We start from the raw sequence: 56,163 nt of genomic DNA, 5'->3' as shown, positions 1-56,163 counted from the left end.
TGTCGAAGGGCAGTCAGAATCGCAGACGCCCGGGCCCGTCATCTCGTTCGACCCGAACATCCGGCCGTCGATCATCGGTTCCCGGGAGGAGGTTCTGCCACGGTTTGAGGCTCTCGCTCGGCGGGTCGACGTCCTCAAACTCAGCGATGTCGATGCCGGTTGGCTCTACCCCGCTCTCACTGAAGCAGCTCAGATCGACCACCTGCTCGGTCTTGGTCCGGATCTGGCGGTGCTGACTCGCGGAGGGGACGGCGCGATCCTGGCGACCGCCTCGGCGCGGGTGGATGTGGCTTCGGCTCAGGTCGAAGTCGCGGATACGATCGGCGCCGGTGACACGTTCATGGTCTCTCTCATCCATGATCTGCAGGCGCAGACGAGAGCACTTTCCCTCCTCGGCACGGCCGAGTTGACAGCATTGGGCGAACGGGCAGCCGATCTGGCAGGGATCACCGTCGGTCGCACCGGCGCTGACCTTCCCTGGGCCGCGGATCTCAAGAGCTGAGGAATTCCCCGAGCTGTCGCAGGCAGATCGCATGGCCGTTGCGGTGTCCGTCGACCATTGCCTGACCGACGAAGGACACGACCTGGTCGACGAGGTCCACTCGGGTGCCTGTCGATGTGGCGGTGAGGGTCCAGGTGATGATGGCAGTCGAGAGGATCTCACCATCTCTGGTGAGAGTTTCGGTGGTCACGACGAAACGCTCCGGTTCGAGAGCGCAGTACTGCCCAGTGGCTTCGAACTCCAGTGCTCCCGGCGACCCACAACGGGTGCGGATCGATCCGCCGGGGCGGAATTCGTCGACGTCGCAGACCATCTCCTCCCCCTCGGGGACGCCCCACCGGACGCGCTGACCGGTGTCGGCGATGACATTCCACACCGCGGAGATCGGATGATCGATATCGGCGCCGAGGCTGATCGTCGCTGTCACTGGTACACCCTGGTCATCTGAGGACTCATTCACCGAAGAACACCACCTGGTTTCCGTCCGGATCGGTGATCGGGAGGATGCGTCGTCCGCCCCCTGGCGACGGTTCGTCGTGGTCGATTCCGGCCGAACGCAGCCGTCGGTCCACTGCGTCGAGGTCGTCCACGTCGATGACTACGGCCGAGCCGCCTGCCCGCTGCGGGTCCTCCCAGATCTGAATGCCGAACTTCTCGTCGAATCGCCATTCGACGAGACCCGCCATCGGCCGGGCATCCGGCTGCCTTTCGAAGAGTCGGGAATACCATTCGGTCGCCGACTTCTCGTTGCGGATGGCGATGTTTGCCATGAGTCCGTTGAACATGATCGCTCCTTCGAGATCAGTGTTGCGAATAAGTGATTGCAGTTTACAATCACTTATTCCATGGAACCACACCTGCCGCGAGCGGACAAGGCCGCTATCGACGTGACTGCGCCTCTGCCTCGAAGGCCGCCCGCAGCCGCTCGGAGGCGCGCGGCGCCTCCGAGTCGGGGCACGGGATGCCGAGGTGGCTCTCTCTCAGCTCGTCCATGAGATCGGCGACGAGCTGAGGGTCGTCAGCCATGAGTCGGGATCGGATCGTCAGTTCGGGAGAGGTCTCCCGGTGGGTCATCCCCCAGGCCCCGAGGGCGATCATGACCGGCAGGGTCTGGATGCCCGCCTCGGTGAGGGAGTATTCGGCCTTCTGACCGCGTACCGCTTCTGCCTTGGTCAGGAGCCCTTCGTCCACGAGCTTCTTGAGTCTGCTGGCGAGCATATTCGACGCGATGCCCTCGTCGTTGAGGGTGAGCAGCTCACGGAAGTGCCGCCTGCTGCCGAAGATGATGTCGCGCAGGACGATGAGCGACCAGTTGTCCCCGAGGACTTCGACGGCGGCATTGATGGCGCAGCCCGAACGCGGCCGATCCGACATTGATCCACCTCCGGTGATTGCATTCTGAAACTACTCGATTCTACACTGGGCGCACGTCCCTGCACCGATACCCCGTCCCAGTCACAATGGAGTGCTCATGGTCAAAGCGTGTGTCAACTGTCTCTTCGTCTCCCTCGACGGTTTCGCGGCCGGCGAGTTCGTCACCGCCGATCAGCCGATCGGCGAGGCGCAGGCGCTGTTCTCCTACTTCGACGGTCGCGGCATCGAGGGCGTGGACAAGGTCGACGGCCCAGTGACTGCCGACCGGGCACTGTTCGCGTTATGGGGCCAGGGCAATGGTGCCGAAATCATGGGGCGGAGGAAATTCGGACCGCAGTCGGGGCCGTGGCCCGCTGACGGGTGGCGCGGATGGTGGGGTGAGGACCCGCCGTTCAAGACCCCGTGCTTCGTCCTCACTCACCATCCCCGAGAGCCCATGGAGTTCGACAACGGCACGAGTTTCCACTTCATCGACGCTTCACCGGAAGAGGCCCTCGCCGAGGCGGCTGCCGCCGCAGATGGTCACAATGTCCGCATCGGAGGAGGACCCTCGACGATCAGACAGTTCCTCTCTGCCGGTCTCGTCGACTTCATGCACATCGCTCTCGTCCCGGTCACCCTGGGGCGGGGAGTCTCGCTCTGGGAGGGTCTCGACGGACTGGAGCAGGATTTCACGATCGAGAGCCTCACCACGGCAAGCGGTCTGACTCACCAGTTGTGGAACCGCCGGATCTGAGACTCTGCGGCAGTCACAAGACACATTCTCCGGTGACGCCGATGGCCTGCCGTCTCCGGTCGGAGACGGCAGGCCATCAGGTCCCCTCAGGGTCTGGCGTGGATATTCAGGTCAGCTGATCGCCTCGGCGATGGGAGTCTGCCCGTCGTAGAAGTTCACGGTCTGTCGCACCGCTGCCGATTCGGCGATGACGTGCGTGATGACATCGGCGACGAGTTCGCGTGAGGTCACTCGCACATCGGATTCCGGGCGGGTGCCGTCGACGTCCCCGGCCCCATCGGCGATGAGGACCTTTCCGCCGGAGGGTTCGAGGGTCAGCCCGCCGGGTCCGAGGATCGTGAAGTCGAGCTCACTTGCCCGCAGGTGCTCATCTGCGCCGTTCTTGGCCTGCACGTAGGGGTAGAACGAGCTCTCCGGATCGACGCGGTCGAGGTCGACGCTTGCGCCGGCGTAGGAGACCATGACGAAGCGCTTGACCCCCGCCTGACCGGCGGCATCGATGGAGCGTTTGGCGGCTTCGAGGTCGACAGCCTTGGTCCGCTCCGGATTGCCTCCGCCGGCTCCGGCGGAGAACACGACCGCCTGGGCTCCGCTGAACAGGTCGGCGAGCGCCTCGGTGTCGGCGGTTTCGATGTCGAGGACGACCGGGTTCGCCCGTGCGGCTTCGACCTCGGAGGACTGATCGGGATTGCGGATCACCGAATCGACGGCGAAGCCGGCGGCCGCGAGTTTGGGCGCTGCCAGGAGTGCGATCTTTCCATGGCCGCCGAGAATGACGACACGTGCTGAATCAGACATATCTACCTCCGTTGTCGGTGATGCTTGGTGGTCGGTACAGCGAAGCGCGAGCCGTGATTATTCCCTGCCGGGTATTCTCATGGCCATGGCCGACGACTTCTTCCCGTCCGCCGTCGGGTCGGCTCTGCCCGGTGCCGGCGTCCATGTGTGCGCGGTTCGCACCCCGCACACATGGACGCCGGTAGGCCCACACATGCGGGTGCTCTACCGTTGAGATCATGATCCGACGCCTCCTCGCTCGCGCTTTCTGGACGTTCAGCAAGTGGAAGCTCGTCACCGAGCCCGCCCCACAGCGCCCGACCGTCCTCGTCGGCGCCCCGCACACCTCGAACTGGGACTTCGTCGTCATGCTCGCCATCGCCTGGCGATTGGGAGTGAAGGTGCATTGGCTGGGCAAACATTCTCTGTTCACCGGCTGGCGGGGCCCGATCATGCGCGGCCTCGGAGGGATCCCCGTCGATCGATCCGACCCAAGCACAATCGTCACCGAGGTGGTCGAGCGCGTCCGCGCCGGCGAGGTCTTCGGACTCGTCGTCACCCCCGACGGCACCCGCGGCGGACACACGCATTGGAAATCCGGCTTCCACCGCATCGCCCGCCAGACCGGCATGCCCGTGACCCTGGGATATCTGGATTCGGCCACACACACCACCGGGCTGGGCCCGACCCTGGACATGACCGATGACCTGATCCATGACATGGATCGGATCCGCGCGTTCTATGCCGATAAGCACGGCATCCGTGCGCACCTGCAGATCACGCCGAAGCTGCGCGAAGAATCCGCCGCCGGTGACGATCGCAAAGGCGAACCGGAGTCGAACTGAGATGAACGGTGATGTGCGGGTGCCGCCCGGACCCGGGATCCCGACCGGGCTCGTCATCCCCGCGGCCGAGCTGACAGAACAGTTCTCCCGCTCTTCGGGTCCCGGCGGACAACATGTCAACACCGCTGATTCGCGGGTGCAGCTGAGCCTCGATCTGGCTGCTGCGTCGTTCCTCACCGAGGCTCAGCGCGAGCGGGTGCTCAGCCGATCGGCACCTCGGCTGTCGGGCACCGTGATCACCGTGACCTCGGAGAAGCATCGGTCGCAGCTGAAGAATCGCCAGGAGGCACGGATGCGTCTGGCGCAGCTGCTGCGCGAGGCGCTGGCTCCGCCGGTGCAGAGACGAGCAACGAAGCCATCCAAGAATTCGCGGCGCCGGCGAGTGAGGGGCGAACAGCGTCGATCGGAGATCAAACGCAACCGTCGCAGGCCCCGTCTCGACTGAGGCCCGCTGGTGACAGGAATGGTCTCGAAGAGCACAATGGGCGACATGAACAGCATTGAGTTTCTCACCGACCTGTCCCAACGTCCCCTTCAGGCGGCGCAGGCGCTGCCCGACCTCTCCCCCGAAGAACTCAACCGCCACCTCGGCGGTCATCCGAATTCGATCGCCTGGCTGCTGTGGCACAGCGGTCGTGAGATCGATGCTCAGCTCTCCGACCTCACCGGCCGTCCCCAGCTGTGGGACGATTTCCGGGACCGCTTCGGCCTCGGCGAGATCGGGGACTCCTTCGGGCTCGGGCACACACCGGAACAGGCGGCGCAGATCCAGGTGGAGGATCAGCAGCTGCTTGTCGACTATCTCGCCGCCACACTGAATGCATTCACCGACTACGTGGGGACGCTGTCCGAGGATGATTTCGATGAGGTCATCGACGAGAACTGGACTCCCGCGGTCACTCGCGGCGTCCGCGTGGTCTCGATCATCGACGATGCGATCCAGCATGTCGCACAGGCGGCCTTCATCGCCGGCGCACCGGTCTGAGGTGATCCCTGACCTCGCCGAGGCTGTCCATCCCTGCCGCACGGTAGGCTGCGACGGCGGCGTCGTTCGATGACGGAGTGGCCACTGTGATGCTCGAGGCTCCCATGTCCCGGAGGACAGATGCCGCGCCTAGCGTCATCCCGGTGCCGAAACCGTATCCGCGGTGCTCACTGTGCACACCGAGGGGTTCGACGATGCCCGTCCTCACGGGAGGAGATCGGACAGAACGGCCTCGAGATCGCTCACGACCGCCACGACGCGACCGTATCGATGATCCCGGGCCGTTCGTCGACGGACGGGATGTCCATGGTCATTCTCATGTACTCATCTCTGCATGCCAGATGACTTCACCGTCGTCGATCTCGTCGGTCTGTTGCAGTCCGAGCCGCTCAGCGACTCGGTTCGAGGCGGCATTGTCCGGATGGATTGCGGCCCGCAACTCGGTCACGTGGCGATCCGCCAGCCAGGCAATCATGGCACGAGCCGCCTCGGTGGCGAACCCCTGCCGTTGGTGGTCGGCGCCGATGACCCAGGCGATGTCTGCCTGGTTCCGAGCATCGGCCCGCGTGACTGTGGCTTGAACGTATCCGACGGCGATGGAGCAGGTGGCGTCACGGATGATCCAGTTCAGCCAGCCGGCCTCACCGTCGGGTGAGGCGCCCACTGACTGTAGGGCGTAGAGGCGTTCGAGTTCGGACAGGGTCGGGCTCGTCCCGCCGATGTGGGTGAACAGGCCGGGCGAGGACAGTGTCTTCACCATCTCCGGCGCGTGGCGCACCGCCAGAGGCTCAAGACGGAGCCGGTCGGTGACGATGAGTGTCTGCTGCGGCCAGCTCGTGTTGGAACTCGAACCCTCTGCCGTGTTCATGAACTCTGCTCTCAGCCGTTAGGGCGACCCGTGGTCAGACGATGAGGCGGGCGACGAAATCGACGATCTCCGCTTCCGCCTGGGCGCGAGTTGTCGGTTCGTTGTGGACTTCATGCCGGACTCCGGTGAAGACGCGCGTGCGCACGTCTTCGTGTCCGGCCTCGCGAAGACGATTGGCGACATGGTAGGCACCTTCGCCGTAGTTCGCGACAGGATCCTGGTCGCCGGCGAGGATGAGCACCGGCAGGGTGCCTGGAATCGTCGGATACCAGGAATCGGCATTGGCTTTGTCGTAGAGGTCGACGAATCCCTGCAGGAAGCGCGCACTCATCGGGGCTCCGAAATTGTTGAAGGGGTCGCGTCCGTGGTCGGAGACGACCGCCTTGTCGAGAGCGACCCATGCGGTTGGTCCGGCGTCGGGACCACAGCGGTCGAGGAATCCGTCGAAGAACTGATCGACGAGGTGGCCCGCCGCGGGCTCCGCACGATGGCCGCCGGTGGCCGCCTCGGCGAGGTCCTTTCGATCGATGACCTCCTCGATCCCGTGCCACTGCGCGGCGATTCCGCAGAGGGCGAGCCCTGCGAGGTCGCTCGTCGGATCGGAGGCCATGGCGCGGGCGATCAGCGATCCCCAACTGTGGCCGAACACGATGTAAGGCAGTCCGGGCAGGACTTCGCGAACTTTCTCCTGCAGGGCCAGTTCGTCGTCGACGATGACACGGGCCGCATCATCCCCGGCATCGGCCCAGATCCCAGACTCCATGGCCGTACGTCCATGCCCCGTATGATCGTCGGCGGCGACGGCGAACCCGGCATCGGTCAAAGCATTGATGAGGTGGAGGTAGCGACGGGAATGCTCACCGAGCCCGTGGATGATCTGAACGATCCCCGTCGGTTCCGCAGTGGGTGTGTAGAGCCAACTCTGAATGGTGTCGCGGTCATTGCTCGAGAGGAAGGTGATTTCATGCAGGGCCAAGGCCGGACTCCTTTGTCAGTGCCGTTGTCGGCACCTCGGTTCGGATGCAGTTCGAACAATCGCTGAGATGCAGATACTGTACCGCAGGCATCAGGCTTCGACCCCGTGCAGACGCGCATGCAGCTCCCGCTCTTGACTGCTCAGTTGCGGGTCAGGACCGACGACATCGATTCCGGGGGCCACCTCCTGCACCGCCAGAGGCAGCACAGGACCGGGGGCCAGGCCCCATTCTTTGTGTCAGGAGCTCAGCTGCTGACTGCTGCTGGCGTAGACGATGCGGCCGAGGCCACCCAGGTGTGCGGGGCAGAGCACATCGGACAATGCTCGGCGGAGGTGTAGACAACCGATTCCGCCCGCTGTTCAGGGGTGGGATCTTCGGCTGCCCAGCGGGCGATTTCGAATTCCGGGTGACGGGTGTGGTCACCACCAGCCACCCGGTTGCGATCGGCGAAGATGCCGTGAGATGAAGAGCAGCCGCGCATCGACTGTGCCCCGGTGCCGACACCGGTCAGGTGGTCGACGCCGTGAGGAGTTCAGTCCCGAAGGATGTATTGCAGGGTCTCGGCGACCTGATCGGTCGTCTGGCACCAAGCCTTGGCTTCGGCGTCGACTTCCTTGAGCGGATGGACGATGTCGGCATCGTGCAGAGTCACATACGGGGTGCCCAGTGCTGCACAGTAGCCGGCATCGAAGGCGGCGTTCCACTGCTTGTACTTGTCACCGAAGCGCACGACGACCATATCGGCCTTCTCGATCAGGGTGCGGGTTCGGATCGCATTCACCTTCGCCGATTGGTGGTCGCGCCAGAATGAGCTGTCGTTCTCGCCGAGGTGGTCACCGGCGGCGTCGCTGGCGGGATGGTCGGTCACCGGCGCGGTGAACTCGATATCGAGCCCGGCCGCCTCGGCACCGCGCTTGATCTCTTCGCGCCAATCGGTGTGGATCTCACCGGAGAGGTAGACACTGAAGCTCATGATCGAAGACTCCTCATTCGAATATGGGTAGGACCGGCGTGCCCCTTTTGCCACCACCATAGCCAATTGGTGATCATCAATTCTGTCCTGCAGCTTCCGGCGCGCCTCGGAAGCGCCTTCCGTGTTGCCGGTGAGGGCCGGAAGGCAGGCGTCAGCGAAGTCGTTCGGACAGGTATGCCTCTGCGATGCTCAGATGACCTTGGCTGCCGAGTGAGTTCTTCGATTTCTGCGTGTAGGCATGGTTGGCGAGTGGAATACGCACGGTCTCGACGTCGACTCCACGGCTGCGGGCCGCTTCAGCCCATGCCAACTGGTCGGCCGGGGTGATGACGTCATCGCGCATCGCAGTCATCATGAGCATCGGTGGCGCGGGAGCGTCGAGATGCGTGACGGAATTCGCCGTTGCATAGCGTTCCGGGTATTCCTCCGGTGTGCCACCCGTGTAGCTGGTAGCAAACAGGCGCGTGCCGGTTCCGGCACCAGGGCCGGTGGGAGCGTTCTCATAAAGGCCGGTGACGTCGAATGCGGGGTAGTCCGCGATGACTGCTGCCGGAACCGGAACTTTCCCACCACATGACGACTCGGCGGTGCCTTGCGCTGCGGCGCCGGCGGTGTTGGCGACCATGTTGCTGCCTGAGCTCTCACCCCAGAACGCGAGGCGGTCCATATCCGCGCCGAGCGCGTCTGCGTGGGTCTGGATCCAGCTCGCCGCACACGCAACCTGCGAGGGTGCGCTCTGCCAGGTCGCGTTGTCCAGGGTGGCGAGCTCGTATTCGACCGACACGACCAGGTAGCCGTGATCAGCGAGTTCTCGAAGCTCGGAGCTCGAAGCGTCCGGCTCGCCCGCGATCCAACCTCCCCCGTGAACGTACATGATCGTCGGTGCCGAGCCGTTCGAACCCTCCGGTTCGTAGATCGATACGGAAAGGTCGTCGCCGGATCCGGTCGTCTCGTACACTTCTTTCCGGTCGGGCGTCCCCGCGTTGATAGCGGACAGCCCGAACGTTGCAGTGAACAGGTTCACCGTTCCGCCGGCGGCGGAGATGGCACCGACGAGGACGATGATGACCGCGACGTTCGCAGCCGTGCCGACACCGCCGAGCACTGTTGCGACTGCTCCGGTTCGTCGACAGCCCCTGCGTACAGCAGCGATTCCGAGCACAAGCACAATCAACCCCGCCAGCGCTGCCAGCGGCGCAACGGTGGGGGCCCATCGAGCCGCGATCGGACTGAGTGGGCCGAGCCCGGGAATGAGCGATGCGAGTCCGATGACCGCAGAGATCGCACCCAGCACGAGCGCAAGGATGAGACCGGCTGCCCGAACTGTCTTGGCAAGGCTCCACGGCCCCGTGAGCTGTGACGAACTCTTGCTGCCTGTCATCTTCGGTCCTCGACTTTCGATCGTTCGGGTCGGTAGTCCCCTGCAGCCGATCTCATCATTGCGATCACATGCTGATGCCAGAGGTCACTCTAACGCAGGCTGACTCTCACGACCTTGCTGTTTCGTGTGCGGCCGAGGATAGGACGGTCGAGGTCTGCAGAGCACCCCTGCAACCAGAGCAGCCTCATCGAGCCCGCGGGACTAGGCGGACGCGCATGACGACGCGCAGATCCCACCGAGTACGAACGCGGTTCGGCGATCGTAGTCGGCCCGCGGCGGCCGGCCACCGTGCTTGAGGGCCAGAGCATTGTCTCGAGCAAGTGCTTGGAAGTCTTCAGGTGTGAAATCGGGAGCCAATACGCCGGCAGCGTGCCCCTGAGAGACAAGGCTGTCGTGGAAGGCCGTTCCGGCATAGCACAGGGCGAGCAACGGCTCGGAGTCGCGATACTCCTGCAGGAGAACATCGTTGACGGCTGGAAGTCGATACTGCAGATCCCGAAGGGCATCGATGTACGAGCAGATCCGCTCTCTGATCTCGACGATGGACTGCGCATCCTCGATGACAGTCCTCAGCTCCACAGCGACGACCTCGTCGATGACGGCATCGATCAGCCCAACTCTCCCGCCGAGCCGATTGAAGATAGTCGCCTTGCTCACGTCGGCGGCAGCGGCGACTTCCTCGAGCGGCGCAGAGAACCCCCGATCACGGAAGATTTGAACCGCCGCACGCCGGATCCGGTCGACGTTTCGGCGAGCATCCGAGCGGAGAGCCGGAACACCATGAGAGTCGGGCACGATGAAGCTTCCTTCCGCATTGACGATTAACTTGATCATAGCAGTCAAGTTAGTGCACGATGGATTCACACTAAGTTGACCATCCACGTCAACTTCAAACTCGGCATTTGCCCTGACGTGTGCACAGAGCACCTCGTCAGCTCACAGTTCACATGAAAGGGATGTCAGATGATCATCGTCACCGGAGCGACAGGCACTCTCAACGGAGCCACGGTCGACCATCTCCTGAAGCGGATACCACCACAGCAGATCGGCGTCAGCGTCCGCGACCCATCGCGTGCGACCCATCTGGCCGATCAGGGAGTCCGCGTCCGGCAGGGGAGCTATGACGATCCTGCGGCTCTGCGCCATTCATTCGCTGAGGCCGAACAGGTTCTCCTGGTGTCCTCAAGCGACCTTAGTGCCGACGTCGTCGCACAACACCGCAGGGCGATTGATGCAGCCGTCGACGCGGGGGCTCAGCGGATCTTGTACACGAGCGCCCATGGGGCGGGCGCAGACACCCCTTACCCGCCGCTCGGAATCCACGCGGCCACCGAACAGCACCTGTCAGATTCGGGGGCAGCCTGGACCTCATTGCGCAACGGCTTCTACGGTGAACCGATCCAGCTGCTCGGCGCGTGGCAGGAAACCGGAGTGATAGCCATGCCCGCCGACGGACCTTTCTCCTGGGTCGATCGCCGCGACGCCGCGGAGGCCGCTGCTGCGATACTGACAGCGGATGAACCACATAAGGGCCCGATCGACCTGACGCTGCCCGAGCCTGTCACCCTCGCGGATTTCGCCGCTGCCGCGTCCGAGATCACCGGCCGCCGAATTGAGCGCGTCGTCGTGGACGACGAGACGTGGCTGACCGACGCCCTCTCCAGCGGTGTGCCCGAGGAGGTCGCGCGTTTCACCTTGTCGATGTTCCAAGCTACGAGGAGCGGGCATTTCTCGGCGTCGGGCCCCTTGCTCACGCGACTCCTTGGGCGCAGACCCCGCAGCATCACTGATCAGCTGAAGGATCAGGAGATCCGGTGACGCAGTGGGATATCGCCCCGAAACTCTGCACCTGAGCGTTCACAGGTCACGGTCCAGACGCTCCCCCATTACGCGCAGCGTCTCCCTTGCCTGTCCTGCAACAGAGTCACAGCTGGCAGACTCCGCCGCGATGACCGAATCAGAGTGCTCCGACTCGCCCACGACAGCAAGCGCGCGCAGAGCCGCAATGCGCACGCGAGGTTTCGCATCTGTGAATACGATGCGCGCACATTCTTCAGCGCCCTCCCCGATCTCATGCAGCGCCACGACTTTGGCGCACATCTCGCGAACACGCCAGTGCGAGTCTGCCAAACCTTTGACGACGGCGCGCGATACGTCATCGTGCCAGACGTACAGCAGTGTCCTAGCTGCCCACACGCGAGGCCAGTAGTCGATTCCGCGGGATGGCCAGCTCTCGGCCGGCCCCCAGCTCGACCACGCGGAAGCCGCGAGCCAACGCGGGTCGGGATCGTTGTTGCCTGTCTCAGTAACCGTGACCTCCCCCGATAGAACATGCGCACACCACCACACGAGCCGACCTTCACCGAGTTCGACGCGTGCCGCCTCAGCGCGCACCTTCGGAGATGCGTTAGCCCATTCGCCAGCACTCACACGTCAAGACTACGCCGAATCCGCCTCGCGGACGGCGGGCATCGGCGCCCCGTCCGCGACCAGGTTTCGGACCATCAGCCACGCAGTGGATCCCTCCGGCGTGGACAGTTCATCGAACGCCCGGCTTCCGGGCGGACCCCTACGCTGTCGACCAACGCGAGGCTGGTGTGCTCGGCGACACCGGGGCTGAGCCGCGGGTCACCTCCTCCATGAGTCTCATGGCATCAGTTCGCGTTTGCCGTGATGTCCTGCTACTGTGTCATAGTCACGCCAAACTCTCACAATTACCATGAGAAGCAGGAGAATCATGCTGTCAGGCACTCACTCGGGCACTGCCCCATTCGCCCTGTCGGTGCTCGCGGGCGGCGGCACCGGCATCGGCACCACCGCTGAGCAGGGCCTGGAGAGCACGATCTCGCTGGCGCGGACCGCAGACCGGCGAGGATTCCGGCGGTTCTGGATGTCCGAGCACCATGCGATGCCCGCCATCTCCGTCGCCTCGCCCCCGCTGATGATTGCCCGACTCATCGCCGAGACCGCGAACATCCGACTCGGAGCCGGCGGCGTCATGCTGCCCAACCACGCACCTTTGGTCGTGGCCGAGCAGTTCGGGATGCTCGCCGCTCTGGCTCCGAACCGGATCGATCTCGGGCTCGGGCGCGCTCCCGGCACGGACGGCGCGACCGCTCAGGCACTGCGTCGCGGCGCGGACGCCAACGACGGATTCGGCCAGCAGGTGCTCGAACTCCTCGGCTTCCTGGCCGACGAGTTCCCCGCCGGGCACCCTTACCAGCAGGTCCACGCGGTGCCCGGGCCGTGGCAGGCCGCCCAGAACCGAGTCCCCACACCCGCCGTCGGACCCGAGGTGTGGATGCTGGGCTCCTCGCCGTTCTCAGCGCAGCTGGCCGCACAGCTCGGCCGCCCGTATGCATTCGCGCTGCAGTTCGGCGACGCCGACATCGACACCGCGCTGCACATCTACCGCGAGCAGTTCCGACCTTCTGCGACACTCTCTGAGCCCTACGTGCTGGCAAGCGTGCCAGTCGCGATCAGCACCGACCCTGCCGAGGCGAAACGCCAGGCGGCCACCTCGGCGATGGCGATGCTGCGCATGTTCAAACGCGAGCCCTTCCTGCTCCTGCCACCCGACGAAGTCGACGCCTATCCGGCCACCGCGCAGGAACGTCAGGTCCTCGACGCCTACACCCACCGCACCTTCCACGGCACTCCCACCACAGTCGCCGACCGTCTTCAGGCGCTACATGAGCGGACCGGCGTCGACGAGTTGATGCTCGTCGGCGGAGGCCACTCGGCAGCGCTCGACGAGCACGGCATCGACCTCATCGCCGACCACTACAACCTCCCACACGCCTGACCCCCTACCCCTGCACGACCGCACCCTGAACGGAGACCACCATGACCACCCCGAACCGCGCCCTGATCGTCATCGACGCCCAGCAGGAATACTTCGACGGGCTCCTGCCGATCCAGTACCCGCCCCGCGAAGAATCCATCGCCCGCATCCAGTCCGCGATCGACGCCGCCGAGAAGGCCGGCGTTCCCGTCGTGATCGTCCAGCACGAACTGCCCGCCGCCGCCCCGGTCTTCGCCGCAGGGTCGTCCACGCACCGCAACCACCCCGACATCGCTGCCTATGAAGACCGAGCTGCCCTCCGGATCGGCAAGCAGTACTCCAGCGTCTTCGCCGGAACCGGGCTCGCCGACTGGCTGCACGAGCACAACATCGACACCATCACCCTCGTCGGGTACATGACCAACAACTGCGTCCTCGCCTCCGCCACTGCCGCAGAGCCCCTCGGCCTCGCCGTCGAGGTCCTCTCCGATGCCACCGGTGCCATCGATCTGGCCAACGATGCCGGCCGCGCGCCTGCCCGGAACGTCCACGAGACCCTCATGGCCCTGCTCCACTCCAACTGGGCCGCCGTCACCACCACCGACACCTGGACGAATGCTGTGCAAGCGGGCGAGGCCCTGGACAAGAGCGACCTCGTGACCTCCGCTGCCAACGGCCGCGCCAACGCCTGACCCGCCGCAGCGTTCTGTCTGCCCTCCACCCGACCAACAGGCCGCTGCCGCGGCCGGAAGTGAGACAACCATGCCCTTAGGCCTCTACGCGCTCGCACTGGCGGGATTCGGCATCGGCATCACCGAATTCGTCATCGTCGGACTCCTCCCCGACATCGCCGCCGACTACGCGGTCACCGAAGCCACAGCGGGGATCCTGGTCTCCGGATACGCGATCGCCGTCGCGATCGGAGCCATCGTCGTCACCGCCGCAACGGCCCGCTTCAACCGCAAGCACGTCCTGCTCGCGCTGATGATCCTCTTCGTCATCGCGAACGCACTCTGCGCTATCGCCCCCACGTATGAACTCCTGTTGCTCGGACGCATCATCGCCGCCTTGAGCCACGGCGCGTTCTATGGCGTGGGCACCGTCGTCGCAGCAAGCCTCGTCACCGAAAACAAGAAGGCCAGCGCCATCTCCTTCATGTTCGCCGGACTGACCGTCGCCATGGTCCTCGGCGTACCGGCCGGCACCTTCCTCGGCCAGCTCGCCGGATGGCGCTCCACCTTCTGGGCCATCGGCATCATCGCCACGATCTCCACGATCGGAATCGCCTTCCTGGTGCGTCCGGTCGCGGCGGCTCCCACCGAACGCAGGGCGCGCCTGCGCGACGAGTTCCGCATCTTCGTCCGTCCGCGAGTTCTGGCGTCAGCGGCGATCAGCCTGCTGGTCTCCGGCGGCGCGGTCGGCGCATTCACCTACATCGCCTTCACCTATACCGAGGTCAGCGGAATCACCTCATCCACGATTCCCTGGCTGTTGCTGCTCTTCGGCATCGGCACGTTCCTCGGCAACGCGCTGGGCGGAAAACTCGCCGACCGTTCCATCGACCGCACCCTGCTGGTCTTCATCCCGACGGCCGCACTGGTCATGGCCATCTTCGCCCTGACCGCCCAGGTCACTGCACTGGCCGTCGTGCTGACCGGACTGATGGGAATCATCGCGTTTACCAACCTGCCAGGCATGCAGCTGCGGATCATGTCACTGGCTGCCGACGCACCCACCATGGCATCGGGAGCGAACATCGCGGCACTGAACATCGGCAACGCGCTGGGGGTGTGGATCGGGGGTCTGGTCATCACCACATCTCTCGGCTACACCGGCCCCATCTGGGTCGGTGCTGCGTTCGCCGCACTCGCCTTCGTCGTGCTCCTGACGACACTCAAAGGTCCCAAGGCCAATCAGACTACCGAAACTCAACTAGCCGATACCGAGACGCTCCCGGCTGGAGGATGAAATTCCCGAATCGCTGGCAGATGCCCGACCACTCTCGGTCGGGCATCTGCCTGCTGTGACGGCAACTCGCCGAATACCGGCGCGGATTCAGACAGCAGACGTTAGACGTTAAGCCTGAACTCCACCACGTTCCGTAGCCGAATAACCTTTCGCTAGCCGTGGGTCAGGGCCCCACTACGCCGGCCATCGCCCCACCGAATGGCCTACAGAATTTCGAGATTTCTCAACATAACGTCGGCGTCGTAGCCGCGGGTCACCTATCAGCCCGACATTCGCTCGAGTGCCTCCTCGTCGGTCGGGTGGTCCGGCTACTATGGTGCGAACATGTGGTCGCGGAGAACCTTCCATCTGACCGATCGCATCGACGATGTCTACCACGGCCGGTGCAGAACCTAGAAGCTGCTTATGGAGACCCGCGACGCACGACACCAGTTCCGTCTCCGGCGTCAATGTCGCCTTGATTCATCGGATTCAACACCAAAACGGTACACACGAGGGACATCTCCAGGCCACACGACGAAGTACTCGCCAGTTTCCACTCGGACCTGCGGCTCGTCTCCGTCTTGCACATCCTCGAACACACCGAGCGCAATTGAAGTGTTGCCGACTGGCGTGAGACCTTCTTTCTCCTCGGGCCGCCGACAGGAAACCAAAGTTGTCCGAGGGTCGAAGAGGATCGCCTCCTCAGCCAGCACGGAGGTCTCAAAGTGCGCCACTCGATTGCGCGCCTGGGAGAACTCCGTTGAGTACCACCCATCGAGGTCCATTAGCCCTCCATACGGCGTCAAGAGGACATAGTGCTCGGCCTTGGCCCCGAGCGCATCGATCTGCTTACAGATCGACTGCGCCGACGGTTCAAACAGTTCGTCTTGAAGGGAGCGCAACAGGTCGACGATCCTGTGTTCTTCGCCATCGATGAACCCGCGTGCGATCACAGAGCCAAGCTCCGCGGGATCGGCGTAGGTCTGGTTGAAGATCTTGTCGACCAAATAGTGCCGGGGAATGCGGAGGTTCATTCCGAGGATAGGACGCAATGTGTCGGCTTCTTTTGGAACGGTGCTCGCATGGGGGATCCTATCGGCGAGTCGCTGGTCGGCGTCGAGCGCCTCGCCTAGCGAGGTCCGCAGGGCATCGACTCGCGTGCCAGACAGGGGCTCGGTCGTCAAGCGTGCATTTTCGGCGGTCTGCCACTTTTCGATCTCGTCGAGAAACCTCTCCTTGAGTCTCAACTCCATTGTGTTCAAATCCGTGGTTCGCTCGTCGAGAAGTCGGAGGAGCCGCTGGTACTCCGACGCGGTCTGCTGGTCGTTGGCTGGGGGAAGGGGTCCATGCGACAAGGCGAGCGCGGCCACTTGGGCCCTGTCGATGTATTGTGAAAGTTCTAGCGACTGAGCATGGGCGGAGCCGCTGAACTTCATCTCCCACCAGTCCCAACGGCTGAACGGAGTCTCGCCACGTTCGGCTAGGTTTCCAGCGGTGAGAATCTCAGCCCAAGTGCCGTGGGGCGTCACCAGCGCTCGGAGCTCAGCATCGGCTGAGGCTCGAGCGTCACCCTTGTCTGAAAGGTAGTCCAGCCAGCCCGCGAGAACGAGTTGACCTGCTCTGACGTGTGCTCTCCGAGTCCCATCTCGATCGGAATAATGAAACAGCCCACCAAGTTCCTCGGCAGCGAGGATAGCGGCTTTAGGCTTGTGCGCGTCGAGTGCGAGTTTGACCAGCTCGACCATCGCCCATGTCGCGCGGCTTGAGAGTTGTTCACGTTGGTCCGGGGCGGTGAGTACGGCAAGGTTCTGCACACAGACGACGATCCGGCCAATGAGCTGATCGAACTCCGTCCCGCCTTGCTGAAGGACGTCGAGCCAGATTCGGGTGAAGCTGCGTAGGCATTCGTCAATGTATTCGGAGGTCCCCATGCGAGGTGCTTCGAGTGCCCTCGTCATAGCTTGATCAACGAACATGCCTGCGGCTCGCGGCGACAGGACAGCGTCCTGTTCAACTTCCCCGATAATGCGTAATAGCCAGTCTCTACGGGTGAACGAAGCGCGACGAGAAGAATCAAATCCGTGTCGTTGGATGATCCAGACACCCCGTACTACGTGTCCAAGCAATTCGACGGCCCGCTCCGCCGTGGCGAAGGCGCCGGAACGTATGTTCGCTCCGACAGCGTCTTTCAGGTTCGCAATCTCACGGTCTGTCTCTTCATCGGGCGTGATTACCCCCGAGGATTCGAACTCGATGCTCGACTGCAACAGTCGGATGATCCGGCGCTGCTCCGGTCCATCCAGTGGTTCGGGCGTGATAACGCGGAAGGCCGTTTCGTCAAGGCGCGTACGATCACCAGGCTCAACGTCCAGGGTGATTTGTGGCGGGACGTATGTGCCGCTGTTCTCAGCCTCGGTAGAGCGGTTCTCAGTCACTCTCGGGGCGAGTGTGTCGAGTGCTTGTCTCACGGCATTCGACCTAATTGCCTTAATGATAACGCCGCCCTGCGGCACTGGAACTCGGAGTGTGATGGTCGAGGATCTTAGGTTCAAGTGAGACCAGCCCGATGTGACGAGGCCATCCAGTTGCTTCGTCGCTACGGAGTACCTGCGCGAGACCTCTTCCAGGCGACTGGACAGAGACTCAACCAGCGAGGTTCGGACAACTTCGTCAAGCAACGCCGGGTGCCCGAAAAGCTTGACTAGCTTGACCGTCGACCCCACCAATAGCACAACGGTTGGCGCGAACCACACGATCGCAATGCCAAGGACGCCAAGCACGCTCGACAGCCAGATCGTCTCGATGCCAATGACTACGTTTCCGACTAGACCGATGCCGACGAATTTGTCGGCTCCGATGTACTTGAGCACCCGTCCTCGAGAGGCTCCGATCGCGAGTGGTGCCTCGGCAAACAGTTGTGCAGCTATTGCAAGTCCGGCGAATCCGACCGACAGGAACGTCGTCTGCACCTGCCACAAGATTCCGTCACTTCCGTGTGCGGGCGGAAAGTGCGAGGTGAGCCAGACGGAATCTCCAACGTTGCGGGCAATAGCTAGTAGGACCACACTCACGATGAGCGAACCCAATAGTGAGATCAGACCGCGCCATGTCCGGAACCAACCCACCAGCCGCTTTATCATCGCCATGGCGCACCCCTCTCTACGCTCCGCCGTCACGAACCTTAACTGCATACGCCGACATAGCTCGGCCTCCTTCCAACATTAAACGTCAGGCCAGTCGTTGATAGTCGCCTCACCACCCTCCGGGGCCTTCTCGTTATTGCACTACGACATGTTCCACCACTCAAGGCCCCGGAAGCGGCAAACCCGTCATGAAGGGCCGACGAACTCGGCGCCGCCATGCCTACTTCCTTCCGCACCCGGATGGACCTGCATTACACGTTGAAGCGGAACTCGACCGAGTTCCGGTGTATAGAAACCTGTCGCTGAACGGAGTCTCCTGCCATGGATGGGGACTGCCAGCGTCGACGACGAGCTTCGCGGCCTCGGTCCGGTATTCCGAAGTGTAAGAGCGACGCTGTCGCTTCTGATCTGACATATTGAATATCCCTCTAACAGGACTGCAAATCCCGCTAACTAGGGTGCCCACTATTCGAGCGTACCCTCAGGTGGTCGAGCGATTCCGTTGTTATTTCGACGGGTTCACTGTTTTGTTGTCGCGCTCTACTTACTGGGTTTGGCGGGTTGGATGATCTGGACGGGGACGGGGTCGCCTGCGTGTTGGTTGATGGTGACGGGGTGGAATAGTGCGATTGAGGCAACGATGAGCGATAGTCCGGCTATACCGGCGGAAACGATCGCTACCCACTTCGCGGTCCTGGTCTCAGTGCGGGCCTCGTTCGCTCTGTATTCTGCCTTCTCTGATGTTGCTTCGGCGATGTCGATTTGCATCTGGAGGAGACGGGCGACTTCTTCGAGCACTTGCTGTTTGTCGAGGACGCCGTCGTCCGAATCCATTTCCTCGACGAAGTCCCGGACGTATGGTTTCAGGTGTCTGGACTTGACGCCCATGTCTTTCAGTTGCTCTTTGGAGAAGCCCGAAGCTGCGCGGCCCATGTGATCGTCTATCGACTCGGCAGCCCGATTACCTGCCTGTGAGTACCAGGGTTCTTCGTCGATTTTTCGCTCTTTGAGCAGACGGAGTAGTTCCTTTGCAGCCAAAGTCGACATTCTCTGCCAATGCGCTAGTTTCGCGGCGCGGCGTTCCTTCTGGTCTTCGTTGAGGAGCGAGAGAATGTCAGATTCAACCTTGTCGCGCCTCGCTTTCGGGCCGGCGCTGAACAAGTTGACCGCGGTGAGGGGGACTTCAACGCGTGCGAAGACGAGGGCTTCGGGATCGTACTGGGTGAGGTCGAGTTCCGGGTCGGTCGGGTCGAGCGTGAGGCGAGGCATTGTCTGATCTTAGACCGTCAGCAGTCGTCAATTTCGGGGTATTCCCATTCGAAATGTCCTGGAGCTGGCGAAAGTATCCGTTGTTGCCGATCGTCTCGACGAACTCGCGGATGCAGTGTCTGGGGACGAGGAGCCAGAGGGCAACAGCGGGCCGGGTTCTGGGCGGGATGCCTTCGCTCCCCGAACGACAATCTGGCTGCTCTCTGATCCGAGCGCCTCTTTACGTGAGTAAACCCACTTTTCGCTCACCAGACACAAAGGAGAACCATGACTGCGCACTTCAATCACACGATCGTCGACCCGGCCGAGATGGACCGCTTCTTTCGCTACCCGCTCGAGACCGACGAGGCCCCGCACGGGGCTCGTTCGTCAACGTCCAGATCGGCGGCGGCGTACCTCTCCACTTCGCCGCCGCGCCAATCAGCTTCCCACAACAGGACTACGTCCATTTACTCGAGGACCACTTCGATCAGGCGTAAGCGCAGTTCATGGTCAGTGGACGCGAGCGTTGGGCAGATCCCCAGCGTTCGCGCGCTCGCGAACTCAACCACGAGCACGGCGGACGAGGCGTCTACCTGCTAGACCCGTCGGGGCACAATATCAAACTGATCACGCAGCCATTCGTGTGAGTTCAACTCGTCAAACTCACACATTGAAACGGAACTCCACCACATCGCCGTCGACCATGACGTAGTCCTTGCCTTCCATCCGAACCTTGCCGGCGGACTTCGCGGCGGCCATCGTACCGTTCGCATCGAGATCCTCGAACGACACGATCTCGGCCTTGATGAAGCCCTTCTGGAAGTCGGTATGGATGACTCCCGCCGCCTCGGGGGCGGTGGCACCCTTCGGTATCGTCCACGCACGGGATTCTTTGGGCCCGGCAGTCAGGTAGGTCTGCAGTCCGAGGGTGTCGAAGCCGACACGGGCGAGCTGGTCGAGCCCGCTCTCCTCCTGACCGGTCGATTCGAGCATCTCCCGGGCCTCTTCTTCATCGAGCTCGGCGAGTTCAGACTCGAATTTCGCGTCGAGGAAGATCGCCTCGACGGGGGCCACGAGGGCCCGCATCTCGTTCTTCCTGTCCTCATCGGCGAGCACCTCGTCGTCGACGTTGAACACGTAGAGGAAGGGCTTGACCGTCATCAGCTGCAGCTCGCGCAGGGCGCTGACGTCGAACCTGTCGGCCTGCATCGCCTGATAGAGCGTCCGTCCGCCTTCGAGGATCTCGGTGGCGGCATCGATCGCGGTCAGCTGTTCGGCTGGAGCGCGCTTGCCCTTGACTTCCTTCTCGATCCTCGGCCGCGCCTTCTCCAGTGTCTGCAGGTCCGCGAGGATGAGTTCGGTGTTGATCGTATCGATGTCATCGGCGGGGCTGATCTTGCCGTCGACGTGGACGACATCGTCATCGACGAATCCACGGATCACCTGGCAGATGGCATCGGCTTCGCGGATATTGGCGAGGAACTGGTTGCCCAGGCCCTCGCCTTCGGAGGCTCCGCGCACGATACCGGCGATGTCGACGAAGTCCACGGTGGCGTTGAGGATGCGTTCGGAGGAGAAGATCTCCGCCAGTCGCGTGAGCCGGGCGTCCGGCAGAGGGACCACGCCCACGTTCGGTTCGATCGTTGCGAACGGGTAGTTCGCCGCGAGAACTTGGTTCTTGGTCAGTGCGTTAAACATGGTCGACTTGCCGACGTTGGGCAGTCCCACGATTCCAATAGTCAAAGCCACGGTATCCAAGTCTAGCCGTCGCCGAGGTGGTCCTCGAATTCTCGTGTCAGTGCGCTCTGTCACCCTGGAACCATGAATGCTTTCCCCGCCGCCGCAGTCATCATCGCCTTCATCGTGGCGATCGTCCTCGCCACCGTGCTCGGTTTCCTCCTCGGGCGTACTCTCACCCGCTCCCGTTACCTCGAGAGACTCACCCGCGCCGAGACCGCTTCACGCATCTTGTCCCAACGCACGGAAGATCTCGAAGCCGATGCGCAGATGGCCGGTGAGATCACGGCGGCCATCGGGCCGTTGGCGGCGAGCGTGAAGAACCTGCAGGAGAACCTGCACGCTCAGGATCGCACTCAGATCGAACAGATCACTCGACTGAACTCCCAGATCGGGCACCTCAGCCAACAGAACCTCCGCCTCCAGGAATCCACCGGGTCACTGGCCAACGCGCTGAACTCGACGACGCACCGTGGAGACTGGGGCGAAGTCCAGCTCAAACGCATCGTCGAATATGCCGGCCTCCTCCCCCACGTCGACTTCGATACCCAGGTCAGTGCCGACCGGGACGGGAAGCGTCACCGTCCCGATATGGTCGTCCACCTGCCCGGCGGCGGCACGATCGTCATCGATGCGAAGACCCCGCTGTCGGCGCGGATGAACGGCGACTCCGCCGATGAGGCGGGCTCGGGCGCCGATGGCCACGATCATGCCCGTGCACTGCTGCGTCATGTCGATGCGCTGGCGTCGAAGGAGTATTGGAAGGCATTCGACTCCTCCCCTGACTTCGTCGTCTGCTTCGTCCCCACCGACGGTCTGCTCTCCGCAGCCGCGGCAAGTTACCCGAAGATGATCGATCATGCCCTGGGCAAGAACGTCGTCCTCGCCTCACCGGCGACCCTGCTGGTGCTGCTGAAGACCGTGGCGCTCAACTGGCGGCAGGCCGATATGTCCACCTCGGCGGCAGAGGTGCTGCGTCTCGGTACGGAACTCTACGAACGCATCGGCACCCTGGTGACTCATGTGTCGCGGATGGGAGCCAGCCTGGACCGGTCCGTTGACGATTACAACCGGTTCGTCTCGTCCTTGGAGTCCCGGTTCCTCGTCACCGCCAGAAAGTTCCCGTCGACCGGGATCGTCGCCGACGAACTCGATGCCGTGGCCGAACTCGATACTCGCGCTCGGGGCATCAGCGCCGAGGAACTCAGTCGCCCGCGAGCCATGGACTTCGATGATCGTGGTCCGACTCATCTGCGGGATCGGCAGACCGGGACGAGCTGAGTATCGACGGCTTTCGTCGACCCCGTCCAGTTGTTGCAGTTCCCATCGAGTCACTTTGCAGAGCTACTCTGTTCAGCCGAGTCTGCGCAGTTCCTTCGGCAACGAGAAGATGAGGTCCTCTTCGGCGGTGACGATCTCGTCGACCGTGTCGAATCCGTAGTCGGCGAGTAGCTGCAGCACGTCGTGAATGAGGTTCTCCGGAACGCTCGCCCCGGAGGTGACGCCGACGGTAGCCACGTCGTGGAACCAGGTCTCGTCGATCTCGCGAGCGAAATCGACCCGGTGCGCCGCTTTCGCTCCGTGTTCGAGGGCGACCTCGACCAGGCGCACTGAGTTCGAGGAGTTCGCCGACCCGACGACGATGACCAGATCCGCTTCGGGCCCGATCTTCTTCACCGCAACCTGCCGGTTCTGAGTGGCGTAGCAGATGTCGTCGCTGGGCGGGTTCTGCAGGTGCGGGAAGCGTTCGCGCAGGATCTCGACGGTTTCCATGGTCTCGTCCACGCTCAATGTCGTCTGCGAGATCCACACCAGTTTCTCGGCATCGGGCACCTCGATGGTGTGGGCCTCGTCGGGGCTCTGCACAAGGGTGATGTGGTCCGGCGCCTCTCCCATGGTGCCTTCGACCTCTTCGTGACCGGCATGGCCGACGAGGAGGATACGGAAACCGTCTCGGGCGAATCGGATGGCCTCTTTGTGAACCTTGGTCACCAGCGGACAGGTCGCGTCGATCGTCGACAGCGAACGTTCGGCCGCCTCGGCGTGCACGGCCGGTGAGACTCCGTGAGCGGAGAACACGACCCGAGCGCCTTCCGGCACCTCATCGGTGTCATCGACGAAGACGGCTCCGCGTTCGGACAGAGTTTCGACGACGTGCCGATTGTGCACGATCTCCTTGCGGACATAGATCGGTGCGCCGAAGTGCTCGAGGGCACGTTCGACCGCGATGACGGCGCGGTCGACGCCGGCACAGTAGCCTCGCGGCGCGGCCAGCAGCACCCTCTTGTCAGCATTGACAGGAGTGCGGATCTCGCTCGGCGCCAAACGCCGGCGCGGAATGGTCGGGGCAGGTACTGAAACGACAGTCACCCGTTCAGTCTAAGCCGGAGGCATCGGCGGCGGCCAGGACATTTGGAATCGCGGAAGCAGCGCTCGAACTCGTGGAAGCAGACCGTGCTCCCCAAGGAAGGGCTGGGACGTATGACCGGGAATGGGATGCGTCAGTGCCGTTCGTTAGGCTTGGGGTTCGGAAGGGGACTCAAATGGCGCAAAGAATTTCCGGCACTCCCGGCACGCTCGGCGAATCCGTCGAGCCGAAGGAGCTCGCCGCCACCGCAGCCGAGACCACGGCGGAGAATCCGTGGCCGCTGAGCCTGCTGTCTTCGAAGATGAAGTCCTATATCGACCGCATGTCGAGCGTGTGGATCGAAGGGCAGGTCGTCGAGCTCAACCATCGCGGCAAGGCCAGCTACCTGACCCTGCGTGACACCGATGTCGAGATGTCCCTGCCGGTCCAGATCTGGAAGAACGTCCTCGACCGCACCGGAGCGCCGCTGACAGAGGGCAGCCATGTCGTCGCCAATCTCAAAGCCGACTTCTGGACGAAGACCGGTCGGCTGACGATGCGCGCCAACGACATCCGTGCCGTCGGACTCGGCGAACTCCTCGCCCGCCTCGAACGACTGAAGAAGCAGCTGGGGGCCGAAGGACTCTTCGATCCCAGCCGGAAGCTGCGCCTGCCCTTCCTGCCGAACCGGATCGGGCTGATCACCGGACGGGATTCGGACGCTCAGAAGGACGTCATGCGCAATGTGCACCTGCGCTGGCCGGCCGCAGAGTTCGAGGTCCGCAACTGTGCTGTGCAGGGCCCCGACGCTGTGCCGGGAGTGATGAAGAACCTCGCCGAACTCGACGCGGACCCGCAGATCGATGTCATCGTCATCGCCCGCGGCGGCGGCAGCATGGAAGACCTCCTGCCGTTCTCGAACGAAGCGCTCGTCCGCGCCGTCTCCGCAGCTCAGACTCCGGTGGTCTCGGCGATCGGGCACGAGGCTGATCGACCCATCCTCGACGAAGTCGCGGACATGCGCGCCTCGACACCCACGGATGCCGCCAAACGGATCGTGCCGGATGTGGCCGAAGAAGGCATGAACCTCCTGCGCGCCCGCGCCGAGCTCGAGTCTGCCGTCAACCGCATCCTCGACCGCGAGCAGGAGATGCTCACCGCCGTGCGTTCACGGCCGGTGCTCGCCGAACCGCAGACGATGATCACCGCGCACGAGAACGAACTGACGATGATCCGCCGCCGCAGCCTGCAGGCGACGAACGCATCGGTCATCCAGGCCCAGAACGAGATCCAGCACCTCCGCTCCCAGGCACGGTCTCTCTCGCCCCTGCGGACTCTGGAGCGCGGTTACGCCGTGGTGCAGACCGACGAAGGCCAGGCCGTCCGCAATGCGGATGAGGTGGTCGCCGGAGACACCGTGCACGTGCGGGTCGCTCGTGGACGATTCGATGCTGCGATCACCGAGGTCACGCCGGATACGGACGAATCGGCCACCACCGAATGACCTCGGTTCCACACTCTGCCCATGTACCACTCACTCTGTGAAGGAGACACCGATGACCGAACCGACGACCCAGCAGGATCAGCCCGAGATCAGCGCGCTCAGCTATGAACAGGCTCGTGAAGAACTCGTCATGACCGTCAAGCGTCTGGAGACCGGCAATCTGCCGCTCGAAGAGTCGCTGCGGCTGTGGGAACGCGGCGAAGCCCTGGCAGACCGCTGCCAGGCATGGCTCGATGGGGCGCGAGAACGACTCGACAAGGCCCGCGAGGAAACCTCGGACGACGCCGACTGAGCCTCATGACCAGAGGCCGATCAGCGGTCAGGGCCCGCCGACGGCAGATGAGGTGAGCGCGTCGCACCGACTCGCCTCCGGCTGGCGGGCTGAGGTCACTTCAGCTGGGCGGCCACCTGGTCAGCGAAGCCGTTGATGGTGTCCGGCGCTGCGGTGGCAGTCATTACGACATACATATCGCCTTCGTGCGTGACCCAGTATTCCTTCGCCTCTTCTGTGCGGTAGATCTGGAAGTCAGCACCGCCGACAGTCACCTTCTCTGCGGCGGCGGCTTCATCGGTCTTCCGCTTCGCCCAGTTCGCACTCGCTTCGGCCTGCTCGATGCTCACCCACTGGTCGTCGGGGCCGATGAACGACATGTACCACGAGGTGTACTCGGAGTCACCCATCCGATCGAGGCTGGCTTCGTTCGATGTCCATCCGCGCGGGATCTGCGGAACGATGAGGTCGAATTCAGCATTGCCCTGGGACTGCTCGGCGATACCCTGATAGTCGACGACGCGTTCGGAGTCGACTTCGGGCTGCGGGGCGAGGAACAGGATCCCGACGGCGACCGCCAAGCAAGCGAGGATCGCGATGACCATATTGACCCAGTTCGAGTTCTTGCGCAGGAAGCGCATCTCCTCACGGGACCCCGGCAGCATCACTCCGGACTCGTCAGCCATGGACTCTCCCTTGGGACTCTGCGTCGCCTCGTCGACGACCGCTCGAGTAGCCGTCTCGTCAGCAGCATTTCGGACATTCACACCGCCATTGTCCTCGGCTCGCGCGCGAAGAGCCAATCCCGGCCCGGGAACGTGACTGCGGCCACAAGCGGACACCGCTGTCGCGACCCCGATCACAGGGGTGGCACAATTGGAAGCATGAGTGACTCCAAAGAGCCTGTTGACGTGAAATCTCACCATGACCGAGGACGAGTTGATGAGGAGACTCCACCTGTTGCCGTGACCGACGCATGGTCGCAGAAGGCTCAGGTCGAGTCGGACGCTCCCGACCGCAACTTGGCTCTGGAACTCGTCCGAGTCACCGAGGCCGCCGCCATCGCAGCCGCCCCCTGGGTCGGCCGCGGCGACAAGAACGCAGCCGACGGAGCGGCCGTGGCCGCGATGCGCAATGTCATCTCCACCGTCCGCATGACCGGCACCGTCGTCATCGGCGAAGGAGAGAAGGACGAAGCTCCGATGCTCTTCAACGGCGAGCAGGTCGGTGACGGCGGCGGACCGCACTGCGACGTTGCGGTCGACCCGATCGACGGCACCCGCCTGACCGCTCTGGGCATGCCCAATGCGATCTCGGTCATGGCCGTGACCGAAGACGGTGCGATGTACGACCCCTCTGCCGTGTTCTACATGGAGAAGCTCGTCACGGGACCCGATGCCGCCGACGCCGTCGACCTGCGTCTGCCGATCGCCGAGAACATCCGCCGAGTCGCCAAGGCGAAGGGAACGAAGGATCCCGCCTCGGTGACGGTGATGATCCTCGACCGTCCCCGCCACCAGCAGATGATCGATGAGATCCGCGCCGCAGGCGCCCGCATCCAGCTCATCACCGACGGTGACGTCGCCGGAGCCATCGCCGCCTGCCGCCCCGGAACAGGAGTCGACATGCTCATGGGCGTCGGCGGCACCCCAGAGGGCATCATCACCGCCTGCGCCATCAAGGCACTCGGCGGTGTCATCCAGGGCCGTCTGTGGCCGCAGGATGACACCGAACGCGAAGCCGCCGCCGAGGCCGGCCTCGACATCAATCAGGTGCTCAACACCGATGACCTCGTCACCGGGGACAACAGCTACTTCGTCGCCACGGGCATCACCAACGGCGACCTGCTCGACGGAGTGAAGTTCCAGGGCGGCCACGTCACCACGCACTCATTGGTGATGCGGTCGAAGTCGGGAACCGTCCGTCAGGTCTTCGCCGAGCACCAGGCCGCGAAGACCCACTCCTACGTGGAGGCCGCCGAAGAAGCCGCACGCCGCGGACTGGTCTGACCTCCAACCGCACCCGGTCCCGGGCGCGATGCACACAACTCGGAAGCAGGTGCAAAAGCAATGCCCAATCAGGCGTGGAAACGACTCCTCGAGGGAAACCAGCGTTTCGTCGACGATGTCCCTCGGCACCCCAACCAGGACACCGCACGTCGGGAGTCCCTGTCCGACAACCAGACCCCATTCGTCACTCTCTTCGGCTGCTCGGATTCCCGAGTCGCCGCCGAGATGATCTTCGACGTCGGTCTCGGTGACATGTTCGTCGTCCGCAACGCCGGACAGGTCGTCGACCCGGTCACCTTGGGCTCGCTCGAATACGGCGTCGAAATGCTCGGCACTCCCCTGCTCGTCGTGCTCGGCCACGACAGCTGCGGGGCCGTGACTGCGGCCTACAACGCCTATGATTCGGGTGAGACTCCCCCAGGATTCATCTCCGACGTCGTTGCCCGCATCCTGCCGACGGTGGCCCGAGCCCGGAAGAACGGGCGCACCACGATCAACGAGACCGTCGGACAGAACACCATGGACACGGTCGAGAAGATCATGCAGCTGTCCACGATCATCAAGACCGCCGTCGAAGACGGCCGACTCATCATCGTCGGACTCACCTACCAGCTCCACGACGGCCACACCACGGTCGTCGCCCAGTACGGAGGCGACGAGGCCGCGGTCTCCACCTACGCCTCCTGACGACAGGCCACCTCGGTGGTCACCTCTGTCGGGCTCTCACCGAGCCTGATCTCCAATCATCATTTCCCAGGCACCGAACGGAAAGGACAACAATGACCGAAGAATTTCGCATCGAACACGACACCATGGGTGAGGTCAAAGTCCCCAAGGACGCCCTCTACAGCGCACAGACCCAGCGCGCCGTCGAGAACTTCCCGATCTCGGGCAAGACCCTCGAATCCGCTCATATCGCCGCTCTGGCACAGGTGAAGAAGGCCGCCGCGAAGGCCAACGCCGAACTCGGTGTGCTCGACGAGGCTCGCGCCACGGCCATCCAGAACGCCGCCGATCAGGTCATCTCCGGTGAGTATGACGCTCATTTCCCCATCGACGTGTTCCAGACCGGTTCGGGAACCTCGTCGAACATGAACACCAACGAGGTCCTGGCCTCGCTGGCGACCAAGGCGCTTGAGGACGACGGAGTCAACGTTCACCCGAACGACCACGTCAACGCTTCGCAGTCCTCGAACGACGTCTTCCCCACCTCGGTGCACGTGGCCGTGACCAAGGCTCTGGTCAACACCCTCATCCCGGCCATGGACACCCTGGCGACCTCGCTGGAGAAGAAGGCCCAGGATTTCTCCTCCGTCGTCAAGTCCGGCCGCACCCACCTCATGGATGCCACCCCGGTGACTCTGGGCCAGGAGTTCGGCGGGTACGCCGCTCAGGTCCGCTACGGAATCGAGCGCATCGAAGCCTCCCTGCCCCGCGTCGCCGAGGTCCCGCAGGGCGGAACCGCGGTGGGCACCGGAATCAACACCCCCGACGGCTTCTCCTCCCGCGTGGTCGAAATCCTCGCCGAAGAGACCGGACTGCCGATCACCGAGGCCCGCAACCACTTCGAAGCTCAGGCCAACCGCGACGGACTCATCGAAGCCTCCGGTCAGCTGCGGACCATCGCCTACGGCTACATGAAGATCTGCAACGACCTGCGCTGGATGGGTTCGGGACCGAACACCGGCCTCGGCGAGATCGCCATCCCCGATCTGCAGCCCGGTTCGTCGATCATGCCCGGCAAGGTCAACCCGGTCATCTGCGAGGCCACCATCCAGGTCGCCGCCCAGGTCATCGGCAACGATGCCGCTGTGTCGCTGTCATCGACCAACGGAGCCTTCGAGCTCAATGTCGGCATCCCGGTCATGGCCTCGAACCTGCTCGAGTCGATCCGCCTGCTCGCGAACGCCTCGACTGTCATGGCTGAGAAGATGATCGACGGACTCAGTGCCAATGAGGAGCGTGCCCGATTCCTCGCCGAGGCGAGCCCCTCCATCGTCACCCCGCTGAACAAGGTCATCGGCTACGAGGCCGCTGCGAAGATCGCCAAGCACGCGGTGGCCGAGAAGATGACGGTCAAGGAAGCGACGATCGCCCTGGGCTTCGTTGACAACGGCTCCATCACCGAGGCCGACCTCGACAAGGCGCTCGACGTCACCACGATGATCGGCGACTACAGGTAACCCATCGGTCTGACTGACCAGCACACGGCGCCCGGACGGTATCGTCCGGGCGCCGTTTCGTGGAGAGTGACGCCGTCTGTGGTCACAGCCCCGAGGAAGACTCGCTGATTTCGCAGTTTCGCCTCGGCTCGGTGACCACAAACGCCTGCGTCGCCGGGGCGCGAGAGCTCAGGATCGGAACGGGTCGAACTCCTCGAGCACGTCGGTGACCAGAGCAGCGATCTCCGACCGCTCCGACCGAGTCAGGGTGACATGGGCGAAGAGATCATGGCCCTTGAGCTTCTCGATCACCGCAGCGACGCCGTCGTGCCTGCCGACTCGCAGATTGTCGCGCTGGGCGACATCATGGGTCAGCACCACCTTCGAATTCATTCCGATGCGTGAGAGCACGGTCAGCAGGACATTGCGCTCCAACGACTGTGCCTCATCGACGATGACGAACGCATCGTGGAGCGACCGCCCTCGGATGTGCGTCAGCGGAAGCACTTCGAGGATCTCCCTGTTGACCACCTCGTCGATGACGTTCTTGCTCACCAGGGCGCTCAAGGTGTCGAACACGGCTTCCGCCCAGGGATTCATCTTCTCGCCTTCGCTGCCGGGCAGGTAGCCGAGATTCTGCCCGCCGACGGCGTAGAGCGGCCTGAAGACCATGATCTTCGAGTGCTTGTTCTCCTCCAGCACCTTCTGCAATCCCGCCATGAGGGCCAGCGCGGACTTCCCCGTTCCGGCTCGCCCTCCCATCGATACGATTCCCAGCGCATCGTCGAGCAGCATGTCGATGGCGATCCGCTGTTCTGCCGATCGACCGTGGACTCCGAAGATGTCGCGATCCCCGCGCACCATCGACACTCTGTTGCCGGTGCGCACCCGGCCCAGACCGGAGCCGCGCGGGGAGGTGATGACGACTCCGGTGTTGACCACCTCGTCGGAGACATCCTCGGTGACGACCGACCCCGAATCATAGAACTCGCTCATCTGCTCGTCGTCGAGGCCGAGCTCACTCATCCCGGTGAACCCGGAATCGACGGCCAGCTCCGCCAGATACTCCTCCGCGTGCAGACCCAGGGCAGAGGCCTTCACTCGCATCGGCACGTCCTTGGTCACGACGACCACATCACAGCCTTCGGCCGAGAGGTTGCGGGCCACGGCCAGAATGCGGGTGTCGTTCTCCGTCCGGTCGAAGCCGACCGGCATCGTGGAGGCATCGATGTGGTTGAGCTCGACCCGCAGCGTTCCGCCCGCATCACCGACCGGGATGGGCTGATCCAATCGGTCGTAGTCTGAGCGGAAGTCGTCGAGGATGTGGAGGGCTTTGCGGGCCGTGAAGCCGAGTTCGGGATGGTTGCGTTTGCCCTCGAGCTCGGAGACGACGATGAGCGGAATGACAACGTGGTGTTCGGCGAAGCGCAGAAGCGCTCCGGGATCCGACAGCAGCACCGAGGTGTCGAGAACGTAGGTGTGGACTTTTTCAGCCATGAGGACCTCTGAGGCGTGAGTTCCGCCGAGATCCGGTTCTGACATCCCCCGATCTCGGGTTGGTGTCGACCAACTACAGTCAACCTAACCCGGTTCGCCCCTGCAGGCGGTAGCGGCGCGCGTGCTCGGGCAAGTCGAGGTCATGAACTTCGAGTGAATGCGGGATTCCTCCATCCGGCGGCCAGGGATGCGCGCCGGCCACAAGCAGGGCCTATTTGCCGAAGCGACGCTGGCGCAGACCGTAGTCGCGCACGGCACGGAGGAAATCTGTGCGACGGAAATCCGGCCAGTAGGCTTCGCAGAAGTAGAACTCGGAATAGGCGCTCTGCCACATGAGGAAGCCGGAGAGTCGCTGTTCTCCCGACGATCGGATGATGAGGTCGGGATCGGGCTGACCCTTGGTGTAGAGGTGTTCGCCGATCTGCTCCGGAGACAGCTCGGAGATGATCGTCTCCAGATCCGTGCCGTCGTCGGTTCGCGTCCGCAGCAGGGACTTGACCGCGTTGACGATCTCCTGCCGACCGCCGTAGCCGACGGCGACGTTGACGCGCATTCCGCAGTCATCGTCTGTCGTCACTGCTTCCAGCCGGGCTCGCAGGTCCGAGGGGAGGATGTCGAGATCACCGACGAGCTGGACGCCGACACCGTCGAGCGCTGCGATCTTCTCCACCAGATCCGAGATGATCTCGATGAGGATCGACACCTCTTCGGCTGAACGGGCGAGGTTCTCTTTGGACAGGACGTAGAGAGTGACGATCTCCACATCGATCTCGTGGCACCACCCGAGGAATTCGACGATCTTCGCCGCTCCGGCCCGGTGACCGTCGGCGGTCGTCGCCCCGAACTCCTTCGCCCATCGACGGTTGCCGTCGGTGATGACGCCGACGTGTCGCGGAACCGGAACCGACTTGTCGAGCTCGCGTTTGAGCCGTCGCTCGTACAGCCGATAGAGCAGGTTCACGGGTCGCGCCACAGCTGTCCTCTTCCATATGGGTCTTCGGTCGGATCGAACACTGTACAGACTACTAGCCGACGATGCTGAATGAGGCCTCAGGCCCGCTCGCTACTATGGAGGCATGAATGCTCCGCTCACCGATTCCTCTCCAGTCGTTCCCGACGGCTCCAGGCCGGTCGGTTCCGCCGGTGCGAATGATGCTTCTTCCGCCGATGACCAGCGCATCGCCCGTCGCCGCTCGGCGCTGCGGGCCGAGCTGACGAAGCTGGCGGGTCAGGTCAAGCCGAAGCTGCGAGGCTGGTTCCACGCCGGCGCATTCCCGCTGGCGATGCTCGGCGGCCTGACGCTGGTGATCATCTCCCCGACGATCGAATCGCGTATCGCGGCTGCGATCTTCGCCATCACCGGCATGCTGCTCTTCGGCACCTCCGCCGTCTATCACCGGGGCCGCTGGCGCACCCGCGTCCGCCTCGTCCTGCGACGGCTCGACCATGCGAACATCTTCCTCATCACCGCCGGCACCTACACCCCTCTGGCCGTGCTGATGCTCCGCACCGACCAGGCGATCCTGCTGCTGTCCGTCCTGTGGGGTGCCGCCGCGCTCGGCGTTGCCTTCCGTACGATCTTCACCACTGCGCCGAGGTGGCTCTTCGTCCCCATCTATGTCGGCTTCGGCGTTGCCGGAGTCGGCTACATCCCCCAGATCTGGGCGACGAACCTCGCCGTCGGCCTCCTCGTCGTCCTCGGCGGGGTGTGCTATATCGCCGGTGCCGTGATCTACGGAATCAAACGGCCGAACCCGTCGCCGAAGTGGCTCGGCTTCCACGAGATCTTCCACATTCTCACGATCCTCGGCTACGGCTGCCATCTCGCCGCGCTCATCATCGCCGCCGTCGCAGCCTACTGACTCCTGTCGGCCCTGGCCGGGCCGTCCGGTCATCGGCAGGGTCCGCTGATACGGCAAGGGCGCGATCACCACTCGGTGATCGCACCCTTCTGTGCTGACTCAGGGTTTCAGGAACGCTCGTCGGACGACTCCGAGGAATCCGTCGATTCCTCCGTCGCCCCGCCTCGGCGATCTGCGTCGGTCCCGGCTACCCCGTCCGTATCGTCGGATTCAGTGTCTGGGGTCTTCGATTCGGGTGCTTCGGGACCCGAGAGCTTCGACTGGTTGGGCACCACATGCCTGCGCAGCGGAATCGGGTAGGCATCGCTGGCGCCCGAGCGCGCCCGCACCCGGCGGACACGGCGCAGAGCGTCGCGGATGAGGAAGATCGTCAGGATGACCACTGCGAGAGTGGCCAGGAAGCCGATGGTCCCCGGTGTCACCAGATCCGGGTCCGGCGTCCCTCCGCCGGGAGTCGAGGCTGGAGCAGACGCGAGAATCATGCGTGGGAGTCACTTTCGGTCGGGACGGCGGAATCGACGTCGAAATCATCTTCTGCCGGCGATTCCGGGAGCATCCCCTCATCGGGAACACGACGACCGTCGTCGAAGGTCACTGCCGCGAACAGATCGGTCTCCTGGAACTCGATCTCCGGGTTCAGCGGCTCACGGCCGGTCAGATCGAGTGCCAGCTCGAACTCTTCGGTCGGCCAGTACGTGCGAGCAGCCTTGCGAGAAGCGGAGAAGAAGCCGCCTTCGGGGTCGATCTGTGTGGCGTGGGAGAGCAGCGCACGGTCACGGGCGGAGAAGAATTCTGCGCAGGAGATGCGGGTGCTCAGCCAGTTGCGGCGTTGGTTGTCGCGCTTCTTGAAATCCTCGAGATGGTCGGCGAACGGGGAATCGAGTCCCGCCTCGAGCATCTTCTCGTGAATGGTGATCCACTTCCTCGCCGACAGATCCTGGTTGAAATAGGTCTTCTGCACCTGCCAGGGCTCACCGAGCTCGGGGTGGGAGGACGCATCGGCGGCGGTCGCGACGGCGGCCATGGTCACAGCGTGGTTCTTGATGTGGTCGGGGTGCGGATAGCCGCCGAGCTCGTCATAGGTCGTCACCACCTGCGGACGGAAGGTGCGGATGATGTGCACGAGTGGCAGCATGGCCACCTCGTCGGGGACCCGATAGAAGCATCCCGGAGGGGTCTGATTGTCGAAATCCCCGTCGGGCAGGCCCGAGTCGACGTGACCGACCCAAACATGTTCGGCACCGAGAGCGGCGGCGGCGGTGGCCATCTCCTCACGGCGGAGACCGGCGATATCTCGGCTGGCCTTCGGGCTCTGCAGCAGCGCGGGGTTGAGGATGTCGCCGGCTTCACCGCCGGTCATTGTGGCGATGAGCACCCGGGCACCCAGAGAAGCGTACTTCGCGCTCGTTGCCGCACCCTTCGAGGATTCGTCGTCGGGGTGGGCATGGACGGCCAGCAGGCGCAGCCCATGGTACGGAAGCGAAGTCATATCCTAAATGTCCCTTTCGATTCAGCCTGGTGGCCACCTCCTGCCGGTGCTGTGGCTGACATGATCGCCGGCAGAGGATCGACTACTCTAGATTAGTGCGCGAAGTACTTAAAGAGGAATTCAATGACTGAGGTAACAGTGGCACCACCACTGCATGACGATCGCTACGGCCGAACCCGCAAGCCCAGGCGAGAGCTGAGCCGTCGGGCGAAGATCATCGCCGTCATCGTCCTCACTGCGGTGGTCGCCGTCATCGCTGTCTGGGCGTTCCGCCCGCAGACGAATCCCACAACACCGCGCACTCTTGACTATTCGGTTGTCGACGATTCTTCAACGCAAGTCAGCGTCGGAATATTTCCCGATCGGGAACGCGACGTGCACTGCATCGTCCAGGCGACGAATGAGCACGAAGCGGTCGTCGGCTTCACCGAGGTGACCGTTCCCGCCGATGCGAACGCCGACCCGAATTCGCCGAAGCGCCTCGACATCGATCTGGCCACGACTCAGTTGGCCGCCTCCGGTCACGTCGACAACTGCTGGTTCGAGTAGGTCTCTCTGGTCGTGCGGTTCGGCCGCCTGGTGAGAGCATCGGCGCCGATCGTCACGGGCTCCTTCGAATAGTTCTCGCACGGGAGCGTGTCTTGCCGCCGCGAGCCGCCGACTCGCGGCGGAGAACGTGATTGAACTCATCGTTTTTCTCTGCAGATGCGTTATACTGTAGTTTCATTCAACTTCCGGGCGTGCCCATACGCCCGGTTTTTTTCGTTGCCTGACACGCCCGTCAGTGCACCGACCGAAGAAGGAGAAGTCATGACCGAGGAAGTCACCCAGGAAGAGACATGGTTGACCCAGGAAGCCTTTGACCGCCTGTCGAAGGAACTCGAGCATCTCTCCGGACCGGGTCGTGCAGAGATTGCTGAGAAGATCGAAGCCGCCCGTGACGAGGGTGACTTGAAGGAGAACAGCGGCTACCACGCAGCGCGAGATGAGCAGGGCAAGCAGGAAGCACGCATCCGCCAGCTCGAGGTGCTGCTGCGCAACGCCAAGGTCGGCTCCAGCGACAGCGACGGCAAGACCGTGGCTCCCGGAACCGTCGTCACCGCAACCGTCGCCGGCAACAGCATGCGGTTCCTGCTGGGCAACCGCGAGATCGCCGGAGACTCCGATATCGACGTCTTTTCGGAGAAGTCGCCTCTCGGCGCCGCTGTCCTCGGTGTCAAGGCCGGAGACACGACCTCCTACGAGGCTCCGAACGGAAAGACCATCGAGGTCAAGGTCGACTCCGTCGAGGCCTTCACCGGCTGATTCTGAACTGAGAGAAGTGGGCGGGTGCGATCGCACCCGCCCACTTCTCTGTTCGCTCCGGCCCAGACGCCTCTCGCACGATCGCCCGGTCCGGACCTCAGTCTTCGGAGCCCTTGTCCGGTCCGTCAGATTCTGCCGCGTCGGTCGTGCCTGAGCCTGCGGCCCGGCTCTTCCCGGACTCTGCCGCGTCGGTCGAGCCGGAAGCTGATGCACGTTCGTCTTCTGCGGACTCGTGGACGGCATCGGTGAGCCGTTCCTTCGCCGTCTCCAGGACGGCGGTGGCCTCACGCTCCTCCGAGTCCTGCGGTGGGTCCTCCTCCGCGTCCTCGGTTTCACCACTGTTCGTCCGCACGATATAGCTGACGACGCTGTTGAGAACCGCCACCAACGGAACGGCGAAGAGAGCTCCGACGATGCCGAAGAGGAATCCGCCGCCGGTGACCGCGAGGATCACAGCCAGCGGATGGACGGACACGGCCTTGCCCATCAGGAAAGGCTGGAGGACCTGGCTTTCGATCTGCTGGACGGCGATGACCACGGCCAACATGATGACCGCGCTGACCAGTCCGTTCGAGACCAAAGCCACGAGCACGGCCACCGCACCGGAGGCGATGGCGCCGACGACGGGAACGAACGAAGTGAGGAAGACCAGCACGGTCATGGGGATGACCAGAGGGATCCCGAGGAACGCAGCGCCGATGCCGATGCCGATCGCGTCGACGGCGGCGACGAGGATCTGCACTCTCACGTACTGCACGAGGGTCGTCCACCCGCGCAGAGCGGCACCCGTGGCGACGGGGCGGGCAGGAACCGGAAGCAGATTCATCACCCATCTGAAGATCTTCTCTCCGTCATAGAGGAAGAAGAACGTCGCGAACAGGCAGACGGCCATGCCGGTGAGGAAGGTGCCCACCGACGAGGTGGCCTCAAGGGCGCCGCCGAGAAGCTGGCTGCTGTTGTTCTGGAAGAAGTTCGTCGCGGTCTTGATGGCTTCGTCGATATAGCTCGAGATCGTCGACGCATCGATGCCGAAGGGACTCGTGGCCAGCCAGCTGCTGATTCCGGACACACCGGCGATGACCTGTTTGACGAGGTCGGGCATACCGGAATAGATCTGCTGACCGACGAGGCCGAAGAGTCCGAGCACGACGATGATGAACCCGACGAAGGAGATCGCCGCGGCCCCGCCTCGAGGCACACTCTTCTTCCTCAGCCACCCGGTCAGGGGAGCCAGCAGCGCGGCCAGCAGCAGAGCGATGAGCACAGGCAGCACGACGCTGGAGATCTTCGACAGCAGCCACAGTGCCACACCGATCGCCACCAGAACGACGATCGACCGCCACGACCATGCCGCGGCGAGTTTGAGACCTGGGGCCACATAGGGTTTGGCCTCGGCTTCGATCCGGCTGAGCGCGATCTCCTCAGCACTGACTGCCTGCGACGGGGTCATTTCGGGTTCGGACTGGGAACGCGAGGATCCGCGTCCCCGCCGGAACGCCTCCCACGCCCCACGGAAACGGTTCGGAGGATGCTGCTGATCGTTTTCGGTCATGGCTCAACAATAGTTGTTGATGCACTGACAAAGGTGCAATGATGACGCCGGAGGAGGGAAAACAGTGGGAAGACGCTTGATCTATACGCTGGCGACCATGGGAGCCACAGTCGTCGGCGCCGGTGCCTCGGCCGCGGGCCTGCTCCGCCACCAGGCAGGATCGCTGCGTCGCTCCTTCGACGACGACAAGAATCGTCGCTGTTCCACCCTCACCGAGGCGATCGCCGCCCCACGTGATAACGACGATGACGACTCCGCGGCGCTGGCCATCATCGGCGACTCCTGGCTGTGCGGGGTCGACGTCGACCCGGAGCAGGCACCTCCCACTCTCATCGGCCGCGGCTTGGCACGAATGCTCGGCACCACTGTGCGGGTCCAGACCACCGCGCGGCCTTCGGCGCTGTCGGATGATCTGCATCGGCAGGTCGACGAAGTCCTGCGTTCCCCCTGGCTCTCCCGTCAGCTCTCGGACCGGTGGAGCGAAGACCGTCGGTTTGCGATCATCTCGATCGGCACCGGCGACATCATTCATCCGATCCAGGCGACCATCGGCGTTCCCGTGCTCAACCAGGCCATCAACAGGCTCCAGCGGGAGGGCCGATACAGCGTGTTCGTCCTCGTCTGCCCCAACCTCGGCGGTCTGCCCGGGCTGCGCGATCCGCTCAAGACGTCCCTGCGTCGGACCTCCCGGGTCCTCGCCGGTTCTCAGTGGCTGGCCGCTCTCGCCGCACGCGCGGTTCCGCTGCGATCGACGGGATCACTCAGCGGCACGACACGCCGGTCGCTGCTCAACGGCTCGGGTCGGTTCCCCAGCGAACTCGGCTATGCGCAGCTGTCCTCGACCCTGCTGTCCGCAATCGCCGAACGCATCGACGCTCCCGTCATCGTCGACCGCAGCCTCGATATCCCGGAGAAGGGTGAGACCGCCCGCCGCGACGAGCTCGTTCCCGGCGCTGAGGCTCAGTCTGTCGCCGAGGACGAATCGAGTGCCGATGCGCAGTCCGGTGCCGATACGCAGCCCGATGTCGAACAGCCTCCCGAACAGCCTGTGGCTGTCGAAGCAGGCGTCACGACGCAGGACGACACGCGCGACCAGGCTCCGAATCCGTCGGAGGCCGTCTCATGATCCCCGTGGTCCTCGCCTCACAGTCTCCTTCCCGTCGCCAGATCCTCCAAGCCGGCGGGATCGACCCGGTCATCATCGTCTCCGCGGTCGACGAACGCGCCATCGAGGACGAGTTCACCGGCTCCGTCGGCGATCTCACCACGGCGTTGTCGGAGGCCAAGGCCCATGCAGTCATCGACCGAATGATCGCTTCCACTCCCCCAGCTCTTCACGGCGCGGAGACCGTCGTCGTCATCGCCGGAGACTCCCTCCTCGAATTCGACGACCGAGCCATCGGCAAACCTGGTACGGCCGAACGCACTCGCGCTGTGTGGTCGGAGATCGCCGGACAGTGGACTCAGCTGCATTCGGGTCATACGGTCGCCGTGCTCACACGGACGCGGCACGCGATCGGCGCACCCGGTCGCCCGGCAGCTGACGACCGCACCGGCGCTGCCGAGAGAGCCGATCGCGGCGATTCAACGCGATTCGAACTCAGCGCTCTGCGCTCGAAGCGGTCGACGACCTCGGTGCTCATCGGCTCACCCAGTCCACAGGAGCTCGAGGCGTACATCGCCACCGAAGAGCCCTTCCAGGTGGCCGGGGCGCTGACGATCGACGGATTCGGCGGGGCCTTCGTCGACCGGCTCGACGGCGACCATCTCACCGTGCTCGGCCTCAGCCTGCCCGTGGTGCGCGAATTGGTCACCGATATGGGCCTGTTCTGGCCCGATCTGTGGGCTCTCGAGCGCTAGACTCGGTCCAGGTCCGATAGACACGCCCGAGCACATTGAAGTTCTCGTCCCAATTTTTTATCGCTGTTCTACAAACCCTTGGTGCTGTTCTCTAAATTGTTCTGTGATCATACAAAGGAGCACCATGACCACAGTCCTCCCCGACTCCACGACCTCGGATCTGAGCACCACTGTTCCGACCGGGGCCGTCCGCCGAGTCCTCATCGCCAACCGCGGTGAGATCGCTCTGCGCATCATCCGGGCCGCCCACGACCTCGGCATCAGGGCCGTCGCCGTGTACACCCGCGCCGATTCCGATGCCGACTTCGTCGAGCTCGCCGATGACGCGTGGCTGTTGGATGGTGCCGGGGCCGGGGAGACGTACCTCGACATCGAGAAGATCCTCGCTTTGGCCAAGCGCTCCGGTGCCGATGCCATCCATCCCGGCTACGGCTATATGGCCGAGAACGCGCAGTTCGCACAGGCCGTCATCGATGCCGGGCTGATCTGGGTCGGTCCTCCCCCGGCTGCGATCGAGCTGCTCGGAGACAAGTCGGGAGCCCGTGCCGTCGCCGAGGCCGTCGATGCTCCGGTCGCGCCCGGTTCCGATGGCGCCGTGGCCGATCTGACAGAGGCCGCCGAGGTGGCCGACCGGATCGGCTTCCCCGTCGTCGTCAAGGCCGTCCATGGGGGCGGCGGACGCGGTTTCCGTGCCTGTGCTTCCGCCGCGGACCTCGAGGCCGCCTATACTGCGGCGACCCGTGAGGCGCAGAGCGCCTTCGGTCGAGGTGAGTGCCTCATCGAGAAGCAGATCGTGCGTCCCCGTCACCTCGAGACCCAGTGTCTGGCCGATGCCCACGGCAATGTGCGGATCGTGTCGACGCGTGACTGCACTCTGCAGCGCCGCAATCAGAAGATCATCGAGGAGGCGCCCGCTCCGTTCCTCACTGCTGGGCAGGAGCGCATCGTCTCCGAGGCCTCGGCCCGTCTGCTCGCCCACGTCGGCTACGTCGGTGCCGCAACCTGTGAGTTCCTCCTCGGCGAAGACGGCACCATCATCTTCATGGAAGCCAACGCGCGCATCCAGGTCGAGCACACCGTCACCGAGGAGATCACCGGAGTCGACCTCGTCGGCTGGCAGGTGCGCATCGCCTCGGGTGAGGCTCTGCCCGATGAGTTCCCCGCCGTTCGCGGACACTCCTTCCAGTTCCGCATCAACGCCGAAGACCCAACGACGTTCTTCCCCGCCACCGGTGCGGTGAAGAACTACCGTGCGCCTTCGGGTCCCGGTGTGCGTCTGGACTCGGGCATCGGCGAAGGCAGTGTCGTCGGCACGGACTTCGATCCGATGATGGCCAAACTCGTCGTCACCGGTGCCACCCGTGACGAGGCTCTGGCCAGAGCCCGCCGGGCTCTGGCCGAATACCGCATCGAGGGAGTCTCGACGCTGCTGCCGCTGCATCGTGTGCTCGTCAACGAGCAGGCGTTCGCCACCGACTTCAAGGTCTGGACCAACTGGCTCGAAACCGCTTTCGTCAATCCGCTTGCCGATCCACAACTAGGAGAACAGATGAGTACTGCAGCCGACAGCTTCAGTGTTGTGGTCGAGGTCGATGGTCGCCGGATGACCGTTTCGGTCCCCAAGGACGTCATCTCCGACCTCGGTCATGTTCCCAGCCCCAGTGTGCCGCGGCGCAAGCGCGGGCTCAGCAGCCGCAAGGGTGCGAAGATCGCCGACGACTCGAACGCGGTCAACGCTCCCATGCAGGGCACCATCGTCTCGGTCGCCGTCAACCCCGGTGACACCGTCGAAGCCGGTGATACTCTCGCCGTCATCGAAGCGATGAAGATGGAGCAGCCGCTCAAGGCCGGTCACTCGGGCACCGTCTCCGAGGTGCTCGTCGATGCGGGTGCCTCGGTGAAGTCCGGTGAGGCGATCATCCGCTTCGCCGCCTGAGCCGAACTGCCGCCTGCCGCCGGTCGCTTCGCGCCGAACAGGAGCCGAGCTCATAGCCTTCCTGCCCGGGTCACCGTCGAAGATCGGTGATCCGGGCAGTGATGTATTCGGACTCGGCGTCATTGCCGGGGCATTCCAGACCCGCCACATAGGCGTCCTCGGCTTCGGCAGTGCGGCCGAGTTCGCCGAGGGTGATCGCCCTTGCGATGTGGTAGGGCCTGTGCCGCAGCAGCTGCGGCTTGTCGGCCAGCTCGTCCAGGGCGTTCATCGCCGCATCGGGCCCTGAGACCTTGCCGAGGGCGATCGCGGCATTGAGAGCGACGACCGGCGATGGGTCGAGGTCGGAGAGCATCCGATAGAGCGCGAGGATCTGCCTCCAGTCCGTGTCGGCGAACCTCGCGGCGTCGGCGTGCAGGGCTGCGATCGCCGCCTGGATGGTATACGCGCCGGCTCCCGGTTCTCCGGCGGCCGCATCGACGAGTCCGGTCCCCTCGGCGATGAGACGGGAATCCCACAGGCTGCGGTCCTGGTCAGCCAGCGGCACGGGCTGCCCGTCGGGCATCACCCGAGCGCGGTCGCGTGCCCGAGTGAGCAGGAGCAGAGCCAGCAGGCCACGAGCTTCGGTCTCCTCCGGCAGAAGACCGACCAGCAGTCTGGTCAGTCCGATCGACTCCTCCTGCAGATCCACGCGGGTATGGGTGGGGCCGGCGGTTGCATTCATCCCCTGGGTGAAGATGAGGGAGAGGACGCGAAGCACTCCGGGCAGCCGGTCGCTGAGCTCATCGGGTGAGGGGCGACCGAAGGGGATCCCGGTCTTGAGGATCCGCTGTTTGGCGCGGACGATCCGCTGCTGCATCGTCGCGGTCTCGACGAGGAAGCCGGCTGCCACCTCGGCGGTGGTCAGTCCCGAGAGGAAGCGCAGGATGAGGACGATGCGTTCGTCCTCGCGCAGGGTCGGGTGCGAGCAGGTGAAGAACAGTCCGAGACGTTCGTCGGGTATGTCCGCGGCGTCCATCTCCTCGCCGAGGCGCACTGCATGGTCGTCGTGGTCTCCCGGTCGCAGCTCGTCCTCGATGCGCAGTCGAGCGAGGTGCCGAGTGCGCACGTCGTCGGCGCGGATGAGATCGATGGCGCGGTTCTTCGCCGTGGCCATCAGCCATGCCTGCGGACGCTCCGGGACACCCCGACCCGGCCACGTCTCGACCGCGCGGAGCACGGCATCGTGGAGGGCCTCCTCGGCGAGGTCGAAGTCATGGAATCGGGTGACCAGCGAGGCGAGCAGCCGCCCGAAGTCCTCGGCGCCGATGGCGCTGAGGATACGGGCGGCCGCGTCATGATCGGGATCCATCAGTAGTCGGCCACCGGACGGATCTCGATGTGTCCGGATTTCGCTCCGGGGCTCTTCTTCGCCCAGGCGATCGCCTCGTCGATGTCGGCGACCTCGATGACGTAGCTGCCGCCGACGAACTCGTTGGATTCGGCGAACGGCCCGGAGGTGACGAGCGACTCGCCGCCTGATTCGCTGACCCGGACGCCGAGCTCGGGTCCCTCGAGGGCGAAGCCGCCGACGACGACCCCCGCCTCGCTGATCTCCTTGTCGAATGCCATGAACTCGCTGGGATCCGCGCCGCCGTCCTCACCGCAGTCGGGGTCCTCCGTGTGTCCCATGAGCAGAAGTGCGTACTTCATGTCGATCTCCTCCGTCGTTCCTCATGCCATGCCGGGCGGCCTGACACCATGATGACGGTCGAAGAGCGAGAAGATCGACAGCTGGGCAGAAACAATTCTCTGCGACCCCGAAGCTCCGAGCTGTCTCCGGGTTCAGAGGTGGCGGTGGAGCTTCCGTGCCGCCTCGGTCAGCGAACCGCTCACCGAGGGGTAGACGACGAAGGATGCGGAGAGCTGATCGACCGTGAGCCGGTTCTCCACGGCCATCGTGATCGGCAGGATGAGCTCGCTGGCCCGGGGGCCGACGACGACGCCGCCGAGGATGGAGCCGGACCCGCGGCGGGCGAAGATCTTGACGAAGCCGTCTTCGATGCCGAGCATCTTGGCACGCGGGTTCGTGTCCAACGGCAGCATCACGGTGTCGATGTCCGTCGGGTTCTCGCGGTAGTTCTGCTGAGTGAAGCCGACAGTGGCGATCTCGGGTGCGGTGAACACGTTCGAGGCGACATTGCGCAGCTTGAGCGGCTGCACGGCGTCGCCGAGCGCATGGTTCATCGCGATCCGACCCTGCATCGCAGCCACCGAGGCCAGAGGCAGCACACCGGTGCAGTCACCGGCCGCATAGATTCCGGCCCGTGAGGTCCGCGACACCCCGTCGACGACGATATGTCCGGATTCGCTGACCCGCACACCCGCCTTCTCGAGGCCGAGACCTTCGGTGTTCGGAATCGAACCGACGGCCATGAGGCAGTGAGATCCTTCGACGCGGCGACCGTCGGCGAGCACAACTTCGACTCCGTCGTCGGTGCGGGCCACCGAGGCGGCGCGCGAGCGGGAGAGGACGTTCATGCCCTTGTTGCGGAAGACGAATTCGAGCACATCTGCTGCGTCCTCGTCCTGGCCGGGCAGAACCTTCTCACGCGAGGACACCAGGGTGACCTCGGTGCCCACGGCGCGGTAGGCCGACGCGAACTCGGCACCGGTGACACCGGAGCCGACGACGATGAGGTGTTCGGGCAGCTCATCGAGGTCGTAGAGCTGGGTCCAGGTGAGGATGCGCTCACCGTCGGGCTGCGCGGTGGGCAGCTCACGCGGGTGCGCGCCGACGGAGAGCAGGATCGTCGAGGCTTCGAGCGTGTATTCGGTGCCGCCGGATTCGACGACGTGGACCTGGTCGCGACCGGCCAGAGTCGCCTTGCCCTGGATGGCTTTGACACCGGCGCGGATGAGGCCTTCGTAGATGTCGTTGGCCTGAGCGTCGGCCAGCGCCAGGATGCGCTTGTTAACCGCTTCGAGGTCGGCGGTGACACGGCGCGTGTCGGTTCCGTTGTCGTCGTCGCTCTCGATCCGGATCCCGAGCCCGTCGGAGCGTTCGATCTCATCCATCATCTCGGCCGTGGCGATGAGCGATTTCGACGGCACGACATCGGTGAGCACGGCGGAACCACCACACCGGTTCTGCTCGATGAGCATGACATCGGCACCGAGCTGAGCCGCGACGAGCGCGGCTTCGTAGCCGCCGGGGCCGCCGCCGATGATGACGACGCGATCTGCAGTGGAATCAAATTCAGTGTTCACACTCAGATTGTCTCAAATCGCCACGATGCTTGCGAACGGCCCCCGGAGCAGTGATCCGATCAGCTCGGATCGACCACCTCGGCGGTGTCCTTGTGCAGGTTCGACAGGTGCACATAGGACTGTGCGTTCTGCCGGACCTTCTCCACTCCCTCGTCGGTCATCTCTCGGCGCACCTTCGCGGGAACACCGGCGACCAGCGACCGAGCGGGGATCTGCGTGCCTTCGAGGACGACGGCGCCGGCGGCGATCAGGGACTCGCTGCCGACATGGGCGTCGTTGAGCACGGTGGAGTGCATTCCGATGAGCACATCGTCGTCGACGACGGCGCCGTGGACGAGAGCCTGGTGGCCGATCGAGACCCGGGCGCCGATCACGACGGGTTTGCCGGCGTCGGTGTGCATGACGGTGTTGTCCTGCACATTCGAATCCTCACCGATCGTGATCGGGGCGGCCTCGGCGCGCAGAACGCATCCGTAGAAGACGCTGGCGCCCTTCTTCACGTGCACATCTCCGACGAGGGTCGCCCCGGCTGCGACGAACGCCCCGGGATCGACCTGCGGGGTGTGGCCGCCGACGGAGACGATGCGGGGGCTGGCGAGATCGTTGGTCATGAGTCCTCCATTGGTTCACGAGATGTCTGCGTGCATTCACCTGCTGTCTGCATGTGCCTGCCAGTCTAAGCGGAGACGCTCCGGCAGGGCCGAAAGGACGAATCGCGGACCGATTTGCGCGATCGCCCTCATAGCAGGACAATGGGAAAAATTCTTGTCAGAAATTTCACACTGCCGGACCCTTGTGCGCCCAATTGCGTTATGTGAACCTTGACTGTGAGAGTTGCACGCCCGGAATTCGGGCGTGATCAACCGCGTTCACTGAATTCGTCGAAAGGTCACCATGGATTGGCGACACCGTGCAGCATGCCTCAATGAGGATCCGGAGCTCTTCTTCCCGATCGGCAACACCGGACCCGCGCTGCTCCAGATTGAGGAAGCAAAGACTGTCTGTCGCCGCTGTGAAGTTGCAGAGACCTGCCTTCAGTGGGCTCTCGAGTCCGGTCAGGATGCGGGAGTCTGGGGCGGTCTGAGCGAAGACGAGCGTCGCGCTCTCAAGCGTCGCGCCGCTCGCGCCCGCCGCGCCGGCTGAACCGCCGGCAGCCGGGGCGGCCAGTCCCCTGAACTGCCGAAGCTGTATCCGAACCATCGAAAGACACCTGCACCACCGCCTGAGTCCCTTGTCCCGACGGCGAATGATCGTCGTCAGAACAAGGGACTCAGTCGTATCCGCGCGTTGCCGATGCTCGGGCGATGACGGGCAGCGGTCGCGACGGCTCAGTCGATCGCATCGCCGGACGCACAGCCGGGCCGGTGGCGCTCAGTCGTAGGAGTCCGGACGCAGCGGCACGTCGAGGACGGCGACGGTTCCGCCGCCTTCTCGGGGCTGCCATTGGATCGAACCGGCCAGGTCGGCCGAGACCAAGGTGCGCACGATCTGCGTGCCGAGTCCATTGCCCGGGTTCTGCGTCTCCCCCAGCCCGATGCCGTCATCGGCGATCGTCACGCTCAGATGGTCTCCATCGCGTTCGGGAGTCACCCACACATGGCCGTTGAGCGTCTCCCCCGGTTCCAAGCCTTCGAGGTTCTCGGTGGGGAATCCGTGCTCGATCGCATTCGTTATCAGCTCCGTGATCGCCAGGGCCAAGGAGGTGGCATCGGCGGAGGAGATGGTGCCGAAGCTTCCGCATCGTTTGAGTTCGATGTGCACCAGTGGGCTGGTCAGCTCGGGTGTCAGACGCAGACCCTTGTCGACGACTTCGTCGAAGTCCACTTCCGATTCGACGCCTTGGCTGAGCACATCGTGGACCACGGCGATGATCGAGACTCGGCGCATCGCCTCGGTCAGGGCGCTCTTGGCCTCGGGACTGTCGATGCGACGGGTCTGCAGTCGCAGCAGGGCAGAGACGGTCTGCAGGTTGTTCTTCACCCTGTGGTGCATCTCTTTGATCATCGCGTCGCGGGAGAGCAGCTCCCGTTTGCGGCGGCGGATCTCGGAGACGTCGCGAGCGAGCACGATCGCACCGATCCGCTCCCCCTCATCCGTCAGCGGGATCGCTCGCAGGGACACACTCGTGCGCCCGACTTCGAGTTCGGTCCGCCACGGAGCACGTCCCGTGAGTACCAGCGGGAGAGTCTCGTCGACCTGACGCAGCTCGGCGCCGAGGCTCGAGACCACCTCGGAGAGGTAGCTGCCTTCGATCTCTCCGCCGTAGCCGAGACGATGCATCAGCGATACGGCGTTCGGAGAGGCATATTGGACATGCGAATCGCGATCGAGGATGAAGATGCCGTCACCGACCCGCGGTTCGCCGTGCCGGGCTCCGGACGGGGCGTCACGGTCGGGGAAGGTGCCCTGCACGATCATCCGCATCAGCGCCATCGCCGTTTCGCGGTAGAACTTCTCCAGCCGCGATGACCCTCTGCGGCGGACCTCTTCCGAGTACCTGACGACGAGGGCGATGGCCTCACCATTGCGGAGGATCGGCACCGTCTCGGCGAGGATGTCGACATCGGAGGATCCGGCGCTGATGCCCATTTCGTGGGCCGCTGCGACGTGGGTGACATAGCTGCGGGTGGTGCTGGCCTGGTCGAGCAGCTCCTTCTCCAGGCCGGTCGCTCGAGCCCCGATCAGGTCCCGGTTGAACAGTGTCGCCCCGGTCGTCGATCGCGCATGGGCGAGCACCGTGTAGGCACCGCTGAGCGACGGCACCCACAGGACGAGGTCGGCGAACGAGAGATCGGCCAGCAGCTGCCAGTCCCCGACGAGCAGATGGATGCGTTCGACGTCTGACTCATCCGTGAGGCCCTCGGCCGCCAGCAGTTCGTTGAGCACGATTCGTTCCTCCCAGGTGAGATCAGCAGACCCGGGTTCCCCTCGGATCTGCTGAAAAGTCGATGTTCAGACGCTACCACTTAATCGGCGTGCGGACGGACCCGGCGGCGCCGTCCGACCGGTCCCGGCTGACTCGCCGAACACGGACGACGACCCGATCGCGACCGCGACCTGAGTCGGCTCAGCTGTTGTGTTCGCTTTCCCAGGTCGAGGAGCGGACCATCGACCGCAGCGAGCGCAGCAGCACCGACAGCGGCGCCTGGGTGACGGTGTCGAGTCCGAGGATCGTCTCCGTCGTCTCGAGCACCCGGCCCACGACCGTCTCGTTGCGTTCGAGCCATTCGGCCAGCCGCTGCTTCGCCCGCTCGTCCGGGGTGCCGGAGATCGGCGAATCCGTGGCGGCCAGGACCGTTCCGGTCACCGACAGGATCGCCGCGTAGTACTCGTCACGCATGGATCCGCGGGCCAGAGCCGACCACCGGTCGCTGCGGTCGAGTTCGCCGATGAGGGTGAGGATCTGCGAACCGGAGAAGCGTTCGTTCACCGCGTAGTAGACCTCTGCGACATCCTCGGCGGATTCGTTCGCGCGGGCCGCCAGCTGGGTGATGTCCAGCAGCACGAACTCATCGAGCAGAGCCGCGGACCGCCATGCGAGTTCGCTCGGGACACCTTCGTCGATGTAGCTCTGAGCCTTCGCCTGCATGGTCTCCGCGTCGTAGCCGTCGACGAGTTCCGGGACCCTGGAGCGCAGAGCCTCGACGACCTTGCCGTACATCTCGATGCCGGAATCGACGTCGAGGCTGTCCGGCGCCTGCTGCACGAGCCAGCGTGAGGAACGGTCGAGCACACGCACATAGTCGTGCTGGAGCTTCACCTGCACCTCGGTCGGCACCTGGTTGTCCAGGGCGCACACCGATGCGAAGAAGTCGTCGAGACCGAAGATCTCCGAGACCACGACGAATACGCGCGCGATCTGCGGCACCGAGGCCGGGGTCTCCTCCAGCATCCGGTAGATGTAGGTCAGTCCGCCGCGGTCGACGAGGCGGTTGACGAGCTTCGCCGTCGCGATCTCCCGGTGCAGCGGGTGTTCGGGGATGAGCTCCCCATATTTCTCCTGCAGTGTCTCCGGGAAGTAGGACACGAGTTCCCGACGCATCCACGTCTCATCGGGCACGGCGCTGTCGAGGATCTCATCGGCGGCGTGCATCTTCACATAGGCCAGCAGCACGGCGAGTTCTGGTGACACGTAGTAGCTGAATTCGCGTTTGGCCAGTTCGTCCGCGTTCGGCAGGAACTCGACGCCACGATCGAGGTCGGCGTGCTTCTCCAGGTAGTTCAGCATCCGACCGTAGGTGCCGGACATCGATTCGGTCTGGGCTCTGGCCTCACCGAGGACGACGTTCTGCGAATAGTTGTTCGCCAGCACTCGATCGGCGACCTGATCGGTGAACGAGTGGAGCACCTGTTCACGCTCTTCGGCGGCGAAGGCACCCTTGTGCAGCAGGGTGCGCAGGAGCAGTTTGATGTTGACCTCGTGGTCGGAACTGTCGACGCCGGCCGAGTTGTCGACGGCATCGGTGTTGATCTCGACGCCGCCCAGCGCAGCCTCGACGCGTCCCAGCTGGGTGACACCGAGGTTGCCGCCCTCGCCGACGACCCGTGCCCGGACCTCGGCGCCGTCGATCCGGATGGCGTCGTTGGATTTGTCGCCGACATCGGCGTGGCTCTCATTCGAGGACTTGATGTACGTGCCGATGCCGCCGTTGTAGAGGAGGTCGACAGGAGCCCTGAGGATTTCGGACATGAGGTCGGCGGGGCTGCGACGGCCGGGTTGGACTCCGAGCACCGAGGCGGCCTCAGGGCTGAGGTCGATCGACTTCGCCGAACGGGAGAAGACTCCGCCGCCGGCGGAGATGAGCTCCCGATCGTAGTCCTGCCAGCTCGAGCGAGGCAGGTCGAAGAGCCTCTGGCGTTCGACGAAGCTGCGTGCGGCATCGGGGTTCGGGTCGATGAAGATGTCCCGATGGTCGAAGGCCGCGACGAGACGGATGTGCTCGCTGCGCAGCATTCCGTTGCCGAACACGTCGCCGCTCATATCGCCGATGCCCACCACTGTGAAGTCCTCGGCGGCGGTGTTGAGGCCGAGTTCGCGGAAGTGCCGTTCGACGGATTTCCATGCTCCGCGGGAGGTGATGGCCATCTTCTTGTGGTCGTAGCCGACCGATCCGCCGGAGGCGAAGGCGTCGCCGAGCCAGAATCCGCGACGTTCGGCGATCGCATTGGCCACATCGGAGAAGCGTGCGGTGCCCTTGTCGGCGGCGACGACGAGGTAGTAGTCGTCACCGTCGTGGCGGACGACACGGTCGGGGTGGACGACCACGCTGGAGTCGTCGCTGCCGTAGGTGAGGTCGTCCGAGACCTCGAGCATGCTTTCGATGAACACCTCGTAGGCGGCCTGACCGGCAGCCATCCAGGCGTCCCGATCGCTCATCGGCGGCAGCTGCTTGGGGAAGAACCCGCCCTTGGCGCCGGTGGGCACGATGAGGGCGTTCTTGACCATCTGCGCCTTGACGAGGCCGAGGACCTCGGTGCGGAAATCGTCACGACGATCCGACCAGCGCAGTCCGCCGCGCGCAACGGTGCCGAAGCGCAGATGGACGCCTTCGACCTGCGGGGAGTACACCCACATCTCGAGAGCCGGCTTCGGCTTCGGCACGAAGCTGAGCTCATCGGGCCGGATCTTGAGCACCAGCGCCGTCGGCAGGGCACCGGATTCGTCGATGTAGTAGTTCGTGCGCAGGGTCGCTCGCAGCAGCTCGAGAGAGGAGCGCAGCACACGGTCGGCGTCGAGGCTGGCCACCTCGGTGAGCGAGGATTCGATGGATTCGTCGATCTCGGTCATCGCGGCTTCACGCTCGACCTCGTCGACGTCCGGATCGAACTTGGCGACGAAGTAGTCGACGAGCAGCGTCGAGATCTGCGGGTTGTCGCTGTAGACCTCACCGACGTAGGCATCCGAATAGGTGAAGCCGGCTTGACGCAGATACTTGCCCAATGCGCGGATGATCGTCACATGCTGCCAGGAGAGTCCGGCGACGACGAGGCGGTCGAAGACTCCCGCCTCCTTCTTGCCCTGCCAGCCGGCCATAAAGGCTTCGGAGATGCGGTCGTAGTCGTCATCGGCCAATTCTTCGGAGAAGCTGAGCCCGAAGTCGTAGATGAAGCGGTGCGAACCGTCGGCGAGGTCGAGTTCGTGGGGGCGTTCGTCGACGACGTCGGCGCCGAATGCCGTGAGGAAGGGCAGGACTTCGGACAGGCTGACCCGGTCGTGGCGGTAGAGGACGAGTCGGACGGAAGCGTCCGTGTTCTGCTCGGGACGGTAGAGGCGCACTGCCGGACCGTGACCGGCATCGAGGGCCTCGAACCGAGCGACGTCGGCGACCGCCTCGGCGGGGGTGTGGTGTTCGCCGTAGCTGGGAGGGAACGCCTTCGACCACAGGTCGGCCCGGGCGTGCGAGGCTCCGGTGTCGCCGGTTTCGGCGGGGACGAGGAACGCGTGGACGTCTTCGGACCAGGAGCGAACGGCTCCCACGATGCGGGCCTCGACCTCATCGGCGCCGATCTGCGGCAGTTCGGAGTCACGGGCGACGCGGGCGACGAAGTGGATGCGGGCCAGCGCCGATTCGCTCAGCAGCACATCGAAGTCGACGCTTTCGGCGTTGTAGAACGTGCGCAGCACTTCCTGCACGCGCACACGGGCGTCGGTGTTGTAGAGGTCGCGCGGCAGGTAGAGGATGACGGAGACGAAGCGCTGGTAGGGGTCGGTGCGGACGAACACGCGGGATTCCCGGCGTTCCTGCATGTCGACGATCTCCATGACGACGTCATAGATCTCCTCGGTGTCCTCGTGCAGGAGGTCTTCGCGCGGGTAGTTCTCCAGGACTCCGAGGAGTTCGTTGGCCGAATGGGATCCGGCGGGGAAGCCGCTGGCGGAGAGGATCTTCGCGACCTTCCGGTCGATCACCGGGATATTGAGGACGCTGTCGTTGTAGAACTCGGGTTTGAACACGCCGACGAAACGGCGTTCGCCGACGATCTCACCGTCTGCGTCGAAGGTCTTCACGCCGATGTAGTCCATGAAGGAGGACCGGATGACGCGGGAGCGGGAGTTCGCCTTCGTCAGCACCAGCACATGCGGTTCCAGCGCCTTGTCGGCGACAGCCCGGCTGAGCGGGGACTTCACGAGGGGGCGCAGGGCGGAGATGCCCATCGAGGTGTCTTCGATGGGTTCGAGGCTGCTGTGTTCGGCATCGTGGGTGTAGTCGTACTCGCGGTAGCCGAGGAAGGTGAAGTGACCGTCGAGCCAGGTGAGCAGGGCGGCGGCGGATTCGGCTTCCGAAGTCAGCTCCGGGCGCGGAGCGTGTGCGCTCAGCTCGGCGGCGATGTCTTTGGCCTTCGCCGCCATCGCCTGGGCGTCGCGGGCTGCCGCTGCCACATAGTCGAGGACTCCGCGCAGGCGCTCTTCGAGTGCGGCGAAGTCGCTTTCGGAGATGCGGTCGATCTCGAGGCGGATCCAGGACTGCTGCTGTGGGGTCCCGTCCGCGCCACCGGCAGGGGCTTCGGAGACGGTCGGGATGCTCGCCGTCTCCGCACTGAGCGCGGGGGCCTCGGCTGGGGAGAGGATCTTCTCTCCTGGGCCGGTTCCGGTGACGGTGATGATCGGGTGATGGACGCGACGGATCGCTCTGCCGTTCGCGGCGAGGTCGCTGACGATCGACGACACGAGGTGCGGCATATCAGCCAGGACGATGGCGATGACCGTGTGGTTGTCGCGGAACTCCGGGGAGTCGACACTCGGGTTGTAGATCGTGATCGCCGGTGTCTGACCGTCGTATTCGGTTCCGAGGGCGAAGTGACGGGCCGCCGCTGCTGCGTGGGCCTCAGGGTCGCTGGCCCCTGTTTCGAACCGCGGATAGTACGCGTCGAGGAAGTTCTCGGGGGCGGATTGTCCCCTCTGCCTCCTCCACTCTTCTGCAACGTTCGAAATTGAGACCTGAGTCACTGTGTCACCTCTATGATCAACGAGCATTCGTCCGGCGATTCGACATCGAATCGTCACTGCCCACACTATGCCCAAATATCGAGAAAGGCACGCCGAGCGGCATACGGTGGTGTACCGTTCATTCGCTGGCAGACTGGAGCTATGCGAACTCTGACCCTCAATCATGAATATGCGGTTGATCTGTCGACATTCCTGGCCAAACTCGCCGATCCCGGTATCTGGGAGAAGCTCGGCTCCGAAGCCAGTGCCGAACATCTGGACCCCGACACCGAGATGACCGTGCGGACTCCGATGCCCAAGTCCGAACTTCCTGCGGCTCTGGCCTCCAGGCTTCCGAAGAACACCGTGCTGGTCGAGGTGTACATGATTCCCGGCGATGTCCTCGCCGATGAGGCCGAGATCCGCATGACCGCGCGCGCCGCAGGCGTCCCCGTCGAGATCGATGCGGTCCTCGAGCTGAGCGAATCAGGCTCAGAGACGAAGCTGGCCGCCCACGCCGAGATCAGCTCATCGATTCCGATGTTCGGAGCGATGATCGAACAGGCCGTGGTTCCGATCCTGGAGAAGCGACTGCGCGACCGGCTGCGCCGCTTCGAATCCGCCTGAGCCCGACGGTCGGCGAAGCCGATCGAACCGCCGTCGAGTCAGCCCTCGTCGCCAAGCAGCTGCGCCAGCTCCGAGGAGTCGTACCACAGCAGATCGGAAGCGCCGAGGCGGTCCTCGGCTGTGCTCGGGCCCGTCTCCTCAGCCAGTCGCACCGCGTCGTCCCAGACGACGTCTTCGTCGAGGTGGAAGCTTGCGACCCGGGTCATATCGACATCGGCGACGGTGATGAGTTCGAAGCCTGCGGTCAGCGGTTCTGCCGGGCTGGACTCGGGGGCGTCATAGGCCACGATGACGCGGCGCTCGGGGGCCGCCTCGGTGCCGGCATCGGTCTCAGCGGGAGCGAAGACCGCATTCGCGGCCAGCGCGGCGGCGATGCACATGGCATCGAATTCAGCGGTTTCGAACTCCTCGCCCCGCAGGCTGCGCCCCTGCGCATCGGGGGCGACGGCGCGGACGTCGGTGAGTGCCGAACGCAGCGCGGTCAGAGTGGTGGGAATGTAGCAGCGAATGGCCATGCCCCTCATCCTAGTCCCGCGGTCCGCTCCCCTGGCTCACCCGCACCTTCCGTCCGCGCCGACCGGCGCCGAGACGCTCGCGTCCCCCGCTGGATCTGCGGGAGCGGCGGCGGCCCGGCAGGAGCTCGTCGACCATTCCGGCGAGGTCGCCGACGAGGACGGACCGGGGATTCTGTTCGTGCAGGGTGTGGCCGGCGAGCATCGCGGCATCTGCGGTGGAGCGGTCGTCGCTGAGCATGAAGTCCGGGGTGATGCGGACGAATCGTTCGAGGACTTCTCTGATCCGCGTCTCGGCGGGGTGACCGACCGCGCTCGACCGCACCTTCGTGATCACCAGCCGCAGCTTCTCACGCACCGCCTCCGCCCGGGGTGTGCCGAGGAGTTTGACCAGCCGCTGCAGTCCGATCGGCTCCCCCGCTGCGAGGACGAGGACGATATCGGCCGCTTCAAGGGCGGCACGGGTGGCGCAGTGCCGGTCATAGAAGGGGTCGGCGAGGTCATCATCGGGATCGATGCGGTCGCTGACGTCGACGATGACGACGTCGTAGACCTTCGCCAGGCGCTGCAGCACCGTTTCGAGCACGGAGGCCCGGATCTCCGGCCACCGCTCCGGCCGCGTCAGCCCGGTGACGACGTGGAAGTTCTCGCGGATCGTCGCATGCGGCACCGAATACGGGTCGAGATTCCCCGCCGGGTCCGTCTGTGACCGGCACAGGCTGGCCAGGTGTGAGGATTCCTCTGTCAGTCCCAGGGTGGATGCGACCATCCCGGAGACGGTGTCGGCGTCGACGACGACGCTGCGTCGGCCCTGGCGCGAGGCCTGATCGGCGAGGTTGACGGCAGTGAGGGTGCGTCCCGGCGACGAGCCGGTCCCCCAGACCGTGATGACCACTCCCGCTCCGCCGACCGCACCCGGAGGCGTCGTCGGGCGCGGCGGGACCACGGTGGCGGCCCGGATGTCCTCGATGGCGGCGGCCATCGTCGTCGCATCCGCAACCGTCGAGACGACGGAGGTGACGCCGACGGCCTCGAGGACGTGCGCATCATCGCCGAAGCCGAGCACCTTCGCTCCGGACGCCGTGATCGCGTTGACCACCTCGGCGTCGAGGCCGGGGAAGTACCGTCCGATGATGACCACGTCGGCGCCGCCTGTGCGGCAGTGTGCCAGCAGCTCCACCTCGTCGGCAGGGCGGGCGACGATCGTGACGTCGTCGATCTCGCTGAGCAGCTCGAAGAGGATGAGATCGTACTCGAAGTCGACGGCGAGCAGGACCTGTGTCATCACTGCCCGCTGTCGTCGGCAGGAACGGACGGGGCGCCGACGACGGAGAGCACGCTGCGTCCGTCGAGGGCCGCGAGCACCCCGGGCAGGTCGCCGGAGCCGACGAACACTTCGATGCGGGCGCCGTCGCCTGCCCCGAAGCTGCCGACGTCTCGGTTGATGTGGGCGACCGGAGCGGAATCGACGATCTGCTCGGGCGGTGTCCCGTCGTCGTCGAGACCGTTCTGCTCCGGTTGGGCCCAGACGTCGACGAGACTGCCCGAGTCGAGGACGCTCGGGACGGAACCGGCGATGTCGATGGCCACGACCCGCCCCTCGAGTTCGGACAGGGGCGCCACCGCCGAGGCGGCCAGCAGCTCCCCCGCTGCGACGACGCTGCGCACGCTCGTGTTCGTCGGCAGCTCGGCATCGGCCGAGAGGTACTTCTTGCCGAGATCGGCGAGGTTGACCTCGGCGACGGTGAGGTCGGCCGGCTTGAGGACTTCACCGGGGACGAGGGCGCGTGTACTCGCCCAGACCCGGGTGGTCGAGTTCGCCGAGGTGACGAGCAGATAGGTTCCGACGACCGCGAGGACGACGAGCATCGCTCCGACCAGGAGCCGTGCATCGGTCCAGCGGGGGCGTCGGATTCGTTTCGAGAGCTCCATTGCATCTCCAGATTCGCAGAAGTTTCACTGACAGAAACCGTTCCTCAGTGATAATATTGGACATCAAATGATGCCAAAGCAATGTTTTTGGCAAAACGCACCAACAAGCAGATGGACATCTGGAGGCAGATGGACATTTGGAATGGGAGAAGTCACCTCATGGCCGTCGAAAGTCGCTTCCTGCCGCTGACCGATGTGGCCGAGCTGCTCAATGTCTCTATCGCTCAGGCTCGGGCACTGGTCCGCTCGGGCGATCTCCGCGCCATCAAGGTCGGCGGGCGCGGCCAGTGGCGAGTCGAGAAGTCCGAGATCGAAGCCTATATCCAGCGCATGTACGAGCGCACCGAGTACCAGATCAAGACCGGGTCCATCGAGGACTGACCCTCTCGCTTCGACTCTGATCTCCATCACTCCCGGCTCACTCGAAGGGATCCGTGTGGGCATGGATGGCGCTGATCACCGCGAAGGGGATGACCCGGCCGGCGATCTCGACATAGTCGGCACCGACGAGATCGCATCGTCCTCGGATCCCGCCGAAGCGGTCGGCCACGTCGATCGTCACCTCTTCATGAGCGGCTGACCAGCGGCGCAGCGCGGACCCCATCCCCAAACGCTCGAGCCCACCGGCTTCGAATCGGTGCACTCTCGAGGGCAGTCTGAGCCCGCGAACGGCCCTGATCGCAATGGCGGAGACCTCAGCCCCGGCGACGACGACGATGTCGCGACCGAGGAAGCGCACCACTCCGGTCACGTCACGGTCGGGAATAGTGACCTGCACCGTTGACCCCACTGCTCCGCGCAGCCGTTCGAGCAGGGTCCTTTCGGCGGCCTGGCCGGCGACC

The 56,163-nt window shown here is 64.3% G+C and carries 56 protein-coding genes (2 of these 56 only partly in view); 25 read left to right on the top strand and 31 right to left on the bottom strand.

From position 1 onward, the window contains the following. Positions 1-502 carry the 3' portion of a carbohydrate kinase family protein gene (locus FHG09_RS12095; RefSeq protein WP_152347906.1) on the top strand. The gene continues 404 nt to the left of window position 1, outside the view, so 502 of the gene's 906 nt are visible here — the last part of the coding sequence; its start codon lies beyond the left edge, outside the window; the stop codon is at positions 500-502. Here the strand turns inward: FHG09_RS12095 and FHG09_RS12090 are convergent. The 3 genes from FHG09_RS12090 to FHG09_RS12080 form a co-directional block, all read right to left on the bottom strand. Beyond that, positions 492-929 carry an SRPBCC domain-containing protein gene (locus tag FHG09_RS12090; protein ID WP_193627373.1) on the bottom strand — a complete coding sequence of 146 codons (438 nt, stop codon included), beginning with the start codon at positions 927-929 and terminating at the stop codon, positions 492-494. The two genes, FHG09_RS12095 and FHG09_RS12090, sit on opposite strands and share 11 nt — an antisense overlap. A gap of 25 nt (positions 930-954) precedes the next feature. Beyond that, complete coding sequence (locus FHG09_RS12085) at positions 955-1,287, bottom strand: VOC family protein (RefSeq protein ID WP_152347904.1); 333 nt, start codon at positions 1,285-1,287, stop codon at positions 955-957. Between the two features lie 94 nt (positions 1,288-1,381). Further along, a complete protein-coding gene (locus tag FHG09_RS12080; RefSeq protein ID WP_152347903.1) occupies positions 1,382-1,876 on the bottom strand; it encodes a winged helix-turn-helix transcriptional regulator in 495 nt (164 codons plus the stop codon). 97 nt (positions 1,877-1,973) lie between these two features. Here FHG09_RS12080 and FHG09_RS12075 point away from each other — a divergent pair, with 97 nt between their 5' ends. Beyond that, on the top strand, positions 1,974-2,612 hold the full coding sequence (locus FHG09_RS12075) for a dihydrofolate reductase family protein (protein WP_152347902.1): 639 nt from the start codon (positions 1,974-1,976) through the stop codon (positions 2,610-2,612). A 111-nt stretch (positions 2,613-2,723) separates the two neighbouring features. Here the strand turns inward: FHG09_RS12075 and FHG09_RS12070 are convergent, their stop codons facing one another. Then, positions 2,724-3,410 (bottom strand): NAD(P)H-binding protein, encoded by a 687-nt coding sequence (locus tag FHG09_RS12070; RefSeq protein WP_152347901.1) that lies wholly within the window; start codon positions 3,408-3,410, stop codon positions 2,724-2,726. An 85-nt stretch (positions 3,411-3,495) separates the two neighbouring features. On the opposite strand from FHG09_RS12070, the gene FHG09_RS20215 reads away from it, so the two are divergent. Genes FHG09_RS20215 through FHG09_RS12055 form a run of 4 tightly spaced genes read left to right on the top strand, consistent with a single transcriptional unit; the run spans position 3,496 to position 5,219 of the window. Continuing rightward, positions 3,496-3,624 (top strand): hypothetical protein, encoded by a 129-nt coding sequence (locus FHG09_RS20215; RefSeq protein WP_264674070.1) that lies wholly within the window; start codon positions 3,496-3,498, stop codon positions 3,622-3,624. A 4-nt stretch (positions 3,625-3,628) separates the two neighbouring features. Next, positions 3,629-4,234: a 1-acyl-sn-glycerol-3-phosphate acyltransferase gene (locus tag FHG09_RS12065; protein WP_152347900.1), complete on the top strand. Its 606-nt coding sequence runs from the start codon at positions 3,629-3,631 to the stop codon at positions 4,232-4,234. Between the two features lies 1 nt (position 4,235). Continuing rightward, positions 4,236-4,679 (top strand): alternative ribosome rescue aminoacyl-tRNA hydrolase ArfB, encoded by a 444-nt coding sequence (gene arfB, locus FHG09_RS12060; protein WP_152347899.1) that lies wholly within the window; start codon positions 4,236-4,238, stop codon positions 4,677-4,679. 45 nt (positions 4,680-4,724) lie between these two features. Further along, entirely contained in the window at positions 4,725-5,219 is a 495-nt protein-coding gene (locus FHG09_RS12055) for a mycothiol transferase (protein ID WP_152347898.1), read from the top strand. Here FHG09_RS12055 and FHG09_RS20385 read toward each other — a convergent pair. From FHG09_RS20385 to FHG09_RS12025, 6 genes are all read right to left on the bottom strand, one after another. Beyond that, positions 5,197-5,427 (bottom strand): GNAT family N-acetyltransferase, encoded by a 231-nt coding sequence (locus FHG09_RS20385; RefSeq protein WP_193627372.1) that lies wholly within the window; start codon positions 5,425-5,427, stop codon positions 5,197-5,199. The two genes, FHG09_RS12055 and FHG09_RS20385, sit on opposite strands and share 23 nt — an antisense overlap. A 108-nt stretch (positions 5,428-5,535) precedes the next feature. Next, positions 5,536-6,087, bottom strand: a complete 552-nt coding sequence (locus FHG09_RS12045; RefSeq protein WP_152347897.1) for a GNAT family N-acetyltransferase — start codon at positions 6,085-6,087, stop codon at positions 5,536-5,538. Positions 6,088-6,121: 34 nt separating this feature from the next. Further along, a complete protein-coding gene (locus FHG09_RS12040; protein ID WP_152347896.1) occupies positions 6,122-7,063 on the bottom strand; it encodes an alpha/beta fold hydrolase in 942 nt (313 codons plus the stop codon). Positions 7,064-7,596: 533 nt separating this feature from the next. Next, on the bottom strand, positions 7,597-8,037 hold the full coding sequence (locus tag FHG09_RS12035) for a YtoQ family protein (protein ID WP_152347895.1): 441 nt from the start codon (positions 8,035-8,037) through the stop codon (positions 7,597-7,599). 151 nt (positions 8,038-8,188) lie between these two features. After that, a complete protein-coding gene (locus FHG09_RS12030) occupies positions 8,189-9,418 on the bottom strand; it encodes an alpha/beta hydrolase (protein WP_152347894.1) in 1,230 nt (409 codons plus the stop codon). Positions 9,419-9,619: 201 nt separating this feature from the next. After that, the gene (locus tag FHG09_RS12025) at positions 9,620-10,252 is read right to left on the bottom strand and encodes a TetR/AcrR family transcriptional regulator (protein WP_152348047.1); all 633 of its coding nucleotides are present in this window, start codon (positions 10,250-10,252) and stop codon (positions 9,620-9,622) included. A 129-nt stretch (positions 10,253-10,381) separates the two neighbouring features. On the opposite strand from FHG09_RS12025, the gene FHG09_RS12020 reads away from it, so the two are divergent. Further along, positions 10,382-11,236 carry an SDR family oxidoreductase gene (locus FHG09_RS12020; RefSeq protein WP_152347893.1) on the top strand — a complete coding sequence of 285 codons (855 nt, stop codon included), beginning with the start codon at positions 10,382-10,384 and terminating at the stop codon, positions 11,234-11,236. 39 nt (positions 11,237-11,275) lie between these two features. Here FHG09_RS12020 and FHG09_RS12015 read toward each other — a convergent pair whose 3' ends face one another. Continuing rightward, entirely contained in the window at positions 11,276-11,848 is a 573-nt protein-coding gene (locus FHG09_RS12015; protein ID WP_152347892.1) for a hypothetical protein, read from the bottom strand. 307 nt (positions 11,849-12,155) lie between these two features. On the opposite strand from FHG09_RS12015, the gene FHG09_RS12010 reads away from it, so the two are divergent. The 3 genes from FHG09_RS12010 to FHG09_RS12000 all read left to right on the top strand — a co-directional run bounded on the left by FHG09_RS12010 (position 12,156) and on the right by FHG09_RS12000 (position 15,170). After that, complete coding sequence (locus FHG09_RS12010; protein ID WP_152347891.1) at positions 12,156-13,223, top strand: LLM class flavin-dependent oxidoreductase; 1,068 nt, start codon at positions 12,156-12,158, stop codon at positions 13,221-13,223. A gap of 41 nt (positions 13,224-13,264) precedes the next feature. Further along, a complete protein-coding gene (locus FHG09_RS12005) occupies positions 13,265-13,894 on the top strand; it encodes an isochorismatase family protein (RefSeq protein ID WP_152347890.1) in 630 nt (209 codons plus the stop codon). 70 nt (positions 13,895-13,964) lie between these two features. Further along, positions 13,965-15,170: an MFS transporter gene (locus FHG09_RS12000; RefSeq protein WP_152347889.1), complete on the top strand. Its 1,206-nt coding sequence runs from the start codon at positions 13,965-13,967 to the stop codon at positions 15,168-15,170. Between the two features lie 446 nt (positions 15,171-15,616). Here FHG09_RS12000 and FHG09_RS11995 read toward each other — a convergent pair whose 3' ends face one another. The 3 genes from FHG09_RS11995 to ychF form a co-directional block, all read right to left on the bottom strand. Next, the gene (locus tag FHG09_RS11995; RefSeq protein WP_152347888.1) at positions 15,617-18,298 is read right to left on the bottom strand and encodes a hypothetical protein; all 2,682 of its coding nucleotides are present in this window, start codon (positions 18,296-18,298) and stop codon (positions 15,617-15,619) included. Between the two features lie 537 nt (positions 18,299-18,835). Then, complete coding sequence (locus tag FHG09_RS11990) at positions 18,836-19,564, bottom strand: hypothetical protein (protein ID WP_152347887.1); 729 nt, start codon at positions 19,562-19,564, stop codon at positions 18,836-18,838. Positions 19,565-20,209: 645 nt separating this feature from the next. After that, positions 20,210-21,295, bottom strand: coding sequence for a redox-regulated ATPase YchF (gene ychF, locus FHG09_RS11980; protein WP_152347886.1), 1,086 nt, complete (start codon positions 21,293-21,295; stop codon positions 20,210-20,212). Positions 21,296-21,367: 72 nt separating this feature from the next. Here ychF and FHG09_RS11975 point away from each other — a divergent pair, with 72 nt between their 5' ends. Continuing rightward, positions 21,368-22,564, top strand: coding sequence for a DNA recombination protein RmuC (locus FHG09_RS11975; RefSeq protein ID WP_152347885.1), 1,197 nt, complete (start codon positions 21,368-21,370; stop codon positions 22,562-22,564). Positions 22,565-22,636: 72 nt separating this feature from the next. On the opposite strand, the gene FHG09_RS11970 is transcribed toward FHG09_RS11975, so the two are convergent. Further along, positions 22,637-23,653 (bottom strand): 4-hydroxy-3-methylbut-2-enyl diphosphate reductase, encoded by a 1,017-nt coding sequence (locus tag FHG09_RS11970; protein WP_152347884.1) that lies wholly within the window; start codon positions 23,651-23,653, stop codon positions 22,637-22,639. Between the two features lie 173 nt (positions 23,654-23,826). Between FHG09_RS11970 and xseA the strand changes: the two genes are divergently transcribed. Together xseA and FHG09_RS11960 are read left to right on the top strand one after the other, a co-directional pair. Further along, entirely contained in the window at positions 23,827-25,134 is a 1,308-nt protein-coding gene (gene xseA, locus FHG09_RS11965; RefSeq protein ID WP_152347883.1) for an exodeoxyribonuclease VII large subunit, read from the top strand. 52 nt (positions 25,135-25,186) lie between these two features. Then, positions 25,187-25,426: an exodeoxyribonuclease VII small subunit gene (locus FHG09_RS11960; RefSeq protein WP_152347882.1), complete on the top strand. Its 240-nt coding sequence runs from the start codon at positions 25,187-25,189 to the stop codon at positions 25,424-25,426. Positions 25,427-25,521: 95 nt separating this feature from the next. Here FHG09_RS11960 and FHG09_RS11955 read toward each other — a convergent pair whose 3' ends face one another. Beyond that, positions 25,522-26,091, bottom strand: coding sequence for a DUF4245 domain-containing protein (locus tag FHG09_RS11955; protein ID WP_227492732.1), 570 nt, complete (start codon positions 26,089-26,091; stop codon positions 25,522-25,524). Between the two features lie 198 nt (positions 26,092-26,289). On the opposite strand from FHG09_RS11955, the gene glpX reads away from it, so the two are divergent. The 3 genes from glpX (at position 26,290) to FHG09_RS11940 (ending at position 29,597) form a co-directional block, all read left to right on the top strand. Beyond that, complete coding sequence (glpX, locus tag FHG09_RS11950; protein ID WP_193627371.1) at positions 26,290-27,414, top strand: class II fructose-bisphosphatase; 1,125 nt, start codon at positions 26,290-26,292, stop codon at positions 27,412-27,414. Between the two features lie 60 nt (positions 27,415-27,474). Beyond that, positions 27,475-28,101 (top strand): carbonic anhydrase, encoded by a 627-nt coding sequence (locus FHG09_RS11945; RefSeq protein ID WP_152347880.1) that lies wholly within the window; start codon positions 27,475-27,477, stop codon positions 28,099-28,101. A 92-nt stretch (positions 28,102-28,193) separates the two neighbouring features. Further along, positions 28,194-29,597 (top strand): class II fumarate hydratase, encoded by a 1,404-nt coding sequence (locus tag FHG09_RS11940; protein WP_152347879.1) that lies wholly within the window; start codon positions 28,194-28,196, stop codon positions 29,595-29,597. 168 nt (positions 29,598-29,765) lie between these two features. Here the strand turns inward: FHG09_RS11940 and FHG09_RS11935 are convergent, their stop codons facing one another. After that, positions 29,766-31,073 (bottom strand): PhoH family protein, encoded by a 1,308-nt coding sequence (locus tag FHG09_RS11935; protein ID WP_152347878.1) that lies wholly within the window; start codon positions 31,071-31,073, stop codon positions 29,766-29,768. Positions 31,074-31,284: 211 nt separating this feature from the next. Then, positions 31,285-32,046, bottom strand: coding sequence for an isoprenyl transferase (locus tag FHG09_RS11930; protein WP_152347877.1), 762 nt, complete (start codon positions 32,044-32,046; stop codon positions 31,285-31,287). Between the two features lie 103 nt (positions 32,047-32,149). On the opposite strand from FHG09_RS11930, the gene trhA reads away from it, so the two are divergent. Beyond that, positions 32,150-32,935, top strand: coding sequence for a PAQR family membrane homeostasis protein TrhA (trhA, locus tag FHG09_RS11925; RefSeq protein ID WP_152347876.1), 786 nt, complete (start codon positions 32,150-32,152; stop codon positions 32,933-32,935). A gap of 107 nt (positions 32,936-33,042) precedes the next feature. Here trhA and FHG09_RS11920 read toward each other — a convergent pair whose 3' ends face one another. Then, entirely contained in the window at positions 33,043-33,417 is a 375-nt protein-coding gene (locus tag FHG09_RS11920; protein ID WP_227492731.1) for a hypothetical protein, read from the bottom strand. Further along, a complete protein-coding gene (mca, locus tag FHG09_RS11915) occupies positions 33,414-34,424 on the bottom strand; it encodes a mycothiol conjugate amidase Mca (protein WP_152347875.1) in 1,011 nt (336 codons plus the stop codon). Before mca ends, FHG09_RS11920 begins: the two co-directional genes overlap by 4 nt. 123 nt (positions 34,425-34,547) lie before the next feature. Here mca and FHG09_RS11910 point away from each other — a divergent pair, with 123 nt between their 5' ends. Together FHG09_RS11910 and greA are read left to right on the top strand one after the other, a co-directional pair. Continuing rightward, positions 34,548-34,973, top strand: a complete 426-nt coding sequence (locus tag FHG09_RS11910) for a DUF4307 domain-containing protein (protein WP_152347874.1) — start codon at positions 34,548-34,550, stop codon at positions 34,971-34,973. Positions 34,974-35,234: 261 nt separating this feature from the next. Further along, entirely contained in the window at positions 35,235-35,729 is a 495-nt protein-coding gene (gene greA, locus FHG09_RS11905; protein WP_152347873.1) for a transcription elongation factor GreA, read from the top strand. A gap of 97 nt (positions 35,730-35,826) precedes the next feature. Here the strand turns inward: greA and FHG09_RS11900 are convergent, their stop codons facing one another. Then, the gene (locus FHG09_RS11900; RefSeq protein WP_152347872.1) at positions 35,827-37,281 is read right to left on the bottom strand and encodes an AI-2E family transporter; all 1,455 of its coding nucleotides are present in this window, start codon (positions 37,279-37,281) and stop codon (positions 35,827-35,829) included. A gap of 64 nt (positions 37,282-37,345) precedes the next feature. Between FHG09_RS11900 and FHG09_RS11895 the strand changes: the two genes are divergently transcribed. From FHG09_RS11895 to FHG09_RS11885, 3 genes are all read left to right on the top strand, one after another. Then, the gene (locus tag FHG09_RS11895; RefSeq protein ID WP_227492730.1) at positions 37,346-38,407 is read left to right on the top strand and encodes an SGNH/GDSL hydrolase family protein; all 1,062 of its coding nucleotides are present in this window, start codon (positions 37,346-37,348) and stop codon (positions 38,405-38,407) included. Then, a complete protein-coding gene (locus FHG09_RS11890) occupies positions 38,404-39,141 on the top strand; it encodes a Maf family protein (RefSeq protein WP_152347871.1) in 738 nt (245 codons plus the stop codon). Before FHG09_RS11895 ends, FHG09_RS11890 begins: the two co-directional genes overlap by 4 nt. A gap of 124 nt (positions 39,142-39,265) precedes the next feature. Beyond that, positions 39,266-41,077, top strand: a complete 1,812-nt coding sequence (locus FHG09_RS11885) for an acetyl/propionyl/methylcrotonyl-CoA carboxylase subunit alpha (protein WP_152347870.1) — start codon at positions 39,266-39,268, stop codon at positions 41,075-41,077. Between the two features lie 70 nt (positions 41,078-41,147). On the opposite strand, the gene FHG09_RS11880 is transcribed toward FHG09_RS11885, so the two are convergent. The 4 genes from FHG09_RS11880 to FHG09_RS11865 all read right to left on the bottom strand — a co-directional run bounded on the left by FHG09_RS11880 (position 41,148) and on the right by FHG09_RS11865 (position 44,934). After that, complete coding sequence (locus tag FHG09_RS11880) at positions 41,148-42,425, bottom strand: RNA polymerase sigma factor (RefSeq protein ID WP_152347869.1); 1,278 nt, start codon at positions 42,423-42,425, stop codon at positions 41,148-41,150. Continuing rightward, positions 42,425-42,766 carry a YciI family protein gene (locus FHG09_RS11875; RefSeq protein WP_152347868.1) on the bottom strand — a complete coding sequence of 114 codons (342 nt, stop codon included), beginning with the start codon at positions 42,764-42,766 and terminating at the stop codon, positions 42,425-42,427. The genes FHG09_RS11880 and FHG09_RS11875 overlap by 1 nt, the downstream gene beginning before the upstream one ends. A 132-nt stretch (positions 42,767-42,898) precedes the next feature. Then, a complete protein-coding gene (locus tag FHG09_RS11870) occupies positions 42,899-44,323 on the bottom strand; it encodes an NAD(P)H-quinone dehydrogenase (protein WP_152347867.1) in 1,425 nt (474 codons plus the stop codon). Positions 44,324-44,382: 59 nt separating this feature from the next. Continuing rightward, positions 44,383-44,934, bottom strand: a complete 552-nt coding sequence (locus FHG09_RS11865; protein ID WP_152347866.1) for a gamma carbonic anhydrase family protein — start codon at positions 44,932-44,934, stop codon at positions 44,383-44,385. Positions 44,935-45,217: 283 nt separating this feature from the next. On the opposite strand from FHG09_RS11865, the gene FHG09_RS11860 reads away from it, so the two are divergent. Beyond that, positions 45,218-45,466: a WhiB family transcriptional regulator gene (locus tag FHG09_RS11860; protein ID WP_009374875.1), complete on the top strand. Its 249-nt coding sequence runs from the start codon at positions 45,218-45,220 to the stop codon at positions 45,464-45,466. 228 nt (positions 45,467-45,694) lie between these two features. Here FHG09_RS11860 and FHG09_RS11855 read toward each other — a convergent pair whose 3' ends face one another. After that, on the bottom strand, positions 45,695-47,209 hold the full coding sequence (locus FHG09_RS11855; protein ID WP_152347865.1) for a sensor histidine kinase: 1,515 nt from the start codon (positions 47,207-47,209) through the stop codon (positions 45,695-45,697). Between the two features lie 181 nt (positions 47,210-47,390). Continuing rightward, positions 47,391-52,271, bottom strand: coding sequence for an NAD-glutamate dehydrogenase (locus FHG09_RS11850; RefSeq protein ID WP_227492729.1), 4,881 nt, complete (start codon positions 52,269-52,271; stop codon positions 47,391-47,393). A gap of 141 nt (positions 52,272-52,412) precedes the next feature. Here FHG09_RS11850 and FHG09_RS11845 point away from each other — a divergent pair, with 141 nt between their 5' ends. After that, positions 52,413-52,877 carry a DUF2505 domain-containing protein gene (locus tag FHG09_RS11845; protein ID WP_152347863.1) on the top strand — a complete coding sequence of 155 codons (465 nt, stop codon included), beginning with the start codon at positions 52,413-52,415 and terminating at the stop codon, positions 52,875-52,877. Between the two features lie 38 nt (positions 52,878-52,915). On the opposite strand, the gene FHG09_RS11840 is transcribed toward FHG09_RS11845, so the two are convergent. Genes FHG09_RS11840 through FHG09_RS11830 form a run of 3 tightly spaced genes read right to left on the bottom strand, consistent with a single transcriptional unit; the run spans position 52,916 to position 55,321 of the window. After that, a complete protein-coding gene (locus FHG09_RS11840; RefSeq protein ID WP_152347862.1) occupies positions 52,916-53,392 on the bottom strand; it encodes a DUF6912 family protein in 477 nt (158 codons plus the stop codon). 10 nt (positions 53,393-53,402) lie between these two features. Next, positions 53,403-54,674 carry an AAA family ATPase gene (locus tag FHG09_RS11835; RefSeq protein WP_152347861.1) on the bottom strand — a complete coding sequence of 424 codons (1,272 nt, stop codon included), beginning with the start codon at positions 54,672-54,674 and terminating at the stop codon, positions 53,403-53,405. Continuing rightward, positions 54,674-55,321 carry an SAF domain-containing protein gene (locus FHG09_RS11830; protein WP_152347860.1) on the bottom strand — a complete coding sequence of 216 codons (648 nt, stop codon included), beginning with the start codon at positions 55,319-55,321 and terminating at the stop codon, positions 54,674-54,676. Before FHG09_RS11830 ends, FHG09_RS11835 begins: the two co-directional genes overlap by 1 nt. 159 nt (positions 55,322-55,480) lie before the next feature. Between FHG09_RS11830 and FHG09_RS11825 the strand changes: the two genes are divergently transcribed. Then, complete coding sequence (locus tag FHG09_RS11825) at positions 55,481-55,702, top strand: helix-turn-helix domain-containing protein (RefSeq protein ID WP_025780784.1); 222 nt, start codon at positions 55,481-55,483, stop codon at positions 55,700-55,702. A gap of 37 nt (positions 55,703-55,739) precedes the next feature. Here the strand turns inward: FHG09_RS11825 and FHG09_RS11820 are convergent, their stop codons facing one another. Beyond that, positions 55,740-56,163, bottom strand: the 3' portion of a protein-coding gene (locus FHG09_RS11820; protein ID WP_152347859.1) for a hypothetical protein. The gene runs 92 nt beyond the window's last position; the window shows 424 of its 516 coding nt (coding positions 93-516); its start codon lies off the right edge, out of view; its stop codon occupies positions 55,740-55,742.

Origin of the sequence: Brevibacterium sp. CFH 10365, from assembly GCF_009299785.1 — a bacterium.
GTDB lineage: Bacteria > Actinomycetota > Actinomycetes > Actinomycetales > Brevibacteriaceae > Brevibacterium > Brevibacterium limosum.
This window is presented reverse-complemented; position numbering and strand designations above follow the sequence as displayed.

What these genes read in the sequence shown, in the direction of transcription:
- FHG09_RS11890 (WP_152347871.1), top strand. Translation starts at nt 38,404, where the DNA reads ATGATCCCCGTGGTCCTCGCCTCACAGTCTCCTTCCCGTCGCCAGATC.
- FHG09_RS11910 (WP_152347874.1), top strand. Translation starts at nt 34,548, where the DNA reads ATGACTGAGGTAACAGTGGCACCACCACTGCATGACGATCGCTACGGC.
- FHG09_RS11995 (WP_152347888.1), bottom strand. Translation starts at nt 18,298, where the DNA reads ATGGCGATGATAAAGCGGCTGGTGGGTTGGTTCCGGACATGGCGCGGT.
- FHG09_RS11885 (WP_152347870.1), top strand. Translation starts at nt 39,266, where the DNA reads ATGACCACAGTCCTCCCCGACTCCACGACCTCGGATCTGAGCACCACT.
- FHG09_RS12010 (WP_152347891.1), top strand. Translation starts at nt 12,156, where the DNA reads ATGCTGTCAGGCACTCACTCGGGCACTGCCCCATTCGCCCTGTCGGTG.
- FHG09_RS12000 (WP_152347889.1), top strand. Translation starts at nt 13,965, where the DNA reads ATGCCCTTAGGCCTCTACGCGCTCGCACTGGCGGGATTCGGCATCGGC.
- FHG09_RS12030 (WP_152347894.1), bottom strand. Translation starts at nt 9,418, where the DNA reads ATGACAGGCAGCAAGAGTTCGTCACAGCTCACGGGGCCGTGGAGCCTT.
- arfB (WP_152347899.1), top strand. Translation starts at nt 4,236, where the DNA reads ATGAACGGTGATGTGCGGGTGCCGCCCGGACCCGGGATCCCGACCGGG.
- FHG09_RS11865 (WP_152347866.1), bottom strand. Translation starts at nt 44,934, where the DNA reads ATGACCAACGATCTCGCCAGCCCCCGCATCGTCTCCGTCGGCGGCCAC.
- FHG09_RS11825 (WP_025780784.1), top strand. Translation starts at nt 55,481, where the DNA reads ATGGCCGTCGAAAGTCGCTTCCTGCCGCTGACCGATGTGGCCGAGCTG.
- FHG09_RS12065 (WP_152347900.1), top strand. Translation starts at nt 3,629, where the DNA reads ATGATCCGACGCCTCCTCGCTCGCGCTTTCTGGACGTTCAGCAAGTGG.
- FHG09_RS11990 (WP_152347887.1), bottom strand. Translation starts at nt 19,564, where the DNA reads ATGCCTCGCCTCACGCTCGACCCGACCGACCCGGAACTCGACCTCACC.
- FHG09_RS11840 (WP_152347862.1), bottom strand. Translation starts at nt 53,392, where the DNA reads ATGGCCATTCGCTGCTACATTCCCACCACTCTGACCGCGCTGCGTTCG.
- FHG09_RS12070 (WP_152347901.1), bottom strand. Translation starts at nt 3,410, where the DNA reads ATGTCTGATTCAGCACGTGTCGTCATTCTCGGCGGCCATGGAAAGATC.
- FHG09_RS11835 (WP_152347861.1), bottom strand. Translation starts at nt 54,674, where the DNA reads ATGACACAGGTCCTGCTCGCCGTCGACTTCGAGTACGATCTCATCCTC.
- FHG09_RS12045 (WP_152347897.1), bottom strand. Translation starts at nt 6,087, where the DNA reads ATGAACACGGCAGAGGGTTCGAGTTCCAACACGAGCTGGCCGCAGCAG.
- FHG09_RS20215 (WP_264674070.1), top strand. Translation starts at nt 3,496, where the DNA reads ATGGCCGACGACTTCTTCCCGTCCGCCGTCGGGTCGGCTCTGCCCGGT.
- FHG09_RS12075 (WP_152347902.1), top strand. Translation starts at nt 1,974, where the DNA reads ATGGTCAAAGCGTGTGTCAACTGTCTCTTCGTCTCCCTCGACGGTTTC.
- trhA (WP_152347876.1), top strand. Translation starts at nt 32,150, where the DNA reads ATGAATGCTCCGCTCACCGATTCCTCTCCAGTCGTTCCCGACGGCTCC.
- FHG09_RS12020 (WP_152347893.1), top strand. Translation starts at nt 10,382, where the DNA reads ATGATCATCGTCACCGGAGCGACAGGCACTCTCAACGGAGCCACGGTC.
- FHG09_RS11875 (WP_152347868.1), bottom strand. Translation starts at nt 42,766, where the DNA reads ATGAAGTACGCACTTCTGCTCATGGGACACACGGAGGACCCCGACTGC.
- FHG09_RS12035 (WP_152347895.1), bottom strand. Translation starts at nt 8,037, where the DNA reads ATGAGCTTCAGTGTCTACCTCTCCGGTGAGATCCACACCGATTGGCGC.
- FHG09_RS11945 (WP_152347880.1), top strand. Translation starts at nt 27,475, where the DNA reads ATGCCCAATCAGGCGTGGAAACGACTCCTCGAGGGAAACCAGCGTTTC.
- FHG09_RS12080 (WP_152347903.1), bottom strand. Translation starts at nt 1,876, where the DNA reads ATGTCGGATCGGCCGCGTTCGGGCTGCGCCATCAATGCCGCCGTCGAA.
- FHG09_RS11900 (WP_152347872.1), bottom strand. Translation starts at nt 37,281, where the DNA reads ATGACCGAAAACGATCAGCAGCATCCTCCGAACCGTTTCCGTGGGGCG.
- FHG09_RS12055 (WP_152347898.1), top strand. Translation starts at nt 4,725, where the DNA reads ATGAACAGCATTGAGTTTCTCACCGACCTGTCCCAACGTCCCCTTCAG.
- FHG09_RS11955 (WP_227492732.1), bottom strand. Translation starts at nt 26,091, where the DNA reads ATGGCTGACGAGTCCGGAGTGATGCTGCCGGGGTCCCGTGAGGAGATG.
- xseA (WP_152347883.1), top strand. Translation starts at nt 23,827, where the DNA reads ATGGCGCAAAGAATTTCCGGCACTCCCGGCACGCTCGGCGAATCCGTC.
- FHG09_RS11940 (WP_152347879.1), top strand. Translation starts at nt 28,194, where the DNA reads ATGACCGAAGAATTTCGCATCGAACACGACACCATGGGTGAGGTCAAA.
- FHG09_RS11935 (WP_152347878.1), bottom strand. Translation starts at nt 31,073, where the DNA reads ATGGCTGAAAAAGTCCACACCTACGTTCTCGACACCTCGGTGCTGCTG.
- FHG09_RS11845 (WP_152347863.1), top strand. Translation starts at nt 52,413, where the DNA reads ATGCGAACTCTGACCCTCAATCATGAATATGCGGTTGATCTGTCGACA.
- glpX (WP_193627371.1), top strand. Translation starts at nt 26,290, where the DNA reads ATGAGTGACTCCAAAGAGCCTGTTGACGTGAAATCTCACCATGACCGA.
- FHG09_RS11975 (WP_152347885.1), top strand. Translation starts at nt 21,368, where the DNA reads ATGAATGCTTTCCCCGCCGCCGCAGTCATCATCGCCTTCATCGTGGCG.
- FHG09_RS12085 (WP_152347904.1), bottom strand. Translation starts at nt 1,287, where the DNA reads ATGTTCAACGGACTCATGGCAAACATCGCCATCCGCAACGAGAAGTCG.
- FHG09_RS12005 (WP_152347890.1), top strand. Translation starts at nt 13,265, where the DNA reads ATGACCACCCCGAACCGCGCCCTGATCGTCATCGACGCCCAGCAGGAA.
- mca (WP_152347875.1), bottom strand. Translation starts at nt 34,424, where the DNA reads ATGACTTCGCTTCCGTACCATGGGCTGCGCCTGCTGGCCGTCCATGCC.
- FHG09_RS11830 (WP_152347860.1), bottom strand. Translation starts at nt 55,321, where the DNA reads ATGGAGCTCTCGAAACGAATCCGACGCCCCCGCTGGACCGATGCACGG.
- FHG09_RS12025 (WP_152348047.1), bottom strand. Translation starts at nt 10,252, where the DNA reads ATGATCAAGTTAATCGTCAATGCGGAAGGAAGCTTCATCGTGCCCGAC.
- FHG09_RS11960 (WP_152347882.1), top strand. Translation starts at nt 25,187, where the DNA reads ATGACCGAACCGACGACCCAGCAGGATCAGCCCGAGATCAGCGCGCTC.
- greA (WP_152347873.1), top strand. Translation starts at nt 35,235, where the DNA reads ATGACCGAGGAAGTCACCCAGGAAGAGACATGGTTGACCCAGGAAGCC.
- FHG09_RS11880 (WP_152347869.1), bottom strand. Translation starts at nt 42,425, where the DNA reads ATGGATCCCGATCATGACGCGGCCGCCCGTATCCTCAGCGCCATCGGC.
- FHG09_RS11920 (WP_227492731.1), bottom strand. Translation starts at nt 33,417, where the DNA reads ATGATTCTCGCGTCTGCTCCAGCCTCGACTCCCGGCGGAGGGACGCCG.
- FHG09_RS11860 (WP_009374875.1), top strand. Translation starts at nt 45,218, where the DNA reads ATGGATTGGCGACACCGTGCAGCATGCCTCAATGAGGATCCGGAGCTC.